The sequence below is a fragment of the Chryseobacterium sp. KBW03 genome, from assembly GCF_003852415.1.
In the GTDB taxonomy this organism is placed as follows: domain Bacteria; phylum Bacteroidota; class Bacteroidia; order Flavobacteriales; family Weeksellaceae; genus Chryseobacterium; species Chryseobacterium viscerum.
Genome location: NZ_QAJO01000012.1, coordinates 1 through 57,671 on the forward strand (window position 1 = coordinate 1; position 57,671 = coordinate 57,671).

General features: G+C 36.4%; 52 protein-coding genes and 1 tRNA gene (1 of these 53 running past the window's edge). 19 read left to right on the forward strand and 34 right to left on the reverse strand.

All coding sequences use genetic code 11. The annotated features are described in order from the left end of the window. Positions 1 to 187: 187 nt before the first annotated feature. The 3 genes from DBR39_RS19950 to DBR39_RS19960 all read right to left on the reverse strand — a co-directional run bounded on the left by DBR39_RS19950 (position 188) and on the right by DBR39_RS19960 (position 3,064). Positions 188 to 1,561 carry a hypothetical protein gene (locus tag DBR39_RS19950; RefSeq protein WP_124536025.1) on the reverse strand — a complete coding sequence of 458 codons (1,374 nt, stop codon included), beginning with the start codon at positions 1,559 to 1,561 and terminating at the stop codon, positions 188 to 190. Between the two features lie 615 nt (positions 1,562 to 2,176). Further along, positions 2,177 to 2,261: transfer RNA gene (locus DBR39_RS19955), tRNA-Ser, on the reverse strand. A gap of 104 nt (positions 2,262 to 2,365) precedes the next feature. After that, complete coding sequence (locus tag DBR39_RS19960; protein ID WP_124536027.1) at positions 2,366 to 3,064, reverse strand: hypothetical protein; 699 nt, start codon at positions 3,062 to 3,064, stop codon at positions 2,366 to 2,368. A 141-nt stretch (positions 3,065 to 3,205) separates the two neighbouring features. On the opposite strand from DBR39_RS19960, the gene DBR39_RS19965 reads away from it, so the two are divergent. Both DBR39_RS19965 and DBR39_RS19970 read left to right on the forward strand, forming a co-directional pair. After that, positions 3,206 to 3,568, forward strand: a complete 363-nt coding sequence (locus DBR39_RS19965; RefSeq protein ID WP_317127295.1) for a helix-turn-helix transcriptional regulator — start codon at positions 3,206 to 3,208, stop codon at positions 3,566 to 3,568. A gap of 194 nt (positions 3,569 to 3,762) precedes the next feature. Continuing rightward, positions 3,763 to 4,614, forward strand: coding sequence for a hypothetical protein (locus DBR39_RS19970; protein ID WP_124536031.1), 852 nt, complete (start codon positions 3,763 to 3,765; stop codon positions 4,612 to 4,614). A 348-nt stretch (positions 4,615 to 4,962) separates the two neighbouring features. Here DBR39_RS19970 and DBR39_RS19975 read toward each other — a convergent pair whose 3' ends face one another. From DBR39_RS19975 to holA, 3 genes are all read right to left on the reverse strand, one after another. Beyond that, positions 4,963 to 5,340: a VOC family protein gene (locus DBR39_RS19975; protein WP_124536033.1), complete on the reverse strand. Its 378-nt coding sequence runs from the start codon at positions 5,338 to 5,340 to the stop codon at positions 4,963 to 4,965. A 452-nt stretch (positions 5,341 to 5,792) separates the two neighbouring features. Beyond that, positions 5,793 to 6,734: a thioredoxin-disulfide reductase gene (trxB, locus tag DBR39_RS19980; RefSeq protein ID WP_103234558.1), complete on the reverse strand. Its 942-nt coding sequence runs from the start codon at positions 6,732 to 6,734 to the stop codon at positions 5,793 to 5,795. Between the two features lie 221 nt (positions 6,735 to 6,955). Continuing rightward, positions 6,956 to 7,993: a DNA polymerase III subunit delta gene (holA, locus tag DBR39_RS19985; protein ID WP_109738187.1), complete on the reverse strand. Its 1,038-nt coding sequence runs from the start codon at positions 7,991 to 7,993 to the stop codon at positions 6,956 to 6,958. A 7-nt stretch (positions 7,994 to 8,000) separates the two neighbouring features. On the opposite strand from holA, the gene DBR39_RS19990 reads away from it, so the two are divergent. From DBR39_RS19990 to DBR39_RS20000, 3 genes are all read left to right on the forward strand, one after another. After that, positions 8,001 to 8,432 carry a type I restriction enzyme HsdR N-terminal domain-containing protein gene (locus tag DBR39_RS19990; RefSeq protein ID WP_124536035.1) on the forward strand — a complete coding sequence of 144 codons (432 nt, stop codon included), beginning with the start codon at positions 8,001 to 8,003 and terminating at the stop codon, positions 8,430 to 8,432. 59 nt (positions 8,433 to 8,491) lie between these two features. Continuing rightward, positions 8,492 to 9,103: an HAD family hydrolase gene (locus tag DBR39_RS19995; RefSeq protein WP_124536037.1), complete on the forward strand. Its 612-nt coding sequence runs from the start codon at positions 8,492 to 8,494 to the stop codon at positions 9,101 to 9,103. A gap of 61 nt (positions 9,104 to 9,164) precedes the next feature. After that, a complete protein-coding gene (locus DBR39_RS20000) occupies positions 9,165 to 9,908 on the forward strand; it encodes a dienelactone hydrolase family protein (RefSeq protein WP_124536039.1) in 744 nt (247 codons plus the stop codon). A 68-nt stretch (positions 9,909 to 9,976) separates the two neighbouring features. On the opposite strand, the gene DBR39_RS20005 is transcribed toward DBR39_RS20000, so the two are convergent. Next, a complete protein-coding gene (locus tag DBR39_RS20005) occupies positions 9,977 to 10,357 on the reverse strand; it encodes a PEGA domain-containing protein (protein WP_124536041.1) in 381 nt (126 codons plus the stop codon). Between the two features lie 200 nt (positions 10,358 to 10,557). After that, entirely contained in the window at positions 10,558 to 11,439 is an 882-nt protein-coding gene (locus tag DBR39_RS20010; RefSeq protein WP_124536043.1) for a T9SS type A sorting domain-containing protein, read from the reverse strand. 225 nt (positions 11,440 to 11,664) lie between these two features. Between DBR39_RS20010 and DBR39_RS20015 the strand changes: the two genes are divergently transcribed. Both DBR39_RS20015 and DBR39_RS20020 read left to right on the forward strand, forming a co-directional pair. After that, the gene (locus DBR39_RS20015; RefSeq protein ID WP_185147235.1) at positions 11,665 to 14,544 is read left to right on the forward strand and encodes a histidine kinase; all 2,880 of its coding nucleotides are present in this window, start codon (positions 11,665 to 11,667) and stop codon (positions 14,542 to 14,544) included. Next, positions 14,541 to 15,296: a LytR/AlgR family response regulator transcription factor gene (locus DBR39_RS20020; protein WP_124536047.1), complete on the forward strand. Its 756-nt coding sequence runs from the start codon at positions 14,541 to 14,543 to the stop codon at positions 15,294 to 15,296. Before DBR39_RS20015 ends, DBR39_RS20020 begins: the two co-directional genes overlap by 4 nt. A 77-nt stretch (positions 15,297 to 15,373) precedes the next feature. Here the strand turns inward: DBR39_RS20020 and DBR39_RS20025 are convergent, their stop codons facing one another. The 6 genes from DBR39_RS20025 to DBR39_RS20055 all read right to left on the reverse strand — a co-directional run bounded on the left by DBR39_RS20025 (position 15,374) and on the right by DBR39_RS20055 (position 18,483). Further along, a complete protein-coding gene (locus DBR39_RS20025; protein WP_103234363.1) occupies positions 15,374 to 15,733 on the reverse strand; it encodes a cupin domain-containing protein in 360 nt (119 codons plus the stop codon). Continuing rightward, positions 15,730 to 16,257: a GNAT family N-acetyltransferase gene (locus DBR39_RS20030; RefSeq protein ID WP_124536049.1), complete on the reverse strand. Its 528-nt coding sequence runs from the start codon at positions 16,255 to 16,257 to the stop codon at positions 15,730 to 15,732. The genes DBR39_RS20025 and DBR39_RS20030 overlap by 4 nt, the downstream gene beginning before the upstream one ends. Before the next feature lie 3 nt (positions 16,258 to 16,260). Further along, on the reverse strand, positions 16,261 to 16,863 hold the full coding sequence (locus DBR39_RS20035) for a DUF2911 domain-containing protein (RefSeq protein WP_109738183.1): 603 nt from the start codon (positions 16,861 to 16,863) through the stop codon (positions 16,261 to 16,263). A gap of 127 nt (positions 16,864 to 16,990) precedes the next feature. Beyond that, complete coding sequence (locus tag DBR39_RS20040; RefSeq protein ID WP_124536051.1) at positions 16,991 to 17,596, reverse strand: CDP-alcohol phosphatidyltransferase family protein; 606 nt, start codon at positions 17,594 to 17,596, stop codon at positions 16,991 to 16,993. Between the two features lie 63 nt (positions 17,597 to 17,659). Beyond that, positions 17,660 to 18,172 carry a methylated-DNA--[protein]-cysteine S-methyltransferase gene (locus DBR39_RS20045; protein WP_124536053.1) on the reverse strand — a complete coding sequence of 171 codons (513 nt, stop codon included), beginning with the start codon at positions 18,170 to 18,172 and terminating at the stop codon, positions 17,660 to 17,662. 83 nt (positions 18,173 to 18,255) lie between these two features. Then, positions 18,256 to 18,483, reverse strand: coding sequence for a hypothetical protein (locus tag DBR39_RS20055; protein ID WP_185147236.1), 228 nt, complete (start codon positions 18,481 to 18,483; stop codon positions 18,256 to 18,258). A 69-nt stretch (positions 18,484 to 18,552) separates the two neighbouring features. Here DBR39_RS20055 and DBR39_RS20060 point away from each other — a divergent pair, with 69 nt between their 5' ends. Then, positions 18,553 to 19,410: a hypothetical protein gene (locus DBR39_RS20060; protein ID WP_124536055.1), complete on the forward strand. Its 858-nt coding sequence runs from the start codon at positions 18,553 to 18,555 to the stop codon at positions 19,408 to 19,410. A 15-nt stretch (positions 19,411 to 19,425) separates the two neighbouring features. Continuing rightward, complete coding sequence (locus DBR39_RS20065; RefSeq protein ID WP_124536057.1) at positions 19,426 to 20,454, forward strand: hypothetical protein; 1,029 nt, start codon at positions 19,426 to 19,428, stop codon at positions 20,452 to 20,454. A 54-nt stretch (positions 20,455 to 20,508) separates the two neighbouring features. Here DBR39_RS20065 and DBR39_RS20070 read toward each other — a convergent pair whose 3' ends face one another. The 12 genes from DBR39_RS20070 to DBR39_RS20125 all read right to left on the reverse strand — a co-directional run bounded on the left by DBR39_RS20070 (position 20,509) and on the right by DBR39_RS20125 (position 35,976). Continuing rightward, positions 20,509 to 21,360, reverse strand: a complete 852-nt coding sequence (locus DBR39_RS20070; RefSeq protein WP_124536059.1) for a hypothetical protein — start codon at positions 21,358 to 21,360, stop codon at positions 20,509 to 20,511. After that, positions 21,350 to 22,336 carry a hypothetical protein gene (locus tag DBR39_RS20075; protein ID WP_124536061.1) on the reverse strand — a complete coding sequence of 329 codons (987 nt, stop codon included), beginning with the start codon at positions 22,334 to 22,336 and terminating at the stop codon, positions 21,350 to 21,352. The genes DBR39_RS20070 and DBR39_RS20075 overlap by 11 nt, the downstream gene beginning before the upstream one ends. 240 nt (positions 22,337 to 22,576) lie before the next feature. Continuing rightward, positions 22,577 to 23,629 carry an alpha/beta hydrolase gene (locus DBR39_RS20080; RefSeq protein WP_124536063.1) on the reverse strand — a complete coding sequence of 351 codons (1,053 nt, stop codon included), beginning with the start codon at positions 23,627 to 23,629 and terminating at the stop codon, positions 22,577 to 22,579. Further along, a complete protein-coding gene (locus tag DBR39_RS20085; protein WP_124536065.1) occupies positions 23,613 to 24,887 on the reverse strand; it encodes a PepSY-associated TM helix domain-containing protein in 1,275 nt (424 codons plus the stop codon). The genes DBR39_RS20080 and DBR39_RS20085 overlap by 17 nt, the downstream gene beginning before the upstream one ends. Before the next feature lie 215 nt (positions 24,888 to 25,102). Further along, positions 25,103 to 27,253, reverse strand: coding sequence for a TonB-dependent siderophore receptor (locus tag DBR39_RS20090; RefSeq protein WP_124536067.1), 2,151 nt, complete (start codon positions 27,251 to 27,253; stop codon positions 25,103 to 25,105). Between the two features lie 157 nt (positions 27,254 to 27,410). Then, a complete protein-coding gene (locus DBR39_RS20095; protein WP_124536069.1) occupies positions 27,411 to 28,232 on the reverse strand; it encodes an acyl-CoA thioester hydrolase/BAAT C-terminal domain-containing protein in 822 nt (273 codons plus the stop codon). Between the two features lie 59 nt (positions 28,233 to 28,291). Further along, on the reverse strand, positions 28,292 to 28,867 hold the full coding sequence (locus DBR39_RS20100) for a Crp/Fnr family transcriptional regulator (protein ID WP_124536071.1): 576 nt from the start codon (positions 28,865 to 28,867) through the stop codon (positions 28,292 to 28,294). A gap of 34 nt (positions 28,868 to 28,901) precedes the next feature. After that, positions 28,902 to 29,393, reverse strand: a complete 492-nt coding sequence (locus DBR39_RS20105) for a hypothetical protein (protein WP_103233862.1) — start codon at positions 29,391 to 29,393, stop codon at positions 28,902 to 28,904. Positions 29,394 to 29,609: 216 nt separating this feature from the next. Next, on the reverse strand, positions 29,610 to 30,410 hold the full coding sequence (locus DBR39_RS20110; protein WP_124536073.1) for a hypothetical protein: 801 nt from the start codon (positions 30,408 to 30,410) through the stop codon (positions 29,610 to 29,612). A 146-nt stretch (positions 30,411 to 30,556) separates the two neighbouring features. Continuing rightward, positions 30,557 to 33,739, reverse strand: a complete 3,183-nt coding sequence (gene carB / locus DBR39_RS20115) for a carbamoyl-phosphate synthase large subunit (RefSeq protein WP_124536075.1) — start codon at positions 33,737 to 33,739, stop codon at positions 30,557 to 30,559. Between the two features lie 174 nt (positions 33,740 to 33,913). Next, on the reverse strand, positions 33,914 to 34,987 hold the full coding sequence (locus tag DBR39_RS20120) for a carbamoyl phosphate synthase small subunit (protein WP_124536077.1): 1,074 nt from the start codon (positions 34,985 to 34,987) through the stop codon (positions 33,914 to 33,916). Between the two features lie 98 nt (positions 34,988 to 35,085). Next, a complete protein-coding gene (locus tag DBR39_RS20125) occupies positions 35,086 to 35,976 on the reverse strand; it encodes an aspartate carbamoyltransferase catalytic subunit (protein ID WP_124536079.1) in 891 nt (296 codons plus the stop codon). A 240-nt stretch (positions 35,977 to 36,216) separates the two neighbouring features. On the opposite strand from DBR39_RS20125, the gene DBR39_RS20130 reads away from it, so the two are divergent. After that, a complete protein-coding gene (locus tag DBR39_RS20130) occupies positions 36,217 to 36,678 on the forward strand; it encodes an Lrp/AsnC family transcriptional regulator (RefSeq protein ID WP_077414878.1) in 462 nt (153 codons plus the stop codon). Positions 36,679 to 37,294: 616 nt separating this feature from the next. On the opposite strand, the gene argH is transcribed toward DBR39_RS20130, so the two are convergent. The 8 genes from argH to DBR39_RS20170 form a co-directional block, all read right to left on the reverse strand. Then, entirely contained in the window at positions 37,295 to 38,599 is a 1,305-nt protein-coding gene (gene argH, locus DBR39_RS20135; RefSeq protein ID WP_103234761.1) for an argininosuccinate lyase, read from the reverse strand. 260 nt (positions 38,600 to 38,859) lie between these two features. Beyond that, positions 38,860 to 39,942 (reverse strand): M20 family metallo-hydrolase, encoded by a 1,083-nt coding sequence (locus DBR39_RS20140; RefSeq protein WP_124536081.1) that lies wholly within the window; start codon positions 39,940 to 39,942, stop codon positions 38,860 to 38,862. Beyond that, positions 39,917 to 40,711 carry an acetylglutamate kinase gene (argB, locus tag DBR39_RS20145; RefSeq protein WP_124536083.1) on the reverse strand — a complete coding sequence of 265 codons (795 nt, stop codon included), beginning with the start codon at positions 40,709 to 40,711 and terminating at the stop codon, positions 39,917 to 39,919. Before argB ends, DBR39_RS20140 begins: the two co-directional genes overlap by 26 nt. A 77-nt stretch (positions 40,712 to 40,788) precedes the next feature. Continuing rightward, positions 40,789 to 41,748: an N-acetylornithine carbamoyltransferase gene (locus DBR39_RS20150; protein ID WP_124536085.1), complete on the reverse strand. Its 960-nt coding sequence runs from the start codon at positions 41,746 to 41,748 to the stop codon at positions 40,789 to 40,791. 232 nt (positions 41,749 to 41,980) lie between these two features. Continuing rightward, entirely contained in the window at positions 41,981 to 43,120 is a 1,140-nt protein-coding gene (locus DBR39_RS20155) for an aspartate aminotransferase family protein (RefSeq protein WP_124536087.1), read from the reverse strand. Positions 43,121 to 43,216: 96 nt separating this feature from the next. Beyond that, positions 43,217 to 44,182, reverse strand: a complete 966-nt coding sequence (argC, locus tag DBR39_RS20160) for an N-acetyl-gamma-glutamyl-phosphate reductase (RefSeq protein WP_124536089.1) — start codon at positions 44,180 to 44,182, stop codon at positions 43,217 to 43,219. A 52-nt stretch (positions 44,183 to 44,234) separates the two neighbouring features. Beyond that, the gene (locus DBR39_RS20165; RefSeq protein WP_124536091.1) at positions 44,235 to 45,431 is read right to left on the reverse strand and encodes an argininosuccinate synthase; all 1,197 of its coding nucleotides are present in this window, start codon (positions 45,429 to 45,431) and stop codon (positions 44,235 to 44,237) included. Continuing rightward, positions 45,403 to 46,089 carry a GNAT family N-acetyltransferase gene (locus tag DBR39_RS20170; RefSeq protein WP_124536093.1) on the reverse strand — a complete coding sequence of 229 codons (687 nt, stop codon included), beginning with the start codon at positions 46,087 to 46,089 and terminating at the stop codon, positions 45,403 to 45,405. The genes DBR39_RS20165 and DBR39_RS20170 overlap by 29 nt, the downstream gene beginning before the upstream one ends. Positions 46,090 to 46,249: 160 nt before the next feature. Here DBR39_RS20170 and DBR39_RS20175 point away from each other — a divergent pair, with 160 nt between their 5' ends. The 9 genes from DBR39_RS20175 to acs all read left to right on the forward strand — a co-directional run. Beyond that, positions 46,250 to 46,666: a helix-turn-helix domain-containing protein gene (locus DBR39_RS20175; protein ID WP_124536095.1), complete on the forward strand. Its 417-nt coding sequence runs from the start codon at positions 46,250 to 46,252 to the stop codon at positions 46,664 to 46,666. Positions 46,667 to 46,895: 229 nt separating this feature from the next. Further along, the gene (locus DBR39_RS20180; RefSeq protein ID WP_124536097.1) at positions 46,896 to 48,275 is read left to right on the forward strand and encodes a porin; all 1,380 of its coding nucleotides are present in this window, start codon (positions 46,896 to 46,898) and stop codon (positions 48,273 to 48,275) included. Between the two features lie 296 nt (positions 48,276 to 48,571). Continuing rightward, positions 48,572 to 50,152 (forward strand): MFS transporter, encoded by a 1,581-nt coding sequence (locus DBR39_RS20185; protein WP_124536099.1) that lies wholly within the window; start codon positions 48,572 to 48,574, stop codon positions 50,150 to 50,152. 43 nt (positions 50,153 to 50,195) lie between these two features. Next, positions 50,196 to 50,423, forward strand: coding sequence for a DUF6814 family protein (locus DBR39_RS20190; RefSeq protein WP_034696261.1), 228 nt, complete (start codon positions 50,196 to 50,198; stop codon positions 50,421 to 50,423). 66 nt (positions 50,424 to 50,489) lie between these two features. Further along, entirely contained in the window at positions 50,490 to 50,684 is a 195-nt protein-coding gene (locus tag DBR39_RS20195; protein WP_124536101.1) for a hypothetical protein, read from the forward strand. Next, positions 50,677 to 53,379: an ATP-binding protein gene (locus tag DBR39_RS20200; RefSeq protein WP_124536103.1), complete on the forward strand. Its 2,703-nt coding sequence runs from the start codon at positions 50,677 to 50,679 to the stop codon at positions 53,377 to 53,379. The genes DBR39_RS20195 and DBR39_RS20200 overlap by 8 nt, the downstream gene beginning before the upstream one ends. A gap of 9 nt (positions 53,380 to 53,388) precedes the next feature. After that, positions 53,389 to 53,748, forward strand: a complete 360-nt coding sequence (locus tag DBR39_RS20205) for a response regulator transcription factor (RefSeq protein ID WP_124536105.1) — start codon at positions 53,389 to 53,391, stop codon at positions 53,746 to 53,748. A gap of 154 nt (positions 53,749 to 53,902) precedes the next feature. After that, a complete protein-coding gene (locus tag DBR39_RS20210) occupies positions 53,903 to 55,789 on the forward strand; it encodes an AMP-binding protein (RefSeq protein ID WP_124536444.1) in 1,887 nt (628 codons plus the stop codon). Positions 55,790 to 56,008: 219 nt separating this feature from the next. Further along, positions 56,009 to 57,671, forward strand: partial view of an acetate--CoA ligase gene (gene acs, locus DBR39_RS20215; RefSeq protein WP_228447885.1) — the 5' portion only. Its footprint extends 263 nt past the window's final position; the window shows 1,663 of its 1,926 coding nt (coding positions 1-1,663); its start codon is at positions 56,009 to 56,011; the stop codon falls past the right edge of the window.

Genomic DNA, 57,671 nt, shown 5'->3' on the forward strand with positions numbered 1-57,671 from the left:
TCCGGGCCTTTTTTACCATATCCAACGAAATAATTAGTTTTTTCACAGAGCAGATTATTAAGCGCATGAGCCTCAAAAGTTGTGGGCTAAACAAAAAATTCAATTAATACTTTCTGTTTTTACAATGGGTTCATTCAAGTATATCGTTACAGCGTTTATTTTAAATCTTCTTTAATTATCTGCATTTTTATGGAAGATTCTTAATTAAAACTTCTGTTGAGGTAGTAAGTTGGTTTATAATATAAAGCTGCGTTTTATCGTTTAATAATACATTGTAAACAAACTCTTTCTCGGCTTTATAATTCCAGTTTTTAAGTTCAGTAAATTTTTTCTTAATTAGGTTTAACTGAATCTTATTGTCTTTGGAAACAATGATCACTTTAGATAACGGTGTGACTTTCATTTTTTCTATGCCTGCCTCTGTAATATGATATTCTTCTTCCGACATAGAACAATATGGGAAATATTTACTGAAAATATCAAGATCCTTTTCATTCTCCGTCATAATGTACCGATAGGTCATCGTATTGTCTGGTTCATGGATCCAATTGGGATAATCTTTTTCATACAATTTAATATATTCGTCAATAAACTCTTTATCAATTGATTTTTTTTTGATAATATATTCTTTCACCATAGGATAGATTTTTTTTGCCATTAGGTTGATGTACTTCCTATTATACCAATCCGTAGTATCTGGCTTTTTAATTAAGCTTTCATAAACATACCCATTTCCAAGTGCAGTTGCCAAAGATTCGTTTAAAAGCAAGTAAGCATAGGTGCTGTATTTTGAAGTGTTGTCCTTAAAATAATTATAAATATCTTTTTTTAAGTTAAGGAATTGTTCATCATATATAATATGGTATACTTCGTGGAGCATAACGCTTACTAATAAATTAAAATCATCAAAATCATTTTGTATAGCACATACAGCATTATTATAAAATGCTTCTGCGGTAAATCCTTGCGAATCGGGTAATAGATAGAAAACAACCTCGAAAGGAATAGAATAATCCCAATTTGAATTATAAAAAGTCAAACCAATTTCAAAATATTCTGAAATATCTTTGTCAATTACATAATTAGAAATGTCTTTGATCTGCTTTTCAAATTTCACCTTGTTCGGATTATAAATCAATTCATTATATATAGGGGTAAATTCAGAAAGAATTAGAACTAATTCATTTATTGAATTATTAGGAAGGAGTCCTGTAGAATTTAATTTAAATTCATTTAAGCTTGAAGCTGCAATTAAATTCTTTTTTAAAAGAGCTTCTGTCGTTCCGGGGAATTTTGAACCGTAAGGATAACCATAAAATTGAAAAGTATAGTCTAATTTTAGATTATCAAATTTTGTGATAAGTTCCTGATATTTAATTGTATTAAATTTCGAGTTTTTAAATACTGTTTTAAATGGATTATCACCTCGATGCGTGCTGAGCTTTTTTAAAAAAATAAAAACACTTAGGGGTTCTGAATATTTGATATGCAGAATCGGCTTTTGTCCAGGGATTAAAACCGTAATAATTAAAAACATAAATACTAACAAACTATTTTTCATATTTCCTGTGTAATGTATTAATTCTTAATAGGATATTAAACTAAGTCTCATGAGGAGAAATTATTTTCAACACTATTCATTGATTATTAAAAGACAATATTGTTGACTTAAAAGTTACATAGATGAAATGATATACCAACAAGACTCTAAAAAATTGAAATATTTGCCTTAATTACAACAGCGTTTCAAGGTACCCTTAGCAAGAAGCTCACATCGTACTTACAGTAGGCAGTACTTTCCTGCCACTCAGGAAAAATCCTCTTAGCATAACTGTAATCATTATGATTTGCTCACTTTACTCTTAGAGAAAAGTCAACTTTAACCCTTTTATTTGATATAAAGAAAAATGATTTGAGCGTTCTCTCTTAAAGAAAAGCAAAGTCTGAAGAAATTGCATAGCTTATGTGACAGTTTAGAAAAAGCAGTGAAATTGATTATCTTTTTGTCTCCTTATCTTATGCTTTAAGAATAATTAATCCCTTGCGTGAAAATGTCAATCCTACTCCCATTGTAGAATATATGTCCTCTAACTTTTGCGAATGGTTCTGTTGAAGTTTGATTCTGTTTATCTAGAAATAAAAAAAGCCTTGAATCAATTGATTCAAGGCTTTTCTGCGGAGAGAGAGGGATTCGAACCCCCGGACCTGTTACAGTCAATAGTTTTCAAGACTATCGCAATCGACCACTCTGCCATCTCTCCCTAAACTCCGGCTATACCGTTGTTTTCAGTGGTGCAAATATAGAACGATTTTTATTTTCTGCAAAACTTTTCCCACACAAATTTTAACAAAACTTAATAATAGACTAGAAATCAAGGGAATTATTTTCATTAAAAATATTAGAAGTAGAATTAGCCTTTGGGTAAAGTAATAATGTATGCTTATATAAATTATCAAAAAAGGACTGTACAACAGTGATACATTCATTACAAGAACCATCATCTAATATAATATTACTGGATTTCTCATCAATAATTATAGAAGGAATTGCTTGTGAAAGGTTTCTTATTACCTCAATTTTAGCAAACTTACGGCCATACCAATCTTCTAAATTACTATCATGATGAACAATACAATTTCTTAATTCTATAATTTCATTAATTAGTTTCCAATTATTTTTTGATAATTCAAATCTTAAATCAACAACATCATTTATATAAATTTTAAATTGTTCTAAAATTGTTCCCTTAAATGTATTGTGTTTAATATTTATATTATTTATTCTTTTCATCATATTACAAAACTGATGAAGTTCATTTTCCATAATAGTAACAAGAGAAACAATTATAGATGTTCTTAAATTCCTTTTAAATGTATCATTTACAAAATGAAACTTTCTATCAAACTCTTCTGTTTTTATATCATACTGTTCCTGGTCTGAAACATATTTTAGTGTTTCATCTTCTATTATTTTTGCTAATTCTTTAGAATAAATTTTTAATTCATTAAACCTATCCGTGAAATTGCATAAATTACCAAAAATTTCTGTATGATTATCAAGCATAATTATAATTTTATCTCCCAAATATCTACAATTATTTTATACAAACAATAAGGTTTTCCATGATCCAAAAACTTCTAAACTCTATTTAAAAAACATCCACATTTTTCACTACATTTGTAAAAACACAGCTACCCTATGACAATGGAGAAACTAAGAACTATAAGAAAGCAGAAAGGTTATACTCAGCAACAGATTGCTGATATTCTTGCAACGGATGTCTCCAACTACAGCAGAAAAGAAAGCGGAGAAGTCAGAATATTTGATGAGGAATGGGAAAAACTGGCTAAAGCTTTGGATGTTTCAGTAGAAGATATCAAAGAAGAAAAAGCACCTCAAATACAACACAATGACAAGCCTACTCTTAATGATAATTCAAGTATCAATTACAATCAATACTGTAATATTCCAGAGTATTTATTAGAAAATCAGCAGGAATATATTAATCTTTTGAAAGAGCAGATTAAGGCTTTAAAAGAAGAAAATGCAAAATTAAAAAAGGGGTAATCTCCTCTATATAAATAACAGAAACGGCTTCCAATGGAAGCCGTTTTTCTTTTATGACCACCAAACCCACCTACTCCCCTTCCCAAAGCTCTTTTTATAGAGCCTATATAACTTACCGTGATAAGAATAGAGTATATTTGTAAAGATTCATATCACCCTATAACAGAACTAAAAACTAATAATACTATTTTCAAATGTTTACTCAATCTTTTATCAAAAACACGGTTATTACCGCTTCCTTAGCTTTCTCTTCTATGACTTTTGCACAGAAAATGCCCATGTCAATACTTCCATCCGGCCACCTGATTGTAGGGGCAGAAGTAGATGGTAAAAAGGGAAATTTTATATTGGATACCGGAGGAGGGATCAATCTTTTTCTGAACAATTTCTCCAAAGATCTCGCACCAAAAGAAACATACAACTACCTAACAGCCTTCCGGGCAACAGGCGAAAAAATGACCATTCCCCTCTTCAAATCAAAAGAGATTATTTTTAATGGTAAAAAATTTAAAGATACCTGGTATGCCACGCATGAGATGGAAATCAAAGGAATTGATGGTTTGATATCCCTTCCAATGCTTTATGATACAGAGTTTATTATCGATTATACGACCAAAGAACTTATTTTTCCAAAAGAAAAACTGAGCAGTAAAAAAGTGATGGATATCCAGCTGTCTACCAATGCAGATCAGTCTCTGGATATTACGGCCTATGTACTCTTGAACAATAAATATAAGATCAATGTTCTCCTGGATTCCGGTGCCGGCAAAGATTCTTTTTGGCTGAGTGAACGCCTTATGAATACCCTGGATATCAAAAAAGAAGGTCTGCAGGTAGTGGAGAAGAAAAGTGAATTCAATCCTGATTTGACGACTAAGTTTTATAAAGGTAGCATTGGCTCTATTTCAACCTCTTTTGCAACTGTCGAAAAACCTGATGTATTTTTTGTAGAAGGTCTTATCTATGAAGGCAAAACGAGTATCAACTGGCTGGGTAAAAAACTAGGGTTCAATCTTAAAGAGAAGAAAATATATATTTTGGATTAAACAGAATAATAAATGCAAAAAACGGCTTTCATTAGAAAGCCGTTTTTTATATAAATTGCGGTAAAACCACCCCGTCAAAAATTCTTTGAATTTTCGCCACCCCTCCAAAGGAGGGGAATTTTTCCGTCATATTCAATGGTTGTATTTCCCAGAATTGTAATTTTCCAATACATCCTTTTCAGAATAATCGTAACCGGATTTCTATGGAAAGATAAATTTACATTTATAAAAACCATATTTCTATGGTTTCATTCCGCAGGAACTCAATAGTTCTTTTGACCATTTAATAAGAATAACAGACTGTATTTCTTCGAAATGACCAATCAGGAAAATAGGTCTACAGATGCACTATTCTCCTGCCGGCTCGAACAATTCAATCTTATTGCCCTCCGGATCCAGAATGTGAACGAACTTTCCATACTCATACGTGGCAATCTCATCCAGAATCGTTACTCCTTCTTTTTTCAGCTCTTCTACCAAGGCTTCAATATTCTCTACGTGGTAATTGATCATAAATTCTTTTGTGGAAGGCTCAAAATACTGGGTAGACTCCTTAAAAGGACTCCATAGTGTATATCCTTTTTTATCAGAATCCGCTTCTCTCCAGTCGAATTTAGTTCCGTATGGACTGGTTTCCAATCCCAGGTGAGTCTTATACCATTCGTTTACTTGTTCAGGTTCTTTACACTTAAAGAAGATGCCTCCGATAGCGGTTACTCTTTTCATTTTTTATTCGTTTTTGTTCAGTTTATAGTTTCTTTAGCTGCAAGTTTGGATCGTCTTGCAATTTCACAAATATATCAATGTTTTTGTTACTATTTCACGATCTTAATTGAATTTTTGCTATTAATAGGGTACAGATTGTTGGCAAACGCAAAGGCGCTAATCATCGTAAAGCAGCCTGCTATAAGGCGCAAGGATTTTATCTGCGATAAAATTGATAACCGCATATTTTAAAAACCATTAAGAAGATTTAAATTTTTAAGAATATTAAGATGAAATACAACGCTTTCTAAAACATCTTTGATGTTTCCCTTAACTTTCCTTCACAGCTTCAAATTCCTTAATGGTTCAAAAAATTTTAAAAAACCTTACACCCTTGTGTTTTCCCAACACAATAACACAACAAAAAAAGCGCACCCATTGGGCACGCTTTGTATTCTATAAACTAAATATTACTAGTGTAATTCAGCTAAATATTTTTCTGCATCCATTGCAGACATACATCCGCTTCCGGCAGCTGTAATAGCCTGTCTGTAGATATGGTCCTGAACGTCTCCAGCAGCAAATACGCCCGGAAGATTTGTTCTTGAAGAACCTTTTTCAGTAACGATATATCCGTTCTCATCAAGATCTATCTGACCTGCGAAGATATCAGTATTCGGTTTGTGACCGATTGCGATAAAGATCCCTTCAACATCTACTGTAGATTTTTCCTGAGTCTGATTATTAATAATCACTGCTCTTTCTACAAGACTGTTTTCACCTTCAATTCCGATTAATTCATGGTGAAACTTCACTTCGATATTCGGAGTATTTTCCACTCTGTGAATCATTGCTTTTGAAGCTCTGAACACGTCTTTTCTTACCAATAAAGTTACTTTCTTACATAGTTTTGCAAGGTAAGTAGCCTCTTCTGCTGCAGTATCTCCTGCTCCTACTACCACTACATCTTTTCCTCTGTAGAAGAATCCATCGCAGGTAGCACAAGCTGAAACCCCTCCTCCTGCATATTTTTTCTCATCATCAAGACCTAAGTATTTTGCTGTAGCTCCTGTAGAGATAATGACTGTTTTTGCAAGGATTTCTTTGTTTCCTGCATATAATTTGTGAACACCGCCTACTTCCTTAGAAAACTCAGCTCTGGTGATCATTTCATAATGAACTTTGGTATCAAATCTTTCTGCCTGTTTTTGCAGATCCATCATCATTTCAGGACCTGTAATCCCTGCTGGATACCCTGGAAAGTTATCAACTTCAGTAGTGGTTGTTAATTGTCCGCCTGGCTCCAAACCTGTATACAATTCAGGTTTCAAATCTGCTCTTGCTGCATAGATAGCAGCGGTAAAGCCAGAAGGCCCAGATCCAACGATCACACAATCTAAAATATTTTGCTCCATAATTTACTTGTTCGAAAAGATTTAATTAAGACCGCTAATTTCGTAATTTTTACCGTCTTTTTAAAGTTATTTTAATGATACTTGTCAATATCTGATATGTTGAATTTCGATGGTGATTGTTGGGAGGGTTGGGATTCGGATTGCAAAATCTAACACTCCTGTTTTCATATCTCGTACCTGTCATATCTAGAATCACGTATCTCGCTGCCTCGCAACACGCATTACACTTTCATTTTAATCTTATCTACATTGATAATCTTGTACACAAGCTCTCTGATCAGTTCTGCATCACCCATATTCACTGCTCCAAGGCCTTTTCCTTTCATATCGAATTCACGTAAAATAGAAATGACTCTTGTGGCATGTTTTAAAGGGTAAAGTCTTGCACTTTCTGCGTAGTCTTTGACAAAATAAGGGTTTACGCCCATCTGTGATGCAATCGTCTGTGGAGACTGCCCGGCCATGGTCTGATAAATAATAACGTTGGAAAAATAATTGTAAAGACTTGCCAGCATCATTACAAAAGGGTTGTTCTTCGGATTCTTCCCCATAAAATGGGCAATCTTAAAGGCTGCATTGGCATTTTTGGTTCCCAAAGCCTTTTGAAGTTCAAAAATATTGTATTCTTTACTGATTCCGATATGGTTTTCAATGATCGCCCCGTCAAGGATTTCTCCTTCTTTAAGGATCATCTTCAGTTTGTTCAGTTCATTGGCAATTCTTGACAGGTCATTTCCAAGATACTCTGCCAGAAGATGAGAAATATTGGGCGCTGTCTTGATGCCAAGCTTTATGCATTCATCTGATATCCATTTTGGAAGATTATTTTCCTTTACAGACTCACTCAGGAAAAGTGCTTTAGCCTTGTCTAATGCTTTAGCTGCCTTTTTTCGGCTGTCCAGTTTCTTATGTTTGTGTGCGAAAACCAAAACTGTAGAAGGAATTGGATTTTCTACATAGGATTCCAGAATTCTGTTTTCCTCTTCATTCAGTCTTAAATCCTGAGCTTCTTTCACAATAATCACCTGTTTGTCCCCCATCATTGGAAACTGTCTCGCCAGAGAAAGCACCTCCTGATAAGAAGTATCTTTTCCGTAGGTAACCGTTTGGTTGAAAGCTTTTTCATCTTCTTCCAAAAAGCCGTGTTCAAGAGCTCTTACAGCGACATCAATAAAGTAAGCTTCTTCTCCGTGGAAAAAATAAATAGGTAAAACTTCTTTATTTTTAATATTTTTGAGGATTAAATCTAATTCTTTCATCTTATTAATGGAACTTCCAAAACTGAATTTTCAGGAAACTTTTGATTTTAAATTCAAGAAAGACAAAGATAAGTTTTTTATTTATGATTTGGTTCGTAAAACTTATCTTCTGCTCACTCCTGAGGAATGGGTAAGACAGCACTGGATACATTATTACCTTACTGTAAAATCCTATTCTGCATCGGCCCTCATTACCGAAAAGAAGATCGTTTTGAATGGTCTTACCAAACGTATTGACCTCCTGGTTACTGAAAAAACGGAACCTGTAATTTTGATCGAATGCAAGGCTCCACAGATCAAACTCACGGAAAAAACATTTGAACAAACAGCCAGATATAATTCCATTATTGGAGCCAAGGAAATCATACTGACCAATGGGCTTCAGCATATCAACGCTTATTATAAAGACGGGCAGTATCAGTTTTACAGACCGGAATAAATAAAAGCAGAGATTAAATGTAAAATCACTCTCAGCAGTAATTCACAACAATATTAATTATGAAAATAAAAAACATCATATTCGATTTCGGAGGTGTACTCATGGACTGGGATCCAAGATATTTCTTCAAAGAATATTTTAACGATAACGAAAGAATGGAATATTTCCTGAAAAATATCGCCCAGGATGAATGGAATATAGAACAGGACAGAGGACGAAGCCTTGCTGAAGGAACAGAAATACAGGTGAAAAAATTCCCTGAATGGGAAAAAGAGATCCGCGCTTTCTACGATAACTGGACGGTCATGCTAAAAAGTGACATCCCACAGAACGTAGAGGTTCTGAGAAAGCTTAAAAATACAGACTATAATCTGTTCGGATTGACCAACTGGTCTGAAGAAACCTTCCCTTACGCACTAGAAAACTATGATTTCTTCCAAATTTTTGAAGGTAAAATTGTAGTTTCCGGAACAGAAAAACTCATCAAACCTGATCCTAAAATCTGGCACGTTCTGTTAAACAGATACAATATCAAAGCTGACGAATCGGTTTTCATTGATGATAATACGAAAAATATTGAAATGGCGAAATCACTGGGATTCATTACCATTCAGGTGCTTCCGGATACAGATTTAACAAAAGAATTAAAGAAAGTTGGAGTTGAAGTTTAACTCTTTTAAATATTTCCTTAATTTTAATACTGTTTTACAATTAACTAATTCACAAACAATTATGATACGTTCAATCTTATTAACCACAATGATTATGGCTTCAGGTACCTTTTTCAGTCAGAAACTTAAAACCGTTTCTTATCAGGACGGTTCTCAGAAACTGAATGGTCTGATCACTTCTAATGCAGGAAAAAAACTTCCGGGAGTATTGATTCTACCCGCCTGGAAAGGGATTGATGAAGAAGCCAAAACAGCAGCTATTGAACTTGAAAAGCAAGGTTATATTGCCTTTATCGCTGACATTTACGGTGAAGGGAAAATTCCTGCAGACAATGAATCTGCTGCAAAAACTTCAGGATATTATAAGCAGAATTATCAGGAATATCAGAAAAGAATTTCGCTGGCTTTGGAGCAGCTGAAGAAAAACGGAGCAATTTCTGACAAAGTAGCTGTTATTGGCTATTGCTTTGGAGGTACGGGTGCGTTAGAATCCGCGAGAGGACATCTGCCTGTTGCAGGTGTTGTTTCCATCCATGGCAGTCTTACGAGAGATCAGAGCAGAAAAAATGAAGCTTTAAGTGCTAAAATACTGGTTGAAAATCCAGCTGATGATAAAAGTGTAACGCCTGATGATTATAATAACCTCATCAAAGAGATGAACGAAGGAAACGCTGATTGGCAGATTATCACCTATGCTCATTCAAAACATACGTTTACAGATCCGAAATCACCGGATTATAATGCAGTAATGGCTAAAAGAGCCTGGAATCATACCCTGATGTTCCTGAAAGAAATACTGAAATAAGAATAAAAAAGGCAAATCCGCTGACTGCGAATTTGCCTTTTTACTTTTCCCTTTTACATTTTATCCTGTTATGGTTTTGCTTGCAGCTCAACATCATATTTTTTTGGAGAATATTTGGTCAGAGATCCTGTAGCCGCATCAATTCCCACTCCGATAGCACCTCCCAGAATAATATTCAGTAAGGTTACAGCATTAAAGTTTTTTGTCAATTTTACTTCTTTCTTTTCAAATCCTTCTTTTTCAAATGTAATCATCTGCTTACCCAAAGCTCTTGGGATTTTCGTCGTACAAGGTGTTGTACATTTTTCGATTCCTTTGTGAAATACTTTTGCACCTTCAGGAGTTGAAGAAAAAGCTATTGAATCCTGAGTTCCTGTAAAAATAGTTGCACATGAAGTAGTAGAAAGTGTGATCCCCAGCATGAGTACAGCCGCTAATTTGTTTTTCATATATTTTAAATAGTTTTTTTAAGCCCGCGAACTTACAAAATAATTTAAAACAACCGATATCAATTTTGAAAAAACTATGAAAAAAAATCAGATTTCATAGGCATTTTAAGAAAATAACTCTCTTTTAACAGGGTATATAAATCACAAAAGCGCACCATAGTGCGCCTTTTTCATCAATATTAGTTTTTACCGGTACATATTTATTTCTTTATCAATTGCAGTGATCCGGAGTTTCCGTTACTGGAACGCCAGTTGACGTAATAGGTTCCGGATACCGAAGTTTGAATATCTATGGGTAGTTTATTAACCCCGGAAGTCACATCTGTTTTATATTGGTATATGCTTTTTCCTGCTATATCTGCTACATTTACAGTAATAGATTCTTTTCCTAAAGCCATATATTCAAGTTCTGCGTATCCATTACTTGGATTTGGGTAGAGTTTCATTTTATTATTCTGCTCAGTTGCGCCTGATTTGCTTACAGTTGGAGTGACAGGAGTACATGGATCACATAGATGGCAGAAGAATTTAGTACATTCAATAAGGTATGTAGTGGAGCTGGTACGGGTAAGAATTACTCCATATCCAAAGCTGGTATCAGGACCTGCACAATACCATAGGCCACGGTCCATCTCACTTGTCTTAAATCCAGGAATAATTGTAGTAGATCCCCCAATCGTAGTTGGAACCGGATAATATCTACTGGTCATTCCAGGATTAGAGAAAGAAACTCTAAAGGTTCTTACTGCTGCTGGATTTCCTGGAAGGGTAAAAAGCTGTGGAAATGTATAAGTAAAGGTATTGGTAGTACCAGTAGGTGGGTTTTGAAGGAAAGTGTTAGCTTCTGTTGTTGACCCTGACTTAATTTCCAATGATACAGGAGATGGCAAATTCCCTGTTGCTCTTGTTATTTGCACTTTTGTGCTAGAAGGAAGAGAGGGAACACCAGGATCAGTAATTATTATTATCTGGGCACTTAAAGCCGTACTACAAAATAAAGCGGCAAAAAGAAGAAAGCCTACTTTTCCTGCTCTTAAAAATGAGCCTGATGATCCAAAGATCTTAGTTAGAGTTTTTTTCATAAAGGTATATTTTAATGATAGCGTTCTTTATCATTCGGGACGCCATTGCCGATAAACAGGTACAAGTTGTCTCTTTTTTAAAGAAAAAAAAAGAACAAATGAGTAAGTGAGCAGAATAAAAACCTAATCGAGTATATTGATACTTTGAATGAGCAGAATAGTAGCAAATATGACGTATTGATGCATTTTCCATTCTTGATATTTTTCTATATTAGCCTGAAAACTATGTATCATTACCGCCTCATATTATTCCTGTTGTTTCATAGCCTGCTGATGTACAGTCAGAAGCCCCAACTTCGTCATTATAGTCTAAGTGACGGGTTACCCAGCAATACAGTGTATTCAGTATATCAGGACAGCAAGGGATTTATGTGGTTCTGTACCAGCTGGGGAATTTCCAGGTTTGACGGGCATCATTTTGAGACCATCACCAGTAATCATGGACTTCCCGACAATGAAACATTTCAGGCATGGGAAGATTCCTGGCAGCGTTTGTGGATAGGCACTTATAACGGAAGTCCTACCTATATCTATAACGGAAAGGTATATTCTGTACAGAATGATAAGCTCTGCCGCCTTATGGAAAAAAGGGGAATCGGTTTTTATGATATTGCCCCAAGATGGGATCTTTATTCCAACCGGCATAAAAAATATATTATAGGTGAAAATGATATTTCCAATCCAAAAGACAGCACATCACAATCCCCCCACATGCATTTTTCTGATCAGGGCAATGATTATTATATTTCTGCAAAAAAGATCATAAAGAAAAATCATCCGGGATCAACAATAGTGCATATATTTAAAGAAAAAGTAGTAAGATCTTGTTTTTATCTGAATGGACATTTGTATGTAAGGTATATCAATTTATTGTATGATATCGTGTTCAAAGAAGGTAGGCCTGTGGTGAAAAAAATTGAAATGCCCAGTAATATCCTTGACGTTACTGTAGATAGAAACGGTAAAATATGGAGCTGCACCACCAGTGGAGTTCTGGAATATGATCCCGATAAACCTTCGGGGCAAAATCTCCAGTATATTGCAATGAAAGGCATTGTAAGCTATAGCAGTTTTATAGACCGGCAAGGCAACTGCTGGTATGCTACCAATGAAGGAGTATATATGCAGCCTGCCAATAAAACACTAGTATATACTACAGCTGACGGACTCATAGATAATAATGTTTTAACTGTAAAGTATCTACCGGGAGGAAAGCTTCTGGCAGGATATAGCAACAGTGCAATTATGATAAGGGAGAAAAATAGTTTCAAGCCATTATATACTCTGGGTGACGGACAATGGAACAGACTCCGGTATATTCTATCTATTGATAATGACCTGTTTTTAGCAGGAACAGACCGGGGATTATTTAAATGCAGCCTTACTGGAAATACCTACACGAAAATTCTGGAGTTTTCTGAGAAATCAGCAGCTATCAGAAATAATACAATACTGATAAGCCAAACCGGTACTCAAAATAGAAATCATCTTATCTATGATATTAATACCGGAAAGTTTACTGAACTTCCCAAATTGAATACCTCCGTTGCAGCTCCCGCTACCGCTATTGACTCCAGGGGAATTTATTGGTTGGGAACTTTGCAGGGGCTATTCTATTACGATCCAGCTTTACATAAATTCATTCAGGATCCTGCTTTAGGCAGAAACCGCATCACCTCACTGAATTTCCTGAAAGGCAGGCTTGTTATCAGCACTCATTCTGATGGTATTTTCATTCGGGATGGCCAGAAAGTAATTAAGTTGAATAAAACCAATGGACTCATCAGTAATATTTGTGAAAAAGCCTATATAGACGAGAAGGAAAGATTATGGATCAATACAGACAAAGGATTATCCAGAGTTACCTTTGATGATCGCATGCACTACTCTATTTATCACTTTTCAGCGGCTGACGGAGTTCCGAGTCACATGATCAATATGATTACATTCGGGGAAGGAAAAGCCTTTCTTGCTACGTCCAATGGAATTATTGTCATCAATCAGGATCAGGTCAGCAAAAGCCAGCCTTATAAAGTGTATTTCCTGAAAGCCTCCTTCAGAGACAGCATCGTTTATTATCCTAAAAAGATCAGCCTGAAATACAATCAGAACAACGCACAGATCTCCTATACCGCTATTTCTTATCTGGATGAAAAGGATATTAAGTATAAATATCTTCTGTCGGGAGCAGAAAATGATACGGTTATTACAGAAGAAAGTACATTAAATCTAGGGGCTCTGAAGCCCGGTAATTATCACCTCAACATCTGGGCCTCCGGAAAAAATAATATATGGAATAAAACTCCCGCTGTACTGGCTATTTCGGTAAAACCTCCATTTTGGGAAGAACTTTGGTTTATGGGAGGAATATTCCTGTTACTGCTGGTTTTCATTATCATTATATACAGACACCGTGTGAATATTATCCGCAAAAAAGAAGCGGAGAAAACGGAAAGAAAAAAAATGATCGCTGAACTGGAAATGCAGGCTCTCCGTGCTCAGATCAACCCTCATTTCATTTTCAACGTCCTGAATGCCATCCAGAATTATTATGGTAAAGAAGATGAATTGAATGCCAATTATTATATGGCTGCTTTTTCAGATTTGATCCGAAAGACCCTCACCCACTCCAAAGAGCACTGGAATACGATTGATAAAGAAATGGCTATGCTGAAAACTTACATTGAACTGGAGCAGATGCGTTTTAAAAATCATTTTACATATGAGATTTCAGTAGAAACCGGATTGGAACAATTAAAAATCCCCACCATGCTGCTTCAAACCTATACCGAAAACTCTATCAGCCATGGATTGAGACACCTGAAAACAGGAGGAATTCTTCGGATTTCATGCACCCGGAGCGAAGATTCTATCATATGTATTGTAGAAGACAATGGCGTTGGGTTTGAGAAAGCCCGTGAATTCGACAGCAGACCGGACGATTATAAATCTATGGGCTTGAAAATTACTGCAGGCAGAATTTCTGCCATCAATGAACTCTATGGAACATCTATTTCTACGGAAATCACTGATAAAAATATCATAAGCCCCTCCACACAGGGAACAATCGTCAAAATAACCATCAAAAACACTCCTTTTCTATGAGCAGAATAAAATCTATTGTAGTAGACGATGAACAGGAATCACGTGAAACCCTTCTTCGATTCTTATCCAAATATTGCCCGGATATTGAAATAACAGGAGAAGCCGCCTCTGTAAATGAAGCCGCTGAGATCATCAGAGAAACATCTCCGGAACTGGTATTTCTGGATGTCAACATGCCTGTTGAAAACGGGTTTAAACTATTTGAAAAGGTATCCGACAGTAATTTTTATACGGTATTTGTTACCGCTTATGATCAGTATGCTGTACAGGCATTCAAACATCATGCGGTGGATTATCTTCTGAAGCCCATTGTGATTCATGAATTGATCCTCACTGTCAATAAGGTGGCTAAGCTTTTGGAAGATAAAAATAAAATCCAGCAGTTATCTGCCCTGCTCCATCATATTAAAAGTCCTGCAGAGCAGAGCAAAATAGCATTGCCAACCATGGAAGGTCTCGTCTACGTTCATACCATGGATATTGTGCGTCTTCAGGCTGATGACAATTATACTTTAATCTATTTCAAAGGAGGAAAAAAAATGATGGTATCCCACACCCTCGCCTATTTTGAAGAAACACTGAAAGAGCAGGGTTTTGTCCGCATCCATCATCAACACCTTATTAACCTCCAGCATGTTGAAAAATATATCCGTGGACGGGGTGGCTATATCATTATGAGTGACGAAACCTCTTTACAGGTATCACAAAGGAAAAAAGATGAGTTTCTCCGGATTATTAAAAGAATGAAATAGTAATTTTTAACAAGAAAAAAGGCAAATCTGCTGTTTTGCAAATTTGCCTTTCTATTTTTTAAAACTTTTTAATCTCCTTATTCTTCCCTGTGCACAAGCTCCATAGAGAATGCAGGAAGACAGATCGCAAGATATTCGCAAGGCTCCGAAAACGGATTACTATACCGAATTCTCGCTCCTTTTTCAATAAGAATGCTCTGCCCTTTTTCCAGGACTACCATCTCACCATCGATTTCAAATTGCTTTTTCCCTGAAATAATATAAGTAAATTCATCAAATTCAGGGGTCTGATGAGGTTCACTCCAGTCCGGAGGGGCTACCATATGAGCAATAGAAACATTGGAATTTCCAGTGGAGTTTCCCCAATGTTCTTCAATCAGTTTTCCGTCTGTAGTAGGAACGACAAATGGAGATTGCTGGATTTTATATTTTTTCATACCCAGTCTCCTTTTTTGATTTCATATACAAAATTGGTTCTTGTAGGCTCTGCAAAATAAGCGACTTCTTCTTCGGCTATTTTTTGCCCTCCAAGCCTTTCCAAAGCTTTTTGAGAACGGAAATTTTCTTTTCCGATATGAAAATGAGCCTTATCTACAAACTGAAAGATATAATCCAGCATCAGCTTTTTAACCTGCGGATTGATCCCTTTACCCCAGGATTTTGTCCCATAGAAAGTATATCCGATAAAAATATGACTATCCTCTTCATCAAAGTCGTAATAGCGGCTGCTTCCCAATACATCTCCGGTAGCTTTCTCTATAATTTTGAAAGCACCGCCACTCTCCATAGCTCCTGTAAAAAAATTTTTAAAAACCTCTTTCTGGTAACGGTCTTTGTTGGGATGCTGTTCCCAAACTTTAGGATCGGAAGCTACTTCATATAAAGATTCAAAATCCCCTTGCTGTAAGGGGATTAATTGAAATTCTTCATTCTCTAAAACAGGCTGAATAGAAAAATTCATTATTTAGCTCTTTTTAGTTGAATCAGATTCTATTTTCTTGATTTCTTTCAATTTGTCAGAAATCTTGATTACTGTATCTAATTTTGATGGCTTCAATGGAACTTCAGCCTGAGCCATATCCCATTTGATCACCAAGTTCCCTGAGTTTTCATCTGTAGGATTCAGAGTAATTTCAAACCACTCCTGTTTGTCAGTCAGTTTATTAACCGGCACCATAACATCTACTACATCCTGTTTAGGATCGTAAGTGTAAGCACCCCATTGTTGGAAATCCTTATTCAGGATCACTTTCCATTCTTTTTCTGTAGGAACAATAAATAGCCCGTATGTTCCTGCCGGTACAGTTTTTCCACCGAAATTAACGGCCTGTCCGAAGGTAATTTTCGTAGATGAGTTAGCTCCTGCTCTCCAAACCTGGCCATAAGGAACCAATTCTCCGAAGATCTTACGTCCTTTCACTCCTGGTCTTCCGTAGTCGACAGAGATTTTAGACATTGAAAACTGCTGCTCAACCTTCTGACGCGGACTTGCTGCCGGCACAGAATAATCTTGTGCAAAACTGAATGCTGAAATTGAAATGCAAACTGCTGCTATTAAATTTTTCACGTGTAAATTTTTGCTTAAAATTACGAAAATCAAAATAAAATAGCTTTCTCTAATTTCAATAATTTTTGTTTTACCGATATTTTTCTATTAACATATTATTCCGGCCAAATCCTTTTTAAAATCAATATTAGCCATTGAAAATTTTACTTCTTTTAATCTCTTTTCCTTTTCTGAGCTGGATTGAATGAAAAACAGAAGGAACATCATTAGTCCAGGTTTTGAGTATTAAAAGAATCGCTATAATCTCTGCTCTGGTAAGCAGACCAATCCAAAAACAAAGATTAAATAAAACAATTGACTGGCATTGTAAAATAACCTGAATTAATGTTCCAAAAAGTAATAAAGTCCAGATTTTGGCCCCGATAGAATGTGTTGCTACTTCTTTTCGGAATTTTAAAAAGCTTACCAGATAAATAAGAACTTCAGATCCTGCAAGAATGGCTATTTTGTAAGCATTTGTTTCGAAAAACACAGGACATTGAATATAAGTAGCCACTCCTACCGAGACGAAAAAGATCTGATCAACAGTAGAATCCAGACGTCTGAGTTTCTGAGTTGAAATATGAAGATGTCTTGCTATAATACCATCAAAAATATCAGTCAATAATCCTATGGATAAAAGAACAACAGCAATGATCTGATAGTTTTCTATTTTGAGAAGACTTAAAGAAATGATGACAAACCCAATAATCAGTCTGGAAAAAATTAAAATAGCCGGGATTTTCGATTTCATAAAAAGATAGGAAAAACTTATTTTAAGTGGTGAAAGATAGGGATAAAAATGTCTTTACTATTTCTAAAACAAAATAGCCTTTTCCAGTTCCAGTAATTTTTGTTTTCTCCAGATACCTCCGGCATAGCCTACCAATTCGCCATTTGAGCCTATTACACGATGGCAGGGAATTAATATGGCAATTTTATTAATTCCGTTGGCTGTTCCTACTGCACGTATTGCTTTCGGATTTCCAAGAAATTCTGATTGCTGCTTATAAGTTCTTATCTCTCCCATTGGAATTTCACGGAGAAGCTGCCATACTTTTTCCTGAAACGCTGTTCCCGTAATAAACAACGGAACTTCAAACTGGCTTCTTTTTCCTTCAAAATATTCTTTTAGCTCATCTTCCAATTGTCGGAAATGAAGATGCTCTTCTTGTACAATTTCTGCATTCAAAGCTTTTGATAAGGCCTTCAGCTGCTTTTCGATATTTTTCCGGTCCGTAAATTCAAGCAGACAAATTCCCTGATCAACGGCACAGGCAATCATTTCCCCCAGAGGGGTTGATATGTTTTTTTGGTGTATGATTTCCATTAAGTTAAAATTAAGCCTTTTTGAAAACCCTATGTTCTTTTTTATGAATTACTATTCTTTTTATCTGTTCCATATGCCTTGTATTATGATAAATAACAAAACGGAAGGTATCTCCCAGCTTCAATTTGATTTCCGGTGTATCCAAAACGAATGATTCTTTCCTCATTTTCATCCATCATAAAGATCCGGACACTCCCACTTTCAATATAATAAATAGAGGTATCTGTACTGCCCGAAATCTTCACAAACTCCTGTCGTCTGAATTCTTTCTTTTCCCAATGGATTCCGCTTTGAAGCAATTTTTCAACCATTTCATTTTACTATTTGCTATTCCAAAGATAATGGGTAATTTTAAATTTTTAAAACACTAATCACCTAAAATGCTCAAAAGAACAGTCCTATTGATACTGTTTTCTGCCGGACTATCTGGTATGAAGGCACAGCAAACCATCCCCTTCCGGGTTACAAAACACAACAATATCATTGTAAAAACCCTTGTCAACAAAAAGGATTCACTGGATCTGATGTTCCAGATTGCCATGAAAGATTGTGCTATTTCACCCGAACGCCAGCGGAAAGCGGATCATATTATTTTCAACAAAGAGGAAATAAGCGACCATAATACCATAGAAATAGGAAAAATAACTCAAAAGGAGGTCCGTTTTTTTGATAACCAATTAGCCGGACATGAAGCTGACGGGAAAATGGGAACCGGAATTTTTGATGGGAAAGCTTTTAAGATCGATTATGACAATAACCAGTTTGTCATGTATGATCAGAAGCATCAACCTGATCTAAGTGGCTTCCAGCCCATAAAAATCATTTTAGACCATGAAGCTTTTTATATAGCAGCGGATAACGTTGTGGATGGAAAGCATCAGAAAGAGGCTTATTTTGCGCTTCAATCCGGTTATTCAGGAGGTATTCTATACAGCAATGATTTTGCTGAAGAACAGGAACTTGATAAAAAACTAAAAGTGACGGGACAAAAAACATTAAAAAACTCAGCAGGAAAAAGTATGATTACGAAACAGGGAATTCTGCCTTTTTTCAAGTTGGGAAATATCGTGTTCAAAGATGTTTCAGCAGGCTTTTTCTCAGGTGATCTGAAAACTCAGCATGTAAATTATTTCGGGGCAGATATGCTCCGCAGGTTTATCTGGATCTTCGATATGGAGAGACAAATAGCTTACATCAAACCGAGCAAGTACTTTTCAGAACCTTATTATAAATTATAATTAAACACAATACTCATGTTAAGAAGAATTATGAAGATCAATACGGCCCTTGCGCTTTTATCTTTTCCATTAGCGATTGTAAGCTGTAAGAAAGATGACAAAAAAACAAGTGTCACAACAACAAAAGCTGCTAATGACTCTGTAAAAACAACAAAAACGGAAGAGAAAATAGATTATCAGAATTTTAATATTTTCAGCTTGTCTACCATTTCATCAGCTGAAAAAGATTCCGATATGGATATTTTTATTTCTGTTTCAGATATCTTTAAGGATACTCCACCCATTCCGGCTGATATCATGAAAAATCAGAAGCAGATGACTTTTGAAGAACGCCAGCATTTTGAGCTGGATGCTCCCAGCAGAAAGAAACTGCTTAGCGGTATTCATCTTACTGAGAATGACTCGTTGTATATTTATGAATACGGCTCTAATAAACTTCAAAGAATGCCGGTCAGCCAATTAAAAACTGTAGCCTATTTAAGTCCTTATTCAGATAGTGAAGAACTGGATCCTGAGTCTTATATGATGGGCTTTCAGGTAGCCACTCACCAAAAGATAGCGGACTACGACCGGTTCAATAATGCCATCGCTTATTTCGGGAATAGAAACCCTTTCGTGGAAAATAAAATGAAGGCTGTGAAATGGCAAAAAGCCAATACGGATATCTCAAAGAAATATTTTAGCCCTTCAAAATTGATTCAGGGAAAAACCTACCAGTCACAATATGAAAATATGACCTATTATCTGCAGGATTATCTTGAAGAAGGAAACACTGTGGAACGTAAACTTGTAGTCATCAATGATCATAATGAGAAAATTGCTGAGAAGACATTTTCTCTCGCCGGAAGTGATGGTGGTGAGTTCTTACCGCTTTATGGAATAGATGCCGACGAAGCCAACAGATTCCAATATACAGGCTATCTTTTCAAAGGAAAACCTCCTGTTGCTTTTGGATTTATTGCACAGTCATTTGGCTGTCCTTCCATTAGCTTTTTAGATAAAAAGGAAAAGGATTTTCCAATTAATTGTGATAACAGGCATTAATGGAATGAAAAAGTAAAATGGTAAAAAGGTTTTCTCTACAGGAAAACCTTTTTATTAATCTATCCAATGATTAATCACCCTATCTCCTTTAAAATACAGCCACTTATACTTATTTCCATAATCAAAATAAGTATTGAAGTGAAAATACATTCTCTTATTTATTTCATCAAAATAAATTTTATTTTCTTCTGCAATGTCAGTACTACACTCGCCTTCCGGAGAGCTGTCCAGATCACTATTGATCATAAACTTAAAATTATTTAACGGATGATATTCTATTGGCATCCAAGTTTTTTGATTCAAACCATAAAATTTATTAGCTTCCCCAAATCTTGTTTTATAATCAAATTCTAAACCTCTTATGTGAATAGAGCCATCTTCTTTCCACTTAAAATGCCAATAATCTTTATGACAACAATCTTTATAAAAAGTAATGACGGACTTATTTTCATCCAAATAACCTAACTTAAAAAAATTGAAAAAATTAATATTGATATATTCATCTTTATCAAAAACAGGATAATCATAGCTTAATTTTTTTCCACTTTTAAAAGGTTGAATAGTACTAATAAAGATCACTCTCTTCTGTCCTTTAGCATTTTTAACCTTAGCAATCAAAACATACTGCTGTTCTAATTTTTCAGACTTTTCAGGGTTCGGATTTAATTCACTATTGGTATTTACTTCTGAAAATCTATTAGGATTATTAGTTCCATAGAAACATTTAGAAGGATAATCTCTGTTTACATAGCGGATAAAAGCGGTAAAATCGGAAAGTTTGATTTCAGAAAGCCTGATTTCTTCATTAGTTCTTAATCTATCTATTTCTTTTTCAGTCTGGTTGAAAAAACTTTTACAACTGAAAAGAGAAAGTAATAGCAAAAACATAAGCACTTTATTTTTCATGATTGGAAAGATTAAGATTAGACATATTATAAGAACCTCCTGCAGAAATATAAAAAGGTTTCTGATTCTGATGATAAGAGCTTTTGGTAAAATAATGGATAATATTCTGAACTTCAGACAGATCATAAACATTATTAAGCCTTATAAATCCGTTCCAATGCTCTGTATTTCCTATCCCAAAATTCCAGAAGCCATGATTGAAGTATTTTTGCTTCGGGTCAGCATAATCCACATAACCGAAAAGAAATTCATCTGCAGTATCAAACGCAAGTTCCGAATATCCTGTAAACCTATAAAAACTGGCATTAATAGTATTGATTTTACGGTCCATTGGTAAATTGATATTGACAAATCCACCCCCGGTGTAATATCGATCTTCTTTGTCTCCTAAGCCAATTTTCTTAATTGGTGTTCCCCCATCATTAAGATATCCAAATTGAAAATTTTCTATTTTAAGGCCCAAAAAACCAACCCTTTGTAAACGGTCCGGTTTAGAGATATTAGCAGAAAGATGATAGACCCAGTTGGTTCCAAAAGTAAATGAAGAATTAAATGGGTTTTGTAATGATGGCTGCGTTAAATCCGTAAAGTAATAAAGAGGTTTATTTCTGTTCCTGATATACTCTAAAGAATTGTTTCTAAATTCATTATTCAAACCCGAGGTTAAAGATAGTGAACCTACAAATTGATTTGAAAACCGCTTTTTATCTGGCCCCTGATACGTACTCAGGCCGCCATAATTGATAATATACTCAATATTTACAGCTGGCAGCAATGAATTAAAAGCAAGATATCCTACTCCTGTACTTATTCCGAATCTTACATTGGGGGTTCCATATTGAAGCTCTATAATAGCTTTTGCTGCTACACCCACCTGAATATTCCTGGGCAGATCCGCCTGATTAATATTCATTTGTGACACTATCCAACCGGGAATAAAAAAGAGTGCCCCAATTATCAAAATTTGTTTTTTCATGGTATCAGTTTTGTCAGTTTTTCACTTCTTTAAGTTAGTCTTTTTTAGAAAGACTCATCTCTATTATACAATCTGTCTTTCAATAAGTTTCCAACTGTTAGCTTCACAAATTTAGATACAAAAACTCAACATTACCATCCCCTTTTTGGGTGATCTTTGCCCTATTAGTTTTCATCTCCTACGATCAATAAAAAAGCAAATCTGCTCGTTTGCAAATTTGCTTTTTATGGTTTCAGTCAATTATTTAGTGGGGTAATATCTATTTTTGAGGTTGATAAAATAGGTTTCGGACTCTTTAAAATTATTGCTCTTCATGAACTTGATGACTACATTCAGATAGGCTTCTGAAGGGGTAAATTCTGTTCCTATTTTCTCTGAAAGTTTTTTATAATCTTCTTCAAGCAGTTTCGGATTTTTGGCGAATTGTTTTATATTGGTTCTGAAACCTTTAAATATAAATTTCAACGCTTCATAATTTCCGGGATAGGAAACCGTTCCATGGGTTTCTCCTTCAAAAAAGCTGTGTTTATAGTTCAGGGATCCGTTCTTTTCTATGATTCCTTTAAATTCTTCAATGGCCTGGGTCATATCAGAATTCCAATTTTTCTGCTGCTCTTCATTGTCTGCCTGGGAAACATACAACGTTTTTTTTGCCGGGAATTTTTTATTCTTCTCCAGATATTCTTTTGTCTTTGTAATCATCACTTTATTATCCCACCATAAACTCGGATCATTTGCCACATAGGCATTGAAATAGTCAGGATGAGTAAGAAATGTATTGATGGCAAATAATCCTCCAAAAGAATGCCCAACCAAAACAGAATATTCCTGTGTTCTGTAATTTTTCTGGATAAATGGCTTCAGTTCTTCCTGCAGGAATTTTACAAAATTTTCGCTTCCGCCACTGTCTGCAAAAAGGGTAAGAGCAGGATTTACCGGGCTTTTCTTTTGAGATTTTGTGGGCGTAAGATCTCTTGTTCTTTCTGTATTTTTTATTCCTACGACAATACATTCCGGAATATCTGCATAAGGTGTTCTGGCAATAAAATCTGTCAATCCTGTATAATATTCAAAATTGATTTCTCCGTCTAAAAGATAAATTACCGGATACTTTGCAGGATTGATGGTGCTGTCGTTATATGTTTTAGGCAGATGAACCCAGATTTCCCTGTTTTCATTCAAAACTTTTGAAAATACGTTCTGCTTCTCTCCTATTGTCAATTTCTCCTGAGCTTTGCTCCATGTACACAATAAAAATAGTGGAAGGCATATAATTTTAAACCAATTGTTCATGATGTGAATCTTTTCTGTGTTGATGAATGTTTGTAATTTCTTTATTCTTTTTTGGTGATTTTTTTCTTCTGCCCCACCAGATCAGAAATCCTGTAATAGGAAGGCTTGTACAGATAATTCCGATAATGAAGGTGAATATTTTCCCAAACATACCGCCCCAATAGCCTACATGAAGATCAAAATTCATATGCTCTATCACTTCATGCATCTGAACTTCCTTTGGATAATTGACTTCATTTCCTGTGTATTTGTTGGCTTCCATTGTTTTTCCGTTGACAAGACTTTTTAAACCAATGAATTTGGCAGCAGCCACATGGTAAACACCTGTAGAATCATTTCTGGGGATGCTCATTCTGAACTGTTGGGCTGTAGGAAATTCTTTGAAATTTTTATCTACAAAAGCAGAAAAGGACAATGCTTTTTTCTCAGGATCAAACTTGGGTTCGTATTTTTCAGCAATAGTATGGGCGTCTGCTGCTCCCCCGAAAGCCTGTTGCGTAAGATCTGTCAAAACCTTGTAAGCCATAATCAGTCCTGTGATGGTAATAAATACCGCCGGAAGCAATGAATAGAAACCAAAGACATTATGAAAATCGTAGTTTTTCCTACGCCATTTTGTTCCTGATTTAATTTTAAATGCAGCCGTTCTTGTAGTTTTATTCCATTTTTTTGGCCACCAAAGAATCAGTCCGCCGATTAGCTGAATAAAAAATATGATTGAGGCAATTCCGACCACCGTTTTACCGAACTTCCCTGCCAGCAATTGAGCATGAATATGAGCTACTACATAGAAAAATTCATAGCTTTTTGTAGAGCCGATCACCTTTCCGGTGTAAGGGTCGAGATAATGGTAAGCAAATACCCCTCGCGGACCGCGTTCTTTCTTTTTAGGTTTCTCTGCTTTACCCGCATTTTTATCTTTAGGCGGCTGGGTGGCTGAAGCTACTCTGAAACTTCTGTCTGCTTCTTTATAGGTATCGAAATAAAATGCTTTCCTGTCCGGAACCTGTTGATGAAACTGGGCAAGCAATTCCTCAGGTGTCATTTTTTTTGCATTGGCCGGAGCCTGAACATATTTGGCATTTCCACCACACAGATCAATAATTTCGTCACAAAAGACGAATACTGTTCCTGAAAGGGTAACGGTCAGCACAATGATCCCGGATACCAATCCGAGCCAGAGATGCAGCCATCCGGTAATCCTTTTGGTAAGGGATTTTCCTTGCTTTTTCCTGGGATTAGTTTTTTTGTTTTCCATATCTTTTTGTATCTCCAAATTATACGTGTTGAAAATGCAAGGGCGCAAAAGAATTTATCATTGTGCATGTTGTAAAGTGAAAGGAGTATTCCTGTTACTGTTTACTTTAGCATATTTGAAGCTCCAGGAAAACTTACACGTTATAAATCTAATATTTGCGCCTTTGCGGTTTTCACCCTTATATTTTCTTTGAGATTATTTTTGTTTTGTAAGGATTAAAATTTGAATGCGAAGTTGGCAAGAATCTCTCTTGGCTTCTGTGGCTGCCCATAGAAATTCCAATACATTTCATTCAGGGCATTATTCATTTTCAGCCCAATCCTGTATTTTTTCTTGTCATAGAAAATCGTAGCACCTACGGTTGTATAAGACGGTGCCAGAAAGTGATTCGTGATGTTGATGTATGTTTGGTCTACAAAATTGAATCCTGCCCCGAAACCTATTCCTTCGTAAGCGCCATCCATAATCTTGTAACTGGTCCATAGATTGGCTACATGTTTAGGAGTCCAGGCCATTCTTTTCCCTTTGTCTTTGCTTCGGTCATCATACTTGTTGTCGTTATAACCGTATCCAGCAACGATATTCCATCCTTTAAAGGGGTTAGCAATAATTCCTATTTCCAGTCCCTGACTTTTAATATTACCATCCTGAATACTTCCTATTCCGCCTGGATCAGCAACAAGCCTGTTTTTGACATTGATATTATAATAACTTACCGTCGTCAGTAATTTTTTATTAAAAAGATCCAATTTGAAACCCGTTTCAATCTGATTTCCCTGTTCAGGGTCCCATTTCGTTAAAACTCCGGCTTCATTAAGGGATGGAGCATAGTTTTTAAACCCATTTACGTAATTGGCAAAGAATGAAATCTGCTCCTTAACAATTTCATACACCAATCCAAACTTTGGTGAAAACTGGGTCTGGCTGTAGCCCGAGACTTTATTTTCAGGATATCCGTTTTTAGTAGAAATCTCTACCCCATTCACAATGGTATCGTCGTTTTTATAGCTGTCTACTCTCAAACTTGCCATTATCAAAAGGTTATCTGTAATATTCAACACATCAGAGATATAACCGCTTATTGTTCTGAATGTTGTAATATCAGATTCTGTAGATTTTCTATCCTTATTCATGAATTTATTTCTTGAGATCGGGTCCCATGCTGAAGAACTGTCAAGATTCACTTTATCATATGGCAGGAAGACATTGCTGTATCCGTTGGCTTCATAATATGGATATTGATATCTTGTTTTTTGCTGGAAATAATCTATTCCGACAACAAGGCGGTTCCTTAAGCCTCCTATTTTAAAATCTCCAATAAAATTCTGTTGGATGTTATCTGTCGTAATTTTAAAACTATCAAAAGGGCGGATCATTCTTTCCACCTGATTGTTATTCAAATATCTGAGGACTAAAAAGATAGATTCATTCTCATTGGCTTCACCTCTTTGATAAGATGTTCGTGAAGTCCATTGATCGTTGAATTTATGAGTAACCTCAGCCATCGTTACAGAATTGGTTCTTTTGGACCCGATATCATTGCTTGTAAATGCTCTTTTATAAGCTACTTCAAGGTCTTTCATCGAATGTAAGGTCAGTTTTTCTGAGTTTCTTACATAAGCATTCAATGTTTTATCCGGTGCATGAAATTCGGTATCAAGCGTTACTGTGGTTTTGTCGCTTACTTTATACAAAACACTTCCTGAGAAAAATAATCCTTTGTTATAGCCGGCATCCTGGAAAGAGTCTTGTGAATAAGCAGCCACATTGAATCTGGCTAAAGCTGTTTTTTCTTTATTTAAAGGCGTATTCACATCCGCGGTGATTCTGTTCATCCCCCAGCTTCCGGTCGTGTAATTGATAATCCCCCCGAATTTCTCCTGTGGTTTTTTGGTTACCACATTTACCACTCCACCGTAATTGGCCAGCGTTCCTCCGAATAAGGTTCCTGAAGGTCCTTTTATTACTTCTACTCTTTCAATATTAGCGATCTCGGACTGTACTCGCGGGTTTTGTGTCAATCCGTTTCTGAAACTGGCATTCGAGCTGAATCCTCTCAGAAAAATATCGTTTCCACTGTCATTCACACTGTTGCTTACGACAACTCCGGGAGCAGAAGCCATTGCCGTATTGAAATCAACAGCTCCCATTTCACTGATAATTTCTTTAGGGACAAGATTATAAACAGTAGGATTTTCCAGGTTTTCCAAAGGAAGTCTTGCTATGGATTCAGACTTTTTGGTTCGGTAATTGTGGGTTCCCTGAAGTGATACGGACTGGATCTCGGCCACTTTAATGGTATCCGTTTCCTGTGCACTCAGCATAGCCACTGCTAACAAAGATGCAGAAATAGTAATTTTTTTCATTTTTATAATTAAGCTTAGTAGAGCAAAATTACTTATTTTTATTAATTCTAAATAAAAACATGATGCAAATCATGAAATACTCTTTCTTGAATAGCCCATAAATAAAGGGTTCTTAAAAATTCAAGAACCCAATTTTATACGTGTTTACATTTTTATTTTAAAAATATTTTTGAAGAAAGATAAAAACCTGGTCAAAATGCTGGTAAGGTTCAGTATGGGTACCTTTCCATTTACTATGTTCAAAATGGTATTGATAATGGTTGTCTTTAAGCCTCTGAATTATTTTATCTGACATCTCTGCCGACGGACATATTTCATCCTGATTACCGGACATCAGTAAAATAGAAGCTTTGGAATTTTCTACTTTTATAAGAGACTTGGCTTCCGCAGTTTTATCCTGCAACATTGCTTCGAACGCTTTTCTTATATCATGCTGAATCATAAAAGGAACTGCAGCTTCATTGACAGGAACGAAAGAAAGTTCTTTTCCTCCAAATGTCCAGCTGGAAGTAGAAAAATGGCTGGTATTTCCGGGAAAAGCAACATGGCTGGCTGAAAGAGCAATAATACAAGAAATATCAGTATAATAGCTTCCAAGAAGCAAGGCAAGATCAGCACCTCTGGAACCTCCTACTATCGCTATTTTATCTGTATGCGTTTTCTGTTTAGCAACCGATATAGCATTATACACATCCTGAATCTCAATTTTGTCAAGAAACTTCGGGGAATTCTTTGAACCAAAATAGGCTAATGCTAAAAAAGCATAGTCTTTATCAAGGAACTGATCCTTTACTGATTTCCAATGTCTGGACGCCCAGGCATTACCTCCCTCTGAACCTCCCAAGCCTACTACCAACCCTTTTATCTTTTTTGAGGGAGTATATAAGACAGCATCTGTATTTTTTGAATGAATTGTATCCTGCGCATTTAGTGTAATGCTTATTAACAGAAAAAAGAAAATTTTAAATAATAGTTTCATGATTTTTTTTGTCAAAAATAGACCCGTACAATGGATTTATTTTTGCTCTAGATCAAAAACTACTTTTCTGTACGTAACCTGCTCAGAGTAGATTGTGTAATTCCAAGATAGGAAGCAACCATTCCCAGTGGAATCCGGTGGTAAACTCCTTTATACACCTTTAGAAAATGTTCATACTTTTCTTTTGCCGTCGTAAATCTCTGTGAAGTAATTCTTTCCATAAGGTGTCCGAATACGCTTCCCATAGAGAGTCTTGCATACCGTTCCATTTCCGGAAAATGGTCGAAAAGATAACCAAGATCATTCACCTTCAGACAAAAGGTTTCTGTCTTTTCAAGACAGTCAATATAGTAGATGTCCTTAGTTCTTTTTATAAAACTTTTAGGAGAATTGATCCATTCATTTTCACAAGAGAAATATTCACTGATCTCAACTCCATCTTTCAGATAATAGGTTCTCACCAGCCCCTTGAAGATAAAATAGCTTTTGGTACAAACCTTATCCGCATCCTGTACCAGTTCACCTTTTTCAAAATTGTGAAAAGATAATCTGCTTTCAAGCTCATTTCTCAACGTTTCACTCACTTTAATATAATGGCTGAAATGAGCGATAATATGATCAAATCCTGATACCATAGAAACTTATTAAGAACTGAAAAAGCTTATATCATTACATAGCCATCATCATGGACATATAATAGTTGGCACAATGCAAAGCATTAATTAAGACAATTTCTTTATTCGGAAGTGTTTCGAATTTTTCAGAGGTCGTGATATTATATTCATAGTTCATAGAACTCCACTTGAGATTCGGCTTCATCACAAAAAGTTCTGTTCCCTCCTGATCAGCCAATACAAATGATTCTTTAAATATTCCTCTATGCTTAAAAAGAAAACCATCTTTCACTCCATCAAAATAGGTCTGAATGACAATTTCTCCATTCCAGTTCATGCGAAACTTCAGAAGAACCCTTTCATTGTCTTTCAACTCAATAGTGGTTCCCCAGAAACCTTTGGGTTCAACCAGATAAAAACGGTTACCAATCTCAATTTCTGCATTAAATTTAAACCAGCTTGTATAGATAAGTCTTCCGATGAACTGACTGTCTTTTGTGACTTCAAAAGATAAAGAATTGCTTGATTTTGCTTGATATTCTGCCATGGTTATTCTTAGATTTGATGGAATTTTTATTAGTTTTTAAATATTAATAACAGACTGAATTTTAACTCACTAATTTATAAATAATTCGGCAAACATAATGTATTTTTAAGCTGATCTGATAAAAACGTTTATAATTAATTAAGATGAGACTTTTTTCAGTCAAGTTTTTCATAATAATGATTTGAATCTGCATTCAGAAATTATAATACGCAGCTACTACATTTTTTTATATTCATATGTTGTTTTTCCACGATACTTAAAATCTTTTTCACTTAGAACCCTTCCAAAGTCTTTCTCCTCTACTAAAGAATCATTGTTGTCATATTGATATTGGGTAAGAAATTCAACATATTCATTAGGATTGTTATGAATATTCATCGAACTATCTCTTTTGCTTATCAATTTGTTTTTAGAATTATACTTGAAATAAGTTCTCATTTTTTGGTTACCATTAAAGACCCAGTTTTGAACAGATTTATTTCCTTTATTATCGTAAATAAACTTTGAATTCTTGGAAACCTCATTGTCTTCAAATTCAGTCACTTCAATCAGCTTATCTCTTTCATATGTATACTTTACTTTATCAATACCACTTTTATTTTCTATTAATTGGTTTGATTTATTATAAAGATAACTCTGAACAGTATCTATTTTATTATCATGTTCCTGCACCACAGAATTAAGCTTTCCATCCTTGTTATAATGGTACTTATAGGATAAAACATTTGCTATCCTGCCACGATGATAAACAGAAATTAATTCATCAATTTTGTGCTGATCATTATAAAATAAAAATTGTGTATTGTTCTTATTTATTACCTGGTTGTAAGAATTAAAAATTTTGAAATATGTCTTTACAATGTATAGAGAGTCATTTTGATTATAATTTCTTTCATAAATTTTAAATTCATATTTTTTATTTTTATCTGAATATCTCAATAGCTTCAACTCTTTAAGATCTCCCTTACAGGAAACTAAAGAAACCATAAAAAGGAAGAGTAAAATTATTTTCGACATATTTTTAAAATAATATACATTAAGTATTACGGATCCGAAATTATATATTTAATATTATTCTACAAACACATTTAATAGAGTCCATACAAAAAACCTCATAGATTTCAGAAATCTATGAGGTTTGGAATATTTATTCTTGGTTGAAATTACATCGTCTCCATTTTGAAGCTCATGCTTTCGATTACTTTTAAGATCGCTTCTACTGTATCCATTGAAGTTAAACAAGGAACACCGTTTTCTACGCTCATTCTTCTGATCTGGAATCCGTCTCTTTCTGCCTGTTTACCTTTTGTAGTGGTATTTACAACATACTGAACTTTTCCTTTCTGAATCAGGTCGATAAGGTTTACGCTTTCTTCTCCGATTTTGTATCCTATTTTGCAAGGAATTCCTTTTTCTCCGAAGAATTTCGCAGTACCTTCTGTAGCCCAGATTCTGAATCCTACTTCATGGAATCTTGCTGCAAGAGCTGCCGCTTCTTCTTTGTGCTTATCTGCTACCGTAAACAGGATAGAACCGTGCATAGGAACTTTTCTTCCGGCTGCAACCAATCCTTTGTAAAGTGCCTTTTCAAGGGTTGTATCTTTCCCCATCACTTCTCCTGTAGACTTCATTTCAGGGCCTAAAGAGATATCAACTTTCGTTAATTTTGAGAAAGAGAACACCGGTACTTTTACAAATACGCCTTCTTTGTTTGGAACCAATCCGTTTTTGTATCCTAAATCTTTCAGTTTTTGTCCTAAAATTGCCTTTGTTGCAAGGTTAGCCATTGGAACTTCTGTGATTTTAGATAAGAAAGGAACTGTTCTTGAAGAACGTGGGTTCACCTCGATTACATACACATTTCCTTCAAAAAGAACGTATTGGATATTCATTAATCCGATCACCTTTAATCCTTTTGCCAGCCTTTCCGTATAGTCTACCAGGGTATCAATTTCGCTCTGAGAAATATTCTGTGGTGGATATACCGCGATAGAGTCTCCGGAGTGAACTCCTGCTCTTTCGATATGTTCCATAATTCCTGGAATTACTACTGTTTCACCGTCACAGATGGCGTCTACTTCAATTTCCTTTCCTACCATGTACTTGTCCACCAAAACAGGGTGCTCTGGGCTAGCCTCTACAGCGTTCTCCATATAGTGAGCCAATTCTGCTTCTGCATATACAATTTCCATTGCTCTACCTCCAAGAACGTAGCTTGGACGTACCAATACCGGGTAACCGATTTCGTTTGCAATTTTTATAGCTTCTTCTTTCGATGTAGACGTTCTTCCTTTTGGCTGAGGAATTCCCATTTCCTGAAGTGCTTTTTCGAATTTGTCTCTGTTTTCAGCTCTGTCAAGGTCTTCCAATGAAGTTCCTAAGATCTGTACTCCATGAGATGCTAATTTATCGGCAAGGTTGATCGCCGTCTGTCCTCCGAACTGTACGACTACCCCTTTAGGTTTTTCAAGATCGATGATGTTCATTACATCTTCTTCCGTAAGCGGTTCGAAGTATAATTTGTCAGAGATCGAGAAGTCTGTAGAAACAGTTTCAGGGTTGTTGTTGATAATGATCGCCTCGTAACCCATCTCTTTGATCGCCCATACTGAGTGAACAGTAGCGTAGTCAAACTCAACTCCCTGTCCGATTCTGATAGGTCCTGAACCCAGTACAATGATTTTTTCTTTGTCTGAAACAACACTTTCGTTCTCTTCTTCGTAAGTTCCGTAGAAATAAGGGGTTTCACTTTCAAACTCAGCGGCGCAAGTGTCTACCATTTTGTAAACCGGCATTACTCCGTTTTCTTTTCTGAAATTGAAAACCTCACGTTCTGCTACATCCCAAAGAACGGCAATAGTAACATCTGCAAAGCCTAATTTTTTAGCTTCAATTAATGTTTCTTTATTAAATTTGTTCTCAGCGATTACTTTTTCGAAGTCAACTAATTTTTTCAGTTTCCAGATGAAGAACTTGTCGATTTTACTCCATTCTACAATCTGTTCCCAATCATATCCTCTTCTTAAGGCGTCACCGATGATGAACAATCTCTCATCATCACACACTCTAATTCTTCTTTCGATTTCTTCAGCAGTAAGAGCCTCAGCCTGCTTCGTTTTTAATCCTAAATGTTTGATTCCTGTTTCTAATGAACGGATCGCTTTCTGTAGGGATTCTTCAAGATTTCTTCCGATTGCCATTACCTCACCAGTTGCTTTCATCTGAGTAGAAAGTCTTCTGTCTGCTGTTTCGAATTTATCGAATGGGAATCTCGGGAATTTTGTCACTACATAGTCAAGAGCAGGCTCGAAACATGCGTATGTTTTTCCTGTTACCGGGTTCATGATTTCATCCAGCGTTAATCCTACAGCGATTTTTGCAGCAATTTTTGCAATCGGATATCCTGTTGCTTTACTTGCTAAAGCTGATGAACGGGAAACTCTAGGGTTTACCTCGATGATATAGTAGTCGAATGAGTTTGGATCTAAAGCCAGCTGTACGTTACATCCTCCTTCGATTCCTAAAGCTCTGATGATTTTTAAAGATGCATTTCTCAGTAACTGATACTCTCTGTCTGAAAGTGTCTGAGAAGGTGCCACTACGATAGAGTCTCCTGTGTGAACACCTACCGGATCTATATTTTCCATGTTACAAACCACAATGGCATTGTCGTTTGCATCACGCATTACTTCGTATTCAATTTCTTTGAAACCAGCGATTGATTTTTCAATAAGACACTGTGTAACCGGGCTGTGCTTTAATCCCAGTTCAGCAATTTCTTTCAATTCTACTTCATTGGAAGCGATACCACCTCCTGTACCTCCCATTGTAAAGGCAGGACGAACAATTACCGGATACCCGATGTTTTCAGCAAAAGCAAGGGCTCCTTCTACGGTATTGACAATATCAGAGTCTGGAACCGGTTCGTTCAATTCTCTCATCAATTCACGGAAAAGGTCTCTGTCTTCTGCTCTGTTGATTGCAGAAAGTGTAGTACCCAGTACTTCCACTTTACATTCTTCAAGAATTCCTGATTTTTCCAACTCAACAGCCATATTCAGTCCTGTTTGTCCTCCAAGTGTTGGTAATAATGCATCAGGACGTTCTTTTCTGATGATGTGGCTTACAAACTGTAATGAAATCGGCTCGATATATACTTTATCAGCGATTTCCACATCTGTCATAATTGTTGCAGGGTTTGAATTGATCAAAATTACCTTGTAGCCTTCTTCCTTTAAAGACAGACAAGCCTGCGTTCCTGCGTAATCAAATTCAGCTGCCTGACCAATGATGATAGGTCCTGAACCGATTACTAAAATTGTTTTTATATCTGTACGTTTTGCCATTTTTCTTTTTTTAGATGCCAGAAGTTAGATGCTGTATCTTCAACTTTTAGCATTGTGTTTTATTTGGATCTAATTAACACACTTTGTCATTCCGAGGAATCGAGGAATCTAAACTTTTATTGTAGAGATTCTTCACTCCGCTATCGCTTTGTTCAGAATGACAAACACACCGTTTTACTTCTTAAAGTCTTCCATCATTTGAATAAACTCATCAAACAGGTAGTTTGCATCTTCAGGGCCTGGGCTTGCTTCAGGGTGATACTGAACGGAGAAGCAAGGGTGGATCTTATGTTTTAGGCCTTCATTTGTTCTGTCGTTCAATGCGATATGTGTTTCGATAAGGTCTGTTCCTTTTAAACTTTCCTGATCTACTGCATATCCATGGTTTTGAGAAGTAATAGCCACTGTATTTTTCTCAAGATCCAATACCGGGTGATTTCCACCTCTGTGTCCGAATTTCAGTTTGAAAGTTTTCGCTCCACAAGCAAGACCAATCAACTGATGTCCTAAACAGATTCCGAAGATCGGAACTTTTCCTAATAATCCTCTGATCATATCCAAAGCATGCGGTACATCTTCCGGGTCACCAGGACCGTTTGACAGCATGATTCCGTCCGGATCCATCAATAAAATCTCTTCTGCTGTAGTATCCTGTGAAACAACAATGATATCGCAGTTTCTTTGAGATAATTCTCTGATGATTCCCAGTTTTGCACCGAAATCTACCAGCACTACTTTGAAACCTCTGTTAGGGTTAGCATAAGGTGTTTTTGTTGAAACTTCCTCTACCTGATTGGTTGGGAAATCCGTTGCTTTCAGCTCGGCAGCTACTGCAGCTTCATCAGCATCAGCGTTGACGATTTTTCCTTTCACCACTCCATAGTTACGAAGAATTCTTGTCAGCCTTCTTGTATCAATTCCTGAAATTCCTGAAAGGTTTTTCTTTTTAAATAATTCATCTAAAGTAATCTGAGTACGGAAGTTGGAAGGAAGATCGCAAAGTTCTTTTACGATAAGCCCTTTGATTGCCGGCTCTATACTTTCATAATCATCACGGTTAATACCATAATTCCCGATAAGCGGATAGGTCATACAAACTATCTGACCGCAATACGATGGGTCAGAAATCAATTCCTGATACCCTGTCATTCCGGTATTGAAAACTACTTCTCCTGCAGTTTCCAATTCTGCTCCGAAACCTTCTCCATGAAACACTTCACCGGACTCCAGTATTAATTTTTTCTTCATTTTTTCTATTTAGATTTTCTTTTACTTTCTTTTTACTTTTTCCTAATTTGTATAATGTCAGCTATATGATATATCCTTTACATTATACTTTGCGCAATTTACTTAAACGTAAATCCTTTTTCTTCCAACGCTTCTTTCAAAATGGCCATTCTGGCGAATACTCCGTTTTGCATTTGTTTGAAGATTCTTGATCTTTCACATTCTACAAGGTCTGAATCTATTTCCACTCCTCTGTTGATCGGTGCCGGGTGCATGATGATTGCTTCTTTTTTCATTACCCGCTCTCTTTCTTTGGTCAGACCATATCTTTTATGGTATTCTGAGGCAGTGAAGCTCATTGCTGCATCATGTCTTTCGTGTTGGATTCTTAATAACATCAGCACATCTACTTCAACGATCAGTTCGTCTACTGAAAGATAGGTTCCGTTGATCAAAGCTCCTTCGTCAAACCATTGTTCAGGTCCTGAGAAGTATACTTTAGCGCCTAATCTTCTTAATGCTTCTGCACTGGAGTTGGCAACACGGCTGTGTTTTACATCTCCAACAATTCCTACTTTTAATCCCTCAAACTTTCCGAATTCCTGATAGATCGTCAGCAAGTCCAGCATACATTGTGAAGGGTGGTTTCCTGTTCCGTCACCTCCATTGATCACCGGAATGTTAATATTTTTCAGTTCCTCGAAGTATCTGTCTTTCTTATCTCGGATAACGACAAGATCTACTCCTATACTTTCAATGGTCTTTACTGTATCATAAAGACTTTCGCCTTTGTTTACCGAACTGTGCGATGCATCAAAAGGAACTACCTGAAGTCCCAGTTTTCTTTCTGCAAGATCAAAACTTGTTTTGGTTCTTGTACTGTCTTCGAAGAAAAGGTTTGAGCAAAAAACTTCTCCTTCAATTTTAGCAGTTTTACCGTTTGCAAAAGCCATTGCTTCTGTCAGTATACTGTTGATTCTCTCGGTGCTTAGTTCTGTAATCGTAAACATAATTCTTATTTTTGGGCATAAAAAAAGCGAAGACAACAATCTTCGCTAATAACAATAAATATCGTAAAGGGCGCTTTCGCCCGGTAAATCTAATGATATAAATGCTTTTTTATTCATTAGGTGCAAAGATATAACAATTTTATGAACCTACAAAAATTAAGTTTAAAATAAATTAAAAACCTCAGTATTTCCTTATTCTCATTTAAAATTAATATTTTTGTTAAAACTCAAATTTATTCTATGGATTTAAAAGACAAAATGATTCTCAGCATTATTCAGGAAGACTCTACGCTATCGGTTAAAGAAATTTCCGAAAAGATTGGTCTTACTTTTACTCCTACGTATGAGCGAATCAAACAATTGGAGAAACAGGGAATCATTCAGAAATATGTAGGCCTTTTAAACCGTGAAAAATTGGGTTTAAATATTGTAGTCTACTGTAATGTCCGTCTCAAGGAACAATCCAAGAAAGTATTGGAAACCTTTGAAGAACATATCGGAAAATATGATGAGGTACAGGAAATCATCAGCCTTTCCGGAGAGTATGACTATATGCTGAAGATCATTGCTAAAGACATCAACTCGTATAATGAGTTTGCTGTGAACGTTATCTCAAATATTCCTAATATCGGGCAGTACCACAGCTCTATCGTGCTTCATGAGGTAAAAAAATCCACCAAATTCAAAATTGATCTGGAATAAATATTTCCGATTTAAACTTACAATTAATTCCGATTTCATTTGCTGAAAATCTTTGATTTTCTTGCGTCTTGAAACCCTTATACATATTTGTTTTATTTCTTGTGCCTTTGCGCTTACCACCATATTTTATTTTGTTAGAAAACGCAAAGACGCAAAGAAATTTATCAACTTTATGCTATAAGGCGCAAAGATTTTATCTTCGATAAAATTTTGGGCAATATATTTACTCATTATTTTCAACTATAAATAATACTTCACTAGCCAGCAAAATCTACCAAGTTCAAGATTGAACTCGAGTAAATCCTTTTATTTTATACCATTAAGATTTTTTAAAGAATGAAGAATAATTAAGGAATTCGCAAGCGAATTTTAAAACTATGAAGCTAAAAAATCGCGAATTTTCTTAACTCACCTTAAAGCCTTAGTCTACCTTAATGGTTCAATACAATCAATCATCAAATTCAAAGAGCGGAGTAAAATCAAACCATTAAGATCACTTAAGCAGCTAAGATTTATTAAGATTAAGGTTTACAAACGAAAAGACAGCAGGCTAAAATAATTTTTAGAAATTCCACTGATTCTGCCCAAGTTTTTGATGACCTTAATGGCTTATATTTTAACCCAATAATTTATTTTTCAGTTTATTAAACTGGTATTCTATTTTATCCAGACAAAGATTTCCGATACTTCCCTGGTGGGTATGTTCAAGGTTTCCCTGTTTAAATTCAAATTCATTGTTTTCGATCTCCTGCCCTACCTTCACATAAGCATCACGGAATGAGCTTCCATTTTTCACTTCTTCATTGATCTTTTCTACACTGAAAAGGTATTTATACTTTTCATCTTCCAGAATCCCGTCTTTTACCTGAATATTAGGCAAAGTATAGCTTAGGATCTCTAAGCATTCTTTTAAAGAATCTATGGCTGGGAAAAGGATTTCTTTGGTCAGCTGTACATCTCTGTGATATCCTGAAGGAAGGTTATTTGTCAAAAGAATCAGTTCATTCGGAAGCGACTGGATTCTGTTGCATCGTGCACGAACCAGCTCAAAGATGTCCGGATTTTTCTTATGAGGCATAATGCTGCTTCCTGTTGTAAATTCCTTTGGAAAACTGATAAAATCAAAATTTTGGCTCAGATACAGACAAACATCATAAGCAAATTTCCCAAGCGTTCCCGCCAAAGTCGCCATAGACATTGCCAGCATTTTCTCTGACTTCCCACGGGTCATCTGAGCATACACTGAATTATAATTCATCGACTGGAAGCCTAAGTTATAGGTCGTACTTTCACGGTTGATCGGAAACGACGAACCATAACCTGCCGCTGATCCCAATGGATTTTTATTAATGATATTCTTTACTGAAAACAGCATTTCCACATCATCCAAAAGCGCCTCCGCATAAGCTCCAAACCACAAACCGAATGATGAAGGCATTGCAATCTGCAAGTGAGTATATCCCGGCAGCAAAACATTCTTGTGCTGGTCTGCCAATTGAATTAAAATCTGGAAAAACTCATCGGTAAGAGCTGTGATCTCACGGATTTCATCCAATAAATACAATTTAATATCCAGTAAAACCTGATCATTTCTTGATCTTGCCGTGTGGATTTTCTTTCCCGTATCTCCTAATTTTTCAATTAAGATCGCTTCTACCTGAGAATGGATATCCTCAGCATCTTTATCAATTTCAAAACTCCCATTCTCAATTTCATTTAAAATAGTCTCCAAAACAGATAGCATCTGCTCCGATTCTTCCTGAGTGATAATGCCGGTTTCTGCCAACATTTTACAATGTGCCATAGAACCTTTAACATCATATTTCGCTAAACGTTCGTCAAAGTCAAGATCTTTCCCGACTGTAAATTGAGTGACTAATATATTGGTGGCCAGGTCATCCTTCTGCCATATCTTTTTCATGATACAATTTGATTTAAAATATTTGTTGGTTTTGACATGCCCAGCAAGGCAATCCTTATTACTATTAACTATAAAAAAACATTTCCTTATGTAAAGTCTTCATTTCTAATTTTCTTTTTGCATAAATCTTATTAAAAACTAAACTTCAATGCCTGCCGGGCGGAGTCAAAACATATATTGAGCTGGAAGCCCGAAGCTAGATGCTGGAAGTGAATTACAAACTGTAACAACCTCCTTCTTCCTGCTTCCCTCTTCCATTCTTATAACACTTTTTCTAAAATTCTGATGTAGATTTCTATTCCCTCTTCTATTTCCTGGATATAGATAAATTCATCTGCTGTATGAGAGCGCCTACTGTCTCCAGGGCCCATTTTCACGGATGTACATGGAATAATCGCCTGGTCTGAAGAGGTTGGTGAACCGTAAGTTGTCCTTCCGATTTCAATCCCTGCTTTTACAAACGGATGGTCCATTTCGATCTTTGAAGAATTCAGTCTGAAAGATCTGGCAGTCAACGTAGATTTCATCTGAGACTGAATGATTTCAAATGTTTCCTGATTGGAATATTCGTCTGTAACCCTCACATCCAGTGTAAAATTGCACGACTCCGGAACAACGTTATGCTGTACTCCTGCATGAATTCCTGACAAGGTAACTTTCACTTCTCCCAGATATTCTGAAACCTTTGGAAATTTAAAGGCTAAAATATTCTGCAGATCCAGCATACATTTTACAATCGAGTTATCATTATTAGGATGAGCGGCATGAGAAGGAGTTCCTTTCATTTCTCCATCAATCACAAGAAGGCCTTTTTCTGCAATCGCCAGATTCATCTGCGTGGGTTCTCCTACAATGGCGAGTTCTACATTAGGCAGCTGCGAAAATAAAGCTTCAATTCCATCAAATCCTGAAATCTCCTCCTCCGCCGTCAAAGCAATAACTAAATTATATTTTAAATCTTCTTTATCATAAAAGTGTAAAAAAACCTGTGCCATAGAAACCAAAGAAGCTCCGGCATCATTGCTTCCCAATCCAAACAGCTTCCCGTCTTTTTCAATAGGAACAAACGGATCCAATGTATAAGCCTTATTAGGTTTTACGGTATCATGATGTGTATTCAGCAAAACAGAAGGTTTAAACACATCAAAGTGTTTATTCACTGCCCAGATATTGTTTTTAAAACGTTTGGTAGGAATCTGATGTTTCTTGAAAAAATTCTCAATTTCCACTGACGTATTGAATTCATCTTTACTGAATGAAGGAATCTCAATCAAATTTTTAAGCAATCCGACTGCATTATTCAACAATTCTTCTTTATTATAAACAGATTTCAGTTCCTGCATGATGATTTTCTATATGGTTTTTAAGTTCTGTTTCTTTGATCAGAAACACCTTATTTACATTATTTTTTATTGCTCCCAGAGCATTTTCAAGTTTGGGTAAAATACCCTTGTGAAGCTTTCCTTCTTCTTTTAATACTGCAAACTCTCCTTCCGTTACACTTTTGATCAATGATTCAGGATCGTTTACATCTTCCAAAACGCCTGCTTTATCAAAGCAATACAAAAGTTCAACTTCATATTTCTCCGAAAGGGCCTGCGCCATTACAGAAGCAATAGTATCTGCATTGGTATTAAAAAGATTTCCTTTTTTATCGTGGGTGATCGCAGAAAATACAGGAACAAGATCCAGTTTCATTAATTTTGAAACCAGTTTTTTATTCACGCTTTTCTTATTGATATCTCCCACAAATCCGAAGTCTATCTCAGGATCTTCTCTTTTTTTGGCCTTGATCAGATTTCCATCTGCACCAGAAAAGCCTATGGCATTGCATTTTTTCTGCTGTAATTTTTCAACAATATTCTTATTGATTCCTCCTGCATATACCATTGTTACAATGTCCAATGTCTCTTTATTCGTAATCCTCCTTCCGTTGATCATTTTCTGCTCGATACCCAGTTTATCAGCCAGCGTTGTCGCCAACTTTCCACCGCCATGAACAAGAATCTTTTTTTCCTGGATTTCAGAAAACTGTTCTAAGAATTGGTTTAATAATTCCTCATCATCAATTAGAGCTCCCCCAATTTTTATGATGTATAATTTTTTTTTCATTGTAAACTTTTTGAGATCTTTACCTCTTTCATCCTTGTCAAGGTTTTGAACCTTGACAAGGATGAAAAGCAAAAAAATTATTTGGCTTTTAATTCATCTAAAATTTCACTGAACACAGCCTGCGCAGAGAAAATACGGTTTTTTGCCTGCTGATAAATGATAGAATTCTCTCCATCCATCACCTCATCACTCAATTCTACATTACGGCGAACCGGAAGACAGTGCATTACTTTTGCATTGTTGGTATTGGCTAATTTTTCGTTCGTCAGCATCCAGTCTCCCTTCACTTCAGGCATTGCTGCATAGTCATCAAAAGAGGACCAGTTTTTCACATAGATAAAGTCTGCATCCTTCAATGCTTCGTCCTGATCATGAATTACTTTTATATTCTTTGTAAACTTTTTATCCAAATCATACCCTTCGGGATTGGCAATTACCAGCTCTACATCCATTTCCTGCATCCATTCTGCGAAAGAGTTTCCCACGGCATGTGCAATAGGCTTAATGTGTGGTGCCCAAGTTAAAACCACTTTGGGTTTATGCTCTTTTTCCCAGTTTTCAGTAATGGTAATACAGTCTGCTAAACTTTGTAGCGGGTGACGGGTTGCAGATTCCAATGAAATGACAGGAACTGTTGCATGTTTTTCAAACTGACTTAGGATACTTTCATTCACATCATCTTCCTTGCTCTTCATTCCGGCAAAACAACGCACCGCAATGATATCACAATATTGATTCAGAACCTCAATAGCATCTTTAATATGCTCTACCGTATCACCGTTCATGACAGCTCCGTCAGCGAATTCAAGATTCCAGGCTTCCTGAGCAGCATTTAATGTCAATACATTTAATCCCAGATTTTGCGCAGCAATCTGACTGCTCAGACGGGTTCTAAGGCTTGAGTTTAAAAATACAAGTCCTATTGTTTTCCCTTTTCCTTTTTCTGTTTCGGTAAGGGGGTCTGCTTTTATTTGTAAAGCTTTTTTTATGATTTCCTGTAAGTTTTCAACATCACTTACAGAGGTGAATTTTTTCATTTTGAATTGATTTTAAAGATTTTCTTTTCCTTATTAATTGTTGATCTAACCACAAAAGTTTTTATTTAAACACTTTAGAACACTTAAGTTTTAAAAGTTTATTAATTTGAAAATATGTAAGATCACATAAGCTGAAAATCAAAGATTTTCAAAAACTTAAGTATACTCCTTAAGCGTTTAGTAGTTTTTTACAATCACTTAAGTGTTTAAACTCTTTTGTAACTTTTGTAGTTTAAATTTTCTCCAATACTATTTTCAGAGCATTGATGAAAAGATCCGTTTCCTCTTTTTTGATATTCAGTGCCGGAAGAATCCTCAACACTGTTTTATCATTAGAGTTTCCTGTGAAAATATGCTGATCGAACAATAAGCTTTTCCTTATTTCTGAACAGTCTCTATCGAGTTCTATTCCGATCATCAATCCTTTCCTTCGGATGGATTTAATATGTGGTAAATCTTTAATTTCATTTTCAATATACGCGCCCATCTGCTGAGCGTTTTCGATAAGATTTTCATCTTTCATTACATCCAGTACAGCAATTGAGGCTGCACAAGCCAGGTGATTTCCCCCGAATGTAGTTCCCAGCAAACCGTTGCTTGCCTGGAATTTAGGATGGATCAAAACTCCGCCAACCGGGAAACCATTCCCCATTCCTTTAGCTGTAGTAATGATATCTGCTTCTACACCAAACTCCTGGTGCGCAAAGAAATATCCGCTTCTTCCATATCCTGACTGCACTTCATCCAAAATAAGAACAGTATTATATTTCTCGCACAATTCTTTAATTTTGGATAAAAATTCCGGCGTTGGAATCATAATTCCTCCTACTCCCTGAATTCCTTCGATAATCACAGACGAAATTTCATTTCCATACTTCTCAAAAGTTTCTTCAAGCTGCTGTACACCATTCCATTCTGATTTGATGAATCTTTCAGAAAAGTTAACCGGAGCCACAATTTTTGGATTGTCTGTCACAGAAACCGCTGCGGAAGTTCTTCCATGGAATGAACCTGAAAAATACAGCACTTTGTTTTTTCCATTATGAAATGAAGCCAGTTTCAATGCATTTTCATTTGCTTCTGCTCCTGAGTTGCATAAGAAAAGGTTGTAATCTTCATATCCTGAAAGTTTTCCCAACTTGTCTGCCAGTTCAGTCTGCAGTTCATTCTGTACCGAATTGGAATAAAAAGAAATTTTTTCCAATTGATCTTTCAGTTTATTCTGATAGTGTGGATGGTTATGTCCAATGGAAATGACAGCATGACCTCCGTAAAAATCAAGATACTGTTCTCCTTTATCATCCCAAAGGAAAGATCCCTGAGCTTTTACCGGATTTATGTTGAATAATGGATATACGTTGAATAAATTCATGTCTTTAATAAATGATAATTGATAAATGTTTAATGATACGGGATTCGAGGTTATCAGCTCCCATACATTTTACTTTGTGCATTCTACATTGTACTTTTAGAATGCTATTGGCTTCAAATTCAGGCCTGCATTTTCTTCCCAGTTCATGGCCAGATTCATATTCTGTACTGCCTGTCCTGAAGCACCTTTTAACAAATTGTCAATCGCTGAGTGAATAACGACAACATTTCCACTCTTTTCGATCTGAATCACACAGCGATTGGTATTGACAACCTGCTTTAAATCAACTGCCCTGCTACTTACCGTAACGAAAGGCTCCTCTGCATAAAAATCCTGATACAATTGTTCTATTTCCTTCAGCTCCAGATCCGTCTTCATTGTGGAACTTGTAAAAATCCCTCTTGCAAAATCTCCTCTCCATGGAACAAAATTCAGGGTTACTTCTTTATTATTATATGAAATCAGCTGTTGTAAAATCTCATCTACATGCTGATGAGTTAAAGTTTTATACGCTGAAACATTATCATTTCTCCAGGTAAAATGAGTCGTTGCCTGCAAAGACTGTCCGGCTCCTGTAGAACCTGTAATCCCTGTAGTAAAGACTTCATTTAAGACTCCTTTTTCTGCTAATGGCAGCAAAGCCAATTGAATGGCCGTTGCAAAACATCCTGGATTAGCAATACTTTTTGCTCCTGCCAGTTGTTTTTTATTGATTTCCGGCAATCCGTAGATAAAATCTCTGTTTCCGAATTTCCCTTCTAAACGGAAATCATTTCCAAGATCGATAACCAGTGTTTCATCCTTAACTGAATTTTTAGTTAACCAGTTTTGACTTTCCTTGTGTGGAAGACATAGAAAAAGAATGTCTACCTCTTCAGGCTTATCAGTCAAAACCATTTCACAAACTGTCGTTAAATCCGGGTACAGATCCGAAATTCTTGTTCCCGAATTCGAACGACTATATAAAAAACTCAATGTCACATGGGGATGAAAGGCCAGTAAGCGTATCAGCTCACTTCCTGTATAACCGTTGGCACCAATTATTCCTACTGTTTTCTTCATTTTGATTCTGACAGAAACACATCCTGCCTTACATTAAATCGTCCCTTCGGAACTAGTTGATATTCTGGTTAATCTGGTGGTATATATTTAAAGAATTGCTTACAATTTTTGTATATCCTTTCACGTCATCACCGGTCCATGCTCTGTTGGCTTCTCCATAACTTCCGAATTTATCAGACATCAGGTCATGATCGGATTCTATTCCATTAAGAATAAATCTGTATGGATAAAGCGTTACAAACACTTTCCCGCTTACAGTTTTCTGAGAATCTGTCAGGAAAGATTCTATATTTCTCATGACAGGATCTAAGAAAAGTGCTTCATGAAGCCAGTTTCCATACCAATCGGATAACTGAGACTTCATCATTTGCTGATATTTTGAAAGGGTATGCTTCTCTAATAAATGATGCGCTTTGAGAATCACTGAGGCTGCTGCCGCTTCAAATCCTACTCGTCCTTTAATCCCAACAATGGTATCTCCTACGTGAATATCACGGCCAATTCCATATGCTGAAGCCAAAGTTTCTATTTTTTGAATGGCATATACAGAATGTTCAAAGCTTTCTCCGTTCACTCCCACCACTTCTCCGTTTTTAAACTCGATCTCCAGTTCTGAGGGCTCGGTTTCTTTGATTTGAGACGGAAAAGCTTCTTCCGGAAGATAATTTCTTGAAGTCAAGGTTTCTTTCCCTCCTACTGAAGTTCCCCAAAGTCCTTTATTGACCGAATATTGTGCTTTCTGGAATTCCATTTCATACCCGTGATCTTTCAAAAACTCAATTTCTTCTTCACGGGACAAAGCCATATCACGGATTGGCGTAATGATCTCTATATCCGGACACATTACCTGGAAGATCAAATCAAAACGAACCTGATCGTTTCCAGCTCCTGTACTTCCGTGTGCAATGGCATCTGCCTGTACTTCAATAGCATATTTTGCAATTTCCTGCGCCTGAATAGTACGCTCAGCACTTACAGACAGAGGATAGGTATTATTTTTCAATACATTCCCGAAAATCAAATATTTCACACATGAATTATAATAATCTTCCTGAGCGTCTATGCACCTGTATTCTTTTACTCCAAGGTTGAAGGCTCTTTTTTCCAATTCTTTTTCCTCTTCTTTAGAAAAACCTCCGGTATTTACAGTAACGGCATACACATCATACCCTAGGGTTTCACTAAGATATTTTGCACAGTAGGAAGTATCTAAACCTCCGCTAAACGCTAAGATGACTTTCTTTTTCATCTGGACTTTTTTTATTTTTATTACTAGTCAAATGGAACTCCCCAACGGAATTTTGTGCAGAATGCCCAAAATCGGCTTGGCTCATTTCATCATATTTATTTTCAGGACGATTACTTATCGTCTCTTTTTTTTTATCGTTTTCAGGAACAAATAACATCGCTGTACACAGACAGTTTTTTCGTTCCTTCATCATTAAAATCTCATAGTTCACGCAGTTCTTGCAACCATTCCAGAACTCTTCATCCTGAGTCAGTTCAGAATAGATTACTGGCTTATAGCCTAAATCGCTATTGATTTTCATTACTGCCAAACCTGTTGTCAATCCGAATACTTTTGCTTCCGGATATTTATCTCTAGATAATTGGAAAACTTTCTGCTTGATCTGAGTCGCTATTCCTCCGTTCCTGAATTTCGGAGACACAATCAGTCCCGAATTGGCTACAAACTTCCCATGTGACCAGGTCTCTACATAACAAAAACCTACCCACTCACCATTTTCAGTGGCTACCACAGCATTGCCTTCTGAAATCTTCTTACTCAAATATTCTATGGAACGTTTTGCGATCCCCGTTCCTCTACGCTGTGCAGAATCGTACATTTCCTGCTGTATTTCACTCACATACATTAGATGTTCGCATGAGGAAATTTCTATTTCCATTTATTTATCTAATTTTTTTGGCAAATTTAAAATATATTTTCTTTTAAATCCAAATAAAAAAGATATTTTTTTTGTTTTAAAATTTTTGACAGGTAAAATTATCTTTAATCAAAAATATACATTTGCTAATTTATTATACATTTGCTAAAATAATATAGTTATGGAAAGCACCTGTCCTAAATGCAACAGTATCAAAGTGGTAAAAAGCGGGATCATCAATGAGAAACAACGCTTTCACTGCAAAGACTGCAAGTACTATTTTACCGTTAAAAAACTGGGGAAACAGATTGATGATTATTATGTAACCAAGGCTCTTCAGCTTTATCTTGAGGGTTTAAGCTACCGTGAAATTGAAAGAATTATTGGTGTTTCACATGTCACTATAAGTTCATGGATTAAAAAGTACAATATCACAAGACCTCCTCACTCTGAGTTCCATCCTGTTTATAAGATTTTAAAACAAAACGAATTGATTGACTATATTGCAAAGGAAGAAAACATTAAAAACTCAGGGATTATCATTACTCAGTTTGCTGATAAATACATGTTGATCAAGTGGGAAAGGTTTAAGAAATAGTACGGGTTTCGGGATGCGAGATACGAGGTATAAAATCACATATAAATACTGTATATCAACAATTTACAAACACAACAATTTTAAAAACCCGGAATCTCGAATCCCGGACCCTACAACACTTAGCAAATCATAACTATACTATTACCACTAATATATATTAAATTTTCATAAACAAATTATTAATTACAATTTGGCATTCACAAAAAACAACGCCAAAAATTGATAATTTATGAAGAAATTACTTACATTTATTGGAGTAGCCTTAATCAGCGGTTCTGCATATTCCCAAGGTTCTCCTGATTACGGCAATGGCTTAAAAATAAACCTCAATCCGAATGGTGATAAATTCGTCAGATTTATCTTATGGGACCAGTTTTGGCTAAGAAACACCTCCATGAACCCCGGAAGTATGGTAGGCAGCGAACCCACTGACAATTCCTGGAGCGTAGGAAACAGGAGATTACGAGCCTTAGCTTATGCACAGATCTCTAAAAGATATATGATTCTCCTTCATTTTGGGATCAACAACCAAACTTTCATTAATGGAGGTGCAACAGGCACTTCCGGCACAGGAGGTTATGGAAATGGAAAAAAAACCCAGTTATTTTTTCATGATGCATGGAACGAATACGCAGTTATTTTACCTGGAGAAGCGGGAAAATTCAGTTTATCTTTAGGGGCAGGGCTTCATTACTATATGGGGCTTTCCCGTATGACCATGGCTTCTACGCTTAATTTCCTGACATTAGACTCTCCTGTCTTTTCCTGGCCGCTGATTGATAACTCTGACCAGTTTGCAAGACAGCTCGGAATGTTTGCGAAAGGTAAATACGGAAAACTGGAATACCGTTTCAGCTTAAACAAACCTTTTGCAACTGATCTTACTCCTTCGAATGTAACGGATCCTTCGAAAGCTGTAGCAGTAGACAACAACGGAAACCCAAGTTTTTCAAAAGCAGGATATGTAGAATACCAGTTTCTTGATGAGGAATCAAATACACTTCCCTACAAAGTAGGATCTTATCTCGGAACAAAAAAAGTTTTCAATGTGGGAGCCGGTTTCTATCATCAGGCAGACGGAACAAGAACTTCCGTGAATTCAACTATTGAAAAGCATGATATTACTCTTTTTGCTGTAGATGCTTTCGCAGATATTCCTTTGGGAGAAGCAAAAAATAAAATGGCAGTTTCTGCTTATGCCGGATATTATAACTACAATTTCGGTCCAAACTACGTAAGAAACCTGGGAACCATGAATATTGCAGCTTCTGATCCTAATTTCATCGGAAATAAAGCGATCGCAGGACCAGGAAACCCACAACCCACTATCGGAACAGGTAATATTATCTACGCGCAGGCGGGCTTACTTTTACCCAGCCAGGCAGAAAAACCGAAAATCAGAATACAGCCTTTCGCAGCCTATACCCACAAAAGCTTTGAAGCCTTTGACAAATCATCATCTCAGTTTGACGTTGGAGCCAACTGGTTCATAGACGGCCATCATGCGAAAATAACAACACAATATTCGACAAGACCTGTTTATACAAGTCCTACAGAAAGTCCTTCTTCTAAGGGGGAGTTTGTTGTACAGTTTCAGATCTACTTATAAAATTTAACCATTAAGAAAGATAAAACATGCAAGGTGAACTAAGGACACTGTCTCAAAATTCAAATAATTTGATTTTGTCATTCTGAGGAAGGAAGAATCTTACCAACCAGACACATATGAGATTCTTCATTACATTTCATTTCATTCAGAATGACATTTTTGAATTAGTTTCAAAGCATTGAACTTAATAATAACTTCAGTTATATCTTAATTTCCCTTAAGCACTTAAAATTCCTTAATGGTTCAAAAAAAATTCAAATTAAAATCCTATTCCATTAATATAAAAAATTAATCATATGAGCGAAAACCATCACGAAAGCTACGAAAATATGACCGACAGGCAGAAAAACCGCACCATTTGGAGCGTTATCACAGCCTCATCACTCGGTACATTGATAGAATGGTATGACTTCTATATCTTCGGAAGTTTAGCCGTCGTTTTAGCCACCAAATTTTTCCCTGCAGATAATCCTACTGCAGCGTTTTTATCTACCCTGGCAACTTTTGCAGCCGGATTTGTTGTAAGACCTTTCGGAGCCTTATTTTTCGGAAGACTGGGAGATATTATCGGAAGAAAATATACTTTCCTTGTTACTTTGCTGATTATGGGATTTTCCACTTTCCTGATCGGATGTATCCCAAGCTACGAAACCATTGGATTCATGGCACCGGTTTTAGTTTTAATTTTAAGGCTGCTTCAGGGATTAGCCCTTGGAGGTGAATATGGAGGTGCGGCTACCTATGTAGCAGAATATGCCCAGCCTCATCGAAGAGGTTACTGGACTTCATGGATCCAAACCACCGCAACAGCAGGACTTTTCATTTCACTGATTGTTATTTTAATTACGAAAACAACCCTTTCTGCAGAAGAATTCGATACCTGGGGATGGAGAGTTCCTTTCTGGATCTCGATTTTAATGGTTGCTGTTTCTTATGTGATCAGAAAAAACATGAAAGAATCTCCGCTTTTTGCTAAGGCCAAAAGTGAAGGAAAAACTTCTAAAAATCCTTTAAAAGAAAGCTTTGGAAATAAATACAATTTCAAGTTTGTATTATTGGCTTTATTCGGAGCTGCAATGGGACAAGGGGTTATCTGGTATACAGGGCAGTTCTATGCCATGAGTTTCCTTCAAAAAGTGATGAATGTAGAATCTTCACAGGTAGATTCGTTAATGGCCATTGCTTTATTTTTAGGAACTCCTTTCTTTGTATTCTTCGGGTGGCTGTCTGATAAAATCGGAAGAAAAGCTGTAATGATGACCGGAATGCTCGTCGCTATTTTAGCTTACAGACCTATTTATGAAAGTATGTTCAAGAGTGTAAATCTTGAAACCAAAACCCTCTCTACCAATGGAATTACAGAAAAAAGAACCGCTAAAATCCATAGTAATATTGCTACAGACAGCCTGGTTACTTTTCACAAAGAAACTCTTTACACAGATGGCACTTTGATTAAAAAAGACAGTGTTGTTCATTGGTCACCTGCAGGAGTTGTCATGAAAGACGGAAAAGCTGAAGAGCCTAAAGTATCCCAAAGCTTAAAATTAAGTGACAACACCAAATGGTATCTGATATTCCTGGTATTTATTCAAGTGATATTTGTAACCATGGTATATGGACCTATCGCTGCTTTCCTTGTTGAAATGTTCCCTGTGAGAATCCGATACACTTCGATGTCACTACCTTATCACATCGGAAACGGAGTATTCGGAGGGCTTCTTCCGGCAGTGGCAACTTATCTGGTAACTACCGGAAAAGAAGCGGGACATGCGACATGGTATCTGGAAGGACTCTGGTATCCGATTGGAGTTGCCACCGTATGTTTGATCATTGGATTGTTTTATCTTAAAAGTAAGAACAATAATCTTCACGATTAAGTACTGAATCACTCAAATTTTTATTAATTTTAAAACTACTAAAATGAACGGACTAAAAAAAATATTAGGCATTCTCTGGATCGCCATCGCGGTGATTGTAGGATATTTCGGAATTACAGTATTGGGAATCCCCAAAATAGCTTCCGGAAAACAGGAAGATCTGGTTTTTGGCATCATCATTCTTTTTGTACTGATGCCGATTATCTCAGGCGGAATGGCCATTTTCGGTTATTATGCCTTAAAAGGAGAATATTCTGACGATAAAATTTAAAAGAAATATGGATAGATAATTGATGAATGACTGCATTCATCAATTATCTTTTATCAAAAATCATTTATGAAAAAAAGACACGAACAAAAACTTATCATACTGAGCATAGGTCTTATGATTGCTTTCAGTATTCCAATTTCACTGATATTCAACAGTGAAAGGGAAGTTTTAGGCTATCCTATGATCCTGATCTACCTGTTCGTTGTCTGGATGATCTCTATTATAATTTCTTTTGTAATTGTAAAAAGGTATAATGAGTAGTTTTGCATTATTTTTTGTCGTCCTTCTTTACCTTGCCCTTCTTTTCTTAGTTGCCCACCTGGCAGAGAAAAAAAAGAGCAAACGCTGGATCAACAATCCCTACATTTACGCATTATCCCTTGCAGTATATTGCACTGCATGGACGTATTATGGAAGCATTGGCGTTGCAGCGACAAGCGGATTAAACTACTTACCCATTTACATTGGCCCCATTATGATTATTCCGGCATGGATCTATATCAACACCCGGATTGTAAGGATTTCAAGAGTCAATAAGATAAGCAGCCTTGCCGATTTCATTTCATTGAGATATGGGAACAGCAGAAGCCTGAGTGCCATCATCACAGTAGTCTGCCTTCTGGCAATAGTACCTTATATTGGGCTGCAGATCAAAGCTATTTCTGAAACCTTCCATCTCGTAACAGAAACTCCGATGTCCAAAGATATCCTGACCGATAATGCGACTTTTGTGGTGGTTTTAATTGCTTTATTTTCCTCTTATTACGGAACACGATACGTTGATGCATCAGAAAAACGTTTGGGAATTATCTCAGCGATTGCTCTGGAAAGTTTTTTAAAGCTATTCTTCATTATCATTCTTGGGCTTTTCGTAATCTATTATGCCTTCGATGGATTCTCAGATATTTATGAGAAGGCCAGCAAGTTTGAAGATTTTAAAGAAAAAAATACATTCAACGGGATTGAAGGAGCGATGAACTGGATGGTTCTGTGTATGATTTCTGCAACAGCGATCTGCATTCTACCGAGACAGTTTCATACCGCAATTGTTGAAAACAGACAGGAAAAACATATTAAAACAGCCATTTGGTTTTTCCCGCTTTACCTTCTAATCTTTACTATTTTTATTTTCCCGATTGCCTGGGGAGGAAGATTGATTTTTGACGGACAAAAAGTAAATCCTGAGTTCTACTCTATTTTGATTCCGCAGCATTTTGGCAACACCTTAATCACGGTGCTTGTTTTTCTTGGAGGATTGAGTTCCTGCATTTCAATGATTATAATCTCTGCCATTACTCTATCCATCATGCTTTCCAACAACCTCATCATTCCATATGGACTATTGGGAAAATTAAAGTCTGAAAGTGAAGAAAAAAATACAAGAAGCATCACCAATATCAGAAAATTCAGCATTTTTGCGCTGATCATCATGGCTTTTGCCTTCTACAAATATTTCATTCTGAAAACCTCACTGGATTCTGTAGGATTAATCTCATTTGTAGTGATTGCGCAACTTGCCCCTGCATTTTTCGGAGCTTTATTCTGGAGAAGAGGAAGTTACAAAGGCGCTGTTACCGGGCTTTTAGCCGGATTAGTAATCTGCTACTTCGGACTCATTATTCCACAGTATTATTTTTCGTACAATCAGGAGTTTAAAGGGGTCATCAGGGATATGTATAACGCTTTCGGCTTTTTTACCATTCCTTATCTGGGTAGAATTCCGCAGATCTTTTTCTGGTCGATGCTCGTCAATACAAGCCTGTTTACCATTATCTCTGTAAGTTTCAAAGGAAATTACCGTGAAAGAAACTTTGCGGAACTGTATGTGGATATTGACAAATACATTCAGAATCATGAAAATGCTTTTATCTGGCGTGGAACAGCCTATATTTCAGATATTCAGAATATTCTTGAACGTTTTTTAGGCAAAAATAAAACAGAGCAGGCATTAAGAATTTTTAATTTAAAATATAACATCGATTCCAAAACAGAAACCGCCGACTCAAGATTTATCAAGTTCTCAGAAAACCTTTTAGCTGGAAGAATCGGTACGGCTTCAGCAAAAATATTAATTGAAGGGGTCACTAAAGAAGATAAAATATCTTTAAAGGAGGTTTTAAATATTCTTGAAGAATCTCAGGAAAATATCAGCTTAAATAAAAAACTTACGGAACAATCTGAAGAGCTACAGAAACTTTCCAATGATCTGCGAACCGCTAACGAAAACCTTATCATCAAAGACCATCAAAAAGACGATTTCCTTGACTCTGTTGCTCATGAACTGAGAACTCCAATCACGGCCATTCGTTCTGCAGGAGAAATTTTAGCGGATGATGACGATATTCCTTTCGATATCAAACAAGAGTTTTTAAATAACATCATCACAGAATCCGACAGATTAAGTGAGATCATCAATGACATTCTCTATCTGGACAAATTACAGCATGGTGAAATCTCTTTACACATTCAGGAAAATAATATTACCGAAACCTATAAAAAAGCATTAAATCCACTTCTTCACCTGATACAGCAGAAAAATATTCATTTAAGTGAAGTTAATCTCCTGAATCATTTTATATTTGAATATGATGAAGCGAGAATGATTCAGCTGTTTCAGAATATCTGGGGAAATGCCTTAAAATTTACAGATGAACAGGGAACAATCCAGACTAAACTATTTGAAAAAGACGCACAGCTGATCATCAGTATTTTCAATACCGGGAAGCATATTCCTGAGGAAGATTTGGAAATGATTTTTGACAAATTTTATCAGTCTAAAAATCAAAATATTTTGAAACCAACAGGAAGCGGACTGGGACTGGCCATTTCCAAAAAAATAGTACAAGCACACAGCGGAAGTATAAAAGCCGAAAACAGCGGACTAGGCGTTACTTTCACCATAAACATTCCCGAAAAAACTAAAAAAGAGATTACAGATGAAGTTGAACACCATTAAAACCCTTTTATGAGAAAGATAATCATTGCGGATGACGAACACAAAATATTAATGTCGCTGGAATACAGCTTTAAGAAAAATGGCTATGACGTCTATATTGCCCGTGACGGAACAGAAGTACTCGATTTTCTGAAAACGATGGTTCCGGACGTCATCCTTCTCGATATCATGATGCCGAATCTTGATGGGTACAGCACTTTGGACCTCATCAAACAGGATGAAAAACTGAAAGACACCAAAGTCCTCTTTCTGAGTGCTAAAAACAATCCCAGAGATATTGAAAAAGGATTAGAAATGGGAGCTGATGCTTACGTTACAAAGCCCTACTCGATTAAGAAACTGATGCAGCAGATTGAGGAGATGTTTTAAGTAAGAATTAAGAGCTAAGAATCAAGATTAAGACTTCAGATAACGACTGGTAAAAACGGTTATTACTTCGTCTTTGGCTCGCAATTTAGCCTTGCTTATCCTTGTCAAGGTTTTAAACCTTGACAAGGATAAGCAAAAAACCAAACACAAGACTATTGATATGGATACATTATTTAAACAAAGCATAGAACATAAAGAAAACTTCTGGAAGGAACAGGCCGGAAAACTCAAATGGTTTGATTTCCCCCAGCAAATCCTTTCAAACGGTGAGAATGATTACCCACAGTGGTTTTCCGATGGAAAGCTCAATATGTGTTATTTATGTATCGACAGGCACATTGAAGAGGGTTTCGGAGATCAGGTTGCCATTGTTTATGATTCTCCTGTAACCGATCAGAAGAAAACCTACACTTTCAGTCAGGCGAAAGAGGAAATTGCAAAACTGGCAGGAGGGCTGGCTTCTTTAGGATTACAAAAAGGAGACACGGCAGTTATCTATATGCCTATGATTCCGCAGACTCTTTTTGCCATGTTGGCATGTGCAAGAATCGGGGTTATTCATAATGTGGTTTTTGGAGGTTTTGCTCCTCATGAACTTGTCGTGAGAATTGATGACTGCAAACCAAAAGTTTTAATCACAGCTACAGCAGGAGTGGAAATCGCCAAAAGAATTCCTTATCTCCCGCTGGTGGAAAAAGCGATTGAACTGGCACAAGATAAAGTAGATAATATTATTGTTTACAACAGAAAATTAGTAGATAATCAGGATGAAATGTTCGATGGATTGATTGATTATGAAGAATTGGTTGAAAAATCTGCTCCTGCAGACTGTATTTCTGTGGAATCTACCCATCCGCTCTATCTGCTTTACACATCGGGAACTACCGGAAAACCCAAAGGTATTGTTCGTGATACCGGAGGATATGCCACTGCATTACAATTCTCCATGACGTATGTTTATGGAGTGGAACCGGGAGAAACCTATTGGGCGGCTTCAGATTTTGGATGGGCAGTTGGGCATAGTTTTTCTGTGTACGGACCATTAATCAACAGAAATACCACTATTATTTTTGAAGGAAAACCTATTATGACTCCTGATGCAGGAACATTTTGGAGAATCATTTCAGAATACAAGGTTTCAGTGATGTTTACGGCTCCTACCGCTATCAGGGCGATTAAAAAAGAAGATCCGAACGGAGAATTGGTAAAAAAATATGATCTTTCACATTTCAGAAAACAGTTTCTGGCAGGTGAAAGATGCGATGTCGCTACTCTGGACTGGTTTGCAGAACATATCGGCGTTCCGGCTATAGACCATTGGTGGCAGACAGAATCCGGGTGGCCTATGCTTGGGTTACTGACTCACGATGAAAACTACCAGATCAAAAGAGCTTCTGCAGGAAAAACTATTCCTGGATATGACATTAAAATCTTTGATGAAAACGGCTTAGAACTCGATCCGCATCACGAAGGTTATCTGGTAATCAAACTTCCTCTTCCGCCCGGTGCCATGCTTGGAATATGGAAAGATTACGAACGTTTTGAAAACAGCTACCTGTCTCAGTACAAAGGGTATTATTTTTCAGGAGACGGTGCTATACAGGATGAAGACGGTTATATTTTCATTACAGGAAGAGTGGATGATGTGATCAATGTAGCAGGACACAGACTTTCCACCTCTGAGATGGAAGAAATTGTTTCTTCACATCCGGATGTCGCGGAATGTGCTGTCGTTGGCATTGATGATGATTTAAAAGGACAGGTCCCTTTTGCTGCCGTTGTGTTGAAAAACGGCTCAGCTATTTCTGAAAAAGACATTGAAAAAGACATCATTCAAATGGTCCGCAATAAAATCGGAGCAGTGGCTTTTCTAAAAAACGCTATGGTTGTCAAACGCTTACCTAAAACACGATCCGGAAAGATTTTAAGAAAACTGATCCGAACGCTGCTTGACGGAAAAGATTTCCAGATTCCCTCAACGATTGACGATGAAAAAATCATTGATGAAATTCAGGAAAAAATCAAGGAATATAGGGCTTAAGCGGGAAATTAAACATAAATTTAAATATTTGTTTAATCCATTATAAAACGTTGAACCATTAAGAGAAATAAAGATATTAAAGAGTATTAAGTTCATCAAAGATGAATAAGAAGCATCGTTAACTAAATAGTTTCAGCTATGATTTTAAACCACTTAAAAAGTTAACGGCTTGCGCTTTCAAAAATCAAAAACATAAAAATATTTATCAAAATAAAATCAATAAAAAACGAAAGGGATATGAGAAATTACTTAATAGAAGATTTACCACAATATTTTGAAGATTATAAAAAGTCTATCAAAAATCCTAAAAAATTCTGGGATAAGGTAGCGGATCAAAATTTCGTGTGGTACCAACGATGGAGCAAGGTTGTTAAGTATGATATGAATGAAGCTAAAATTACCTGGTTCAAAAATGCAAAACTCAATATTACTAAAAACTGTATCGACAGACACCTTGCCATAAGAGGAGAGAAAACAGCCATCATCTGGGAACCTAACGATCCAAAGGAAGAAGCACAGCATATTTCTTACCAAGAATTATATACCCGCGTTAATAAAACGGCTAATGTTTTACAGGATATGGGTATTAAAAAGGGAGACAGAGTCTGTATCTATCTTCCCATGATTCCTGAATTGGCTATTACAATGCTTGCCTGTGCAAAGCTTGGGGCAGTACATTCTGTGATCTTCGCAGGATTCTCAGCTGCAGCAGTCGCTTCAAGGGTAAATGACTGTGAAGCAAAAATGGTGATCACATCAGATGGAAGCTACCGGGGAAATAAGGTTCTTGACCTAAAAAGTATTGTTGATGATGCTTTGGAAAAAACACCAACGGTTGAAAACGTTCTTGTAGTCAAGAGAACCAACAATGAAATTAAGATGAAAGAAGGAAGAGATCACTGGATGGCCGATCTGTATGAAAAAGCTTCTGCTGATTTCGTTACAGTAATTATGGATTCCGAAGATCCGCTTTTCATTCTGTATACTTCCGGATCTACAGGGAAACCAAAAGGAATGCTCCACACTTGTGCCGGTTATATGGTGTATACCGCTTATACATTCAAAAACGTATTTAATTATAAGGAAAATGATATTTATTGGTGTACTGCAGACATCGGATGGATTACGGGACACTCTTATATTCTTTACGGACCTTTATTAAATGGAGCAACTACCGTAATTTTTGAAGGAGTTCCTACTTATCCTGAACCAGACCGTTTCTGGGAAGTGATTGAAAAACATAAGATCACTCAATTTTACACCGCTCCTACTGCCATTCGCTCTTTAGCGAAAGAAAGTGCAGAATGGGTAGATAAACATGACCTTAGCTCTTTGAAAGTAATTGGTTCTGTGGGTGAACCTATCAACGATGAAGCATGGCATTGGTTCAACGATCATGTTGGAAAGAAAAAATGCCCTATCGTGGACACCTGGTGGCAGACTGAAACGGGAGGAATTATGATTTCACCGCTTCCTTTTGTAACCCCAACGAAACCTACGTACGCTACCCTTCCTTTACCCGGCGTACAGCCTGTTTTGATGGATGATAAGCGAAATGAAATTACAGGAAACCAGGTGACCGGAAATCTTTGTATCCGTTTTCCATGGCCGGGAATTGCAAGAACAATCTGGGGCGACCACCAACGATATAAAGAAACGTATTTCACCGCTTTTCCTGGTAAATATTTTACGGGTGACGGGGCTTTGAGAGATGAAGTTGGCTATTACAGAATTACGGGACGTGTAGACGATGTAATCATTGTTTCAGGCCACAATCTGGGAACCGCTCCTATTGAAGACAGTATCAACCAGCACCCAGCTGTTGCAGAATCCGCTATTGTAGGCTACCCGCACGATATTAAAGGGAATGCGCTTTATGGAT

Bases quoted from the DNA above. Each gene is read 5' to 3' on its own strand.
- DBR39_RS20150 (WP_124536085.1), bottom strand. From the start codon at position 41,748: ATGAAAAAATTCACCTCTGTAAGTGATGTTGAAAACTTACAGGAAATC.
- DBR39_RS19965 (WP_317127295.1), top strand. From the start codon at position 3,206: ATGGAGAAACTAAGAACTATAAGAAAGCAGAAAGGTTATACTCAGCAA.
- trxB (WP_103234558.1), bottom strand. From the start codon at position 6,734: ATGGAGCAAAATATTTTAGATTGTGTGATCGTTGGATCTGGGCCTTCT.
- carB (WP_124536075.1), bottom strand. From the start codon at position 33,739: ATGGCAAAACGTACAGATATAAAAACAATTTTAGTAATCGGTTCAGGA.
- DBR39_RS20130 (WP_077414878.1), top strand. From the start codon at position 36,217: ATGGATTTAAAAGACAAAATGATTCTCAGCATTATTCAGGAAGACTCT.
- DBR39_RS20060 (WP_124536055.1), top strand. From the start codon at position 18,553: ATGCTCAAAAGAACAGTCCTATTGATACTGTTTTCTGCCGGACTATCT.
- argH (WP_103234761.1), bottom strand. From the start codon at position 38,599: ATGAAAAAGATATGGCAGAAGGATGACCTGGCCACCAATATATTAGTC.
- DBR39_RS20075 (WP_124536061.1), bottom strand. From the start codon at position 22,336: ATGAAAAAACAAATTTTGATAATTGGGGCACTCTTTTTTATTCCCGGT.
- DBR39_RS19960 (WP_124536027.1), bottom strand. From the start codon at position 3,064: ATGCTTGATAATCATACAGAAATTTTTGGTAATTTATGCAATTTCACG.
- DBR39_RS20180 (WP_124536097.1), top strand. From the start codon at position 46,896: ATGAAGAAATTACTTACATTTATTGGAGTAGCCTTAATCAGCGGTTCT.
- DBR39_RS20185 (WP_124536099.1), top strand. From the start codon at position 48,572: ATGAGCGAAAACCATCACGAAAGCTACGAAAATATGACCGACAGGCAG.
- DBR39_RS20065 (WP_124536057.1), top strand. From the start codon at position 19,426: ATGTTAAGAAGAATTATGAAGATCAATACGGCCCTTGCGCTTTTATCT.
- DBR39_RS20165 (WP_124536091.1), bottom strand. From the start codon at position 45,431: ATGAAAAAGAAAGTCATCTTAGCGTTTAGCGGAGGTTTAGATACTTCC.
- DBR39_RS19995 (WP_124536037.1), top strand. From the start codon at position 8,492: ATGAAAATAAAAAACATCATATTCGATTTCGGAGGTGTACTCATGGAC.
- DBR39_RS19970 (WP_124536031.1), top strand. From the start codon at position 3,763: ATGTTTACTCAATCTTTTATCAAAAACACGGTTATTACCGCTTCCTTA.
- DBR39_RS20080 (WP_124536063.1), bottom strand. From the start codon at position 23,629: ATGAACAATTGGTTTAAAATTATATGCCTTCCACTATTTTTATTGTGT.
- DBR39_RS20010 (WP_124536043.1), bottom strand. From the start codon at position 11,439: ATGAAAAAAACTCTAACTAAGATCTTTGGATCATCAGGCTCATTTTTA.
- DBR39_RS20190 (WP_034696261.1), top strand. From the start codon at position 50,196: ATGAACGGACTAAAAAAAATATTAGGCATTCTCTGGATCGCCATCGCG.
- DBR39_RS20005 (WP_124536041.1), bottom strand. From the start codon at position 10,357: ATGAAAAACAAATTAGCGGCTGTACTCATGCTGGGGATCACACTTTCT.
- DBR39_RS20015 (WP_185147235.1), top strand. From the start codon at position 11,665: ATGTATCATTACCGCCTCATATTATTCCTGTTGTTTCATAGCCTGCTG.
- DBR39_RS20025 (WP_103234363.1), bottom strand. From the start codon at position 15,733: ATGAAAAAATATAAAATCCAGCAATCTCCATTTGTCGTTCCTACTACA.
- DBR39_RS20020 (WP_124536047.1), top strand. From the start codon at position 14,541: ATGAGCAGAATAAAATCTATTGTAGTAGACGATGAACAGGAATCACGT.
- DBR39_RS19975 (WP_124536033.1), bottom strand. From the start codon at position 5,340: ATGAAAAGAGTAACCGCTATCGGAGGCATCTTCTTTAAGTGTAAAGAA.
- DBR39_RS20120 (WP_124536077.1), bottom strand. From the start codon at position 34,987: ATGAAGAAAAAATTAATACTGGAGTCCGGTGAAGTGTTTCATGGAGAA.
- DBR39_RS19990 (WP_124536035.1), top strand. From the start codon at position 8,001: ATGGAACTTCCAAAACTGAATTTTCAGGAAACTTTTGATTTTAAATTC.
- DBR39_RS20170 (WP_124536093.1), bottom strand. From the start codon at position 46,089: ATGGAAATAGAAATTTCCTCATGCGAACATCTAATGTATGTGAGTGAA.
- holA (WP_109738187.1), bottom strand. From the start codon at position 7,993: ATGAAAGAATTAGATTTAATCCTCAAAAATATTAAAAATAAAGAAGTT.
- argC (WP_124536089.1), bottom strand. From the start codon at position 44,182: ATGAAGAAAACAGTAGGAATAATTGGTGCCAACGGTTATACAGGAAGT.
- DBR39_RS20045 (WP_124536053.1), bottom strand. From the start codon at position 18,172: ATGGAAATCATACACCAAAAAAACATATCAACCCCTCTGGGGGAAATG.
- DBR39_RS20095 (WP_124536069.1), bottom strand. From the start codon at position 28,232: ATGAAACTATTATTTAAAATTTTCTTTTTTCTGTTAATAAGCATTACA.
- DBR39_RS20140 (WP_124536081.1), bottom strand. From the start codon at position 39,942: ATGCAGGAACTGAAATCTGTTTATAATAAAGAAGAATTGTTGAATAAT.
- DBR39_RS20195 (WP_124536101.1), top strand. From the start codon at position 50,490: ATGAAAAAAAGACACGAACAAAAACTTATCATACTGAGCATAGGTCTT.
- argB (WP_124536083.1), bottom strand. From the start codon at position 40,711: ATGAAAAAAAAATTATACATCATAAAAATTGGGGGAGCTCTAATTGAT.
- DBR39_RS20040 (WP_124536051.1), bottom strand. From the start codon at position 17,596: ATGAAATCGAAAATCCCGGCTATTTTAATTTTTTCCAGACTGATTATT.
- DBR39_RS20055 (WP_185147236.1), bottom strand. From the start codon at position 18,483: ATGGTTGAAAAATTGCTTCAAAGCGGAATCCATTGGGAAAAGAAAGAA.
- DBR39_RS20030 (WP_124536049.1), bottom strand. From the start codon at position 16,257: ATGAATTTTTCTATTCAGCCTGTTTTAGAGAATGAAGAATTTCAATTA.
- DBR39_RS20105 (WP_103233862.1), bottom strand. From the start codon at position 29,393: ATGGCAGAATATCAAGCAAAATCAAGCAATTCTTTATCTTTTGAAGTC.
- DBR39_RS20070 (WP_124536059.1), bottom strand. From the start codon at position 21,360: ATGAAAAATAAAGTGCTTATGTTTTTGCTATTACTTTCTCTTTTCAGT.
- DBR39_RS20205 (WP_124536105.1), top strand. From the start codon at position 53,389: ATGAGAAAGATAATCATTGCGGATGACGAACACAAAATATTAATGTCG.
- DBR39_RS20200 (WP_124536103.1), top strand. From the start codon at position 50,677: ATGAGTAGTTTTGCATTATTTTTTGTCGTCCTTCTTTACCTTGCCCTT.
- DBR39_RS20085 (WP_124536065.1), bottom strand. From the start codon at position 24,887: ATGGAAAACAAAAAAACTAATCCCAGGAAAAAGCAAGGAAAATCCCTT.
- DBR39_RS20000 (WP_124536039.1), top strand. From the start codon at position 9,165: ATGATACGTTCAATCTTATTAACCACAATGATTATGGCTTCAGGTACC.
- DBR39_RS20175 (WP_124536095.1), top strand. From the start codon at position 46,250: ATGGAAAGCACCTGTCCTAAATGCAACAGTATCAAAGTGGTAAAAAGC.
- DBR39_RS20090 (WP_124536067.1), bottom strand. From the start codon at position 27,253: ATGAAAAAAATTACTATTTCTGCATCTTTGTTAGCAGTGGCTATGCTG.
- DBR39_RS20100 (WP_124536071.1), bottom strand. From the start codon at position 28,867: ATGGTATCAGGATTTGATCATATTATCGCTCATTTCAGCCATTATATT.
- DBR39_RS19950 (WP_124536025.1), bottom strand. From the start codon at position 1,561: ATGAAAAATAGTTTGTTAGTATTTATGTTTTTAATTATTACGGTTTTA.
- DBR39_RS20110 (WP_124536073.1), bottom strand. From the start codon at position 30,410: ATGTCGAAAATAATTTTACTCTTCCTTTTTATGGTTTCTTTAGTTTCC.
- DBR39_RS20125 (WP_124536079.1), bottom strand. From the start codon at position 35,976: ATGTTTACGATTACAGAACTAAGCACCGAGAGAATCAACAGTATACTG.
- DBR39_RS20155 (WP_124536087.1), bottom strand. From the start codon at position 43,120: ATGAATTTATTCAACGTATATCCATTATTCAACATAAATCCGGTAAAA.